Origin of the sequence: Nocardia sp. NPDC050718, assembly GCF_040654235.1 — a bacterium.
Lineage (GTDB): Bacteria > Actinomycetota > Actinomycetes > Mycobacteriales > Mycobacteriaceae > Nocardia.
Genome location: NZ_JBFAHQ010000005.1, coordinates 382,625 through 438,614, shown reverse-complemented (window position 1 = coordinate 438,614; position 55,990 = coordinate 382,625). Strand labels below are relative to the sequence as shown.

Annotated in this window: 57 protein-coding genes and 1 tRNA gene (2 of these 58 cut by a window edge); 33 read left to right on the top strand and 25 right to left on the bottom strand. The window is 70.1% G+C overall.

Annotation, left to right across the window (positions count from 1 at the left end; translation table 11 throughout):
• Positions 1-500, bottom strand: partial view of a PadR family transcriptional regulator gene (locus tag AB0H54_RS24775; RefSeq protein WP_355276889.1) — the 5' portion only. 55 nt of this gene lie to the left of the window's left edge; 500 of the gene's 555 nt are visible here — the first part of the coding sequence; its start codon is at positions 498-500; its stop codon lies beyond the left edge, outside the window.
• A gap of 114 nt (positions 501-614) precedes the next feature.
• On the opposite strand from AB0H54_RS24775, the gene AB0H54_RS24770 reads away from it, so the two are divergent.
• Positions 615-1,949 (top strand): MFS transporter, encoded by a 1,335-nt coding sequence (locus tag AB0H54_RS24770; protein WP_357348214.1) that lies wholly within the window; start codon positions 615-617, stop codon positions 1,947-1,949.
• A gap of 125 nt (positions 1,950-2,074) precedes the next feature.
• On the opposite strand, the gene AB0H54_RS24765 is transcribed toward AB0H54_RS24770, so the two are convergent.
• Entirely contained in the window at positions 2,075-2,695 is a 621-nt protein-coding gene (locus AB0H54_RS24765; protein ID WP_355276893.1) for a TetR family transcriptional regulator, read from the bottom strand.
• A 170-nt stretch (positions 2,696-2,865) separates the two neighbouring features.
• Here AB0H54_RS24765 and AB0H54_RS24760 point away from each other — a divergent pair, with 170 nt between their 5' ends.
• The 3 genes from AB0H54_RS24760 to AB0H54_RS24750 are packed head-to-tail and all read left to right on the top strand — an operon-like array spanning position 2,866 to position 5,456.
• Positions 2,866-3,957, top strand: coding sequence for a ferredoxin reductase (locus tag AB0H54_RS24760; protein WP_357348212.1), 1,092 nt, complete (start codon positions 2,866-2,868; stop codon positions 3,955-3,957).
• A 41-nt stretch (positions 3,958-3,998) separates the two neighbouring features.
• A complete protein-coding gene (locus AB0H54_RS24755) occupies positions 3,999-5,147 on the top strand; it encodes an acyl-CoA desaturase (protein ID WP_357348210.1) in 1,149 nt (382 codons plus the stop codon).
• Positions 5,148-5,456 (top strand): hypothetical protein, encoded by a 309-nt coding sequence (locus AB0H54_RS24750; RefSeq protein ID WP_355276899.1) that lies wholly within the window; start codon positions 5,148-5,150, stop codon positions 5,454-5,456.
• A gap of 3 nt (positions 5,457-5,459) precedes the next feature.
• Here the strand turns inward: AB0H54_RS24750 and AB0H54_RS24745 are convergent, their stop codons facing one another.
• On the bottom strand, positions 5,460-5,990 hold the full coding sequence (locus AB0H54_RS24745; RefSeq protein ID WP_355276901.1) for a DUF4254 domain-containing protein: 531 nt from the start codon (positions 5,988-5,990) through the stop codon (positions 5,460-5,462).
• 368 nt (positions 5,991-6,358) lie between these two features.
• Between AB0H54_RS24745 and AB0H54_RS24740 the strand changes: the two genes are divergently transcribed.
• Entirely contained in the window at positions 6,359-6,667 is a 309-nt protein-coding gene (locus AB0H54_RS24740; RefSeq protein WP_355276904.1) for a hypothetical protein, read from the top strand.
• Between the two features lies 1 nt (position 6,668).
• Here the strand turns inward: AB0H54_RS24740 and AB0H54_RS24735 are convergent, their stop codons facing one another.
• From AB0H54_RS24735 to AB0H54_RS24715, 5 genes are all read right to left on the bottom strand, one after another.
• Positions 6,669-7,664 carry an ATP-binding cassette domain-containing protein gene (locus AB0H54_RS24735; RefSeq protein WP_357348207.1) on the bottom strand — a complete coding sequence of 332 codons (996 nt, stop codon included), beginning with the start codon at positions 7,662-7,664 and terminating at the stop codon, positions 6,669-6,671.
• Positions 7,665-7,666: 2 nt separating this feature from the next.
• The gene (locus AB0H54_RS24730) at positions 7,667-8,500 is read right to left on the bottom strand and encodes an ABC-2 family transporter protein (RefSeq protein WP_218720845.1); all 834 of its coding nucleotides are present in this window, start codon (positions 8,498-8,500) and stop codon (positions 7,667-7,669) included.
• Positions 8,493-9,368 carry an ABC-2 family transporter protein gene (locus AB0H54_RS24725; protein ID WP_357348205.1) on the bottom strand — a complete coding sequence of 292 codons (876 nt, stop codon included), beginning with the start codon at positions 9,366-9,368 and terminating at the stop codon, positions 8,493-8,495. Before AB0H54_RS24725 ends, AB0H54_RS24730 begins: the two co-directional genes overlap by 8 nt.
• 62 nt (positions 9,369-9,430) lie before the next feature.
• Entirely contained in the window at positions 9,431-10,801 is a 1,371-nt protein-coding gene (locus tag AB0H54_RS24720) for an ATP-binding protein (RefSeq protein ID WP_357348203.1), read from the bottom strand.
• Between the two features lie 233 nt (positions 10,802-11,034).
• Entirely contained in the window at positions 11,035-11,985 is a 951-nt protein-coding gene (locus tag AB0H54_RS24715) for a LysR substrate-binding domain-containing protein (RefSeq protein WP_357348201.1), read from the bottom strand.
• Positions 11,986-12,089: 104 nt separating this feature from the next.
• Between AB0H54_RS24715 and AB0H54_RS24710 the strand changes: the two genes are divergently transcribed.
• The 3 genes from AB0H54_RS24710 (at position 12,090) to AB0H54_RS24700 (ending at position 14,775) form a co-directional block, all read left to right on the top strand.
• The gene (locus AB0H54_RS24710; RefSeq protein ID WP_357348199.1) at positions 12,090-13,949 is read left to right on the top strand and encodes a cellulase family glycosylhydrolase; all 1,860 of its coding nucleotides are present in this window, start codon (positions 12,090-12,092) and stop codon (positions 13,947-13,949) included.
• A gap of 217 nt (positions 13,950-14,166) precedes the next feature.
• Entirely contained in the window at positions 14,167-14,505 is a 339-nt protein-coding gene (locus tag AB0H54_RS24705) for a hypothetical protein (protein WP_357348197.1), read from the top strand.
• Between the two features lie 90 nt (positions 14,506-14,595).
• Entirely contained in the window at positions 14,596-14,775 is a 180-nt protein-coding gene (locus AB0H54_RS24700; protein WP_357348195.1) for a hypothetical protein, read from the top strand.
• A gap of 60 nt (positions 14,776-14,835) precedes the next feature.
• Here AB0H54_RS24700 and AB0H54_RS24695 read toward each other — a convergent pair whose 3' ends face one another.
• From AB0H54_RS24695 to AB0H54_RS24685, 3 genes are all read right to left on the bottom strand, one after another.
• The gene (locus AB0H54_RS24695) at positions 14,836-15,048 is read right to left on the bottom strand and encodes a hypothetical protein (RefSeq protein ID WP_218720840.1); all 213 of its coding nucleotides are present in this window, start codon (positions 15,046-15,048) and stop codon (positions 14,836-14,838) included.
• Positions 15,049-15,103: 55 nt separating this feature from the next.
• Positions 15,104-15,607 carry a DinB family protein gene (locus tag AB0H54_RS24690; RefSeq protein WP_357348193.1) on the bottom strand — a complete coding sequence of 168 codons (504 nt, stop codon included), beginning with the start codon at positions 15,605-15,607 and terminating at the stop codon, positions 15,104-15,106.
• 266 nt (positions 15,608-15,873) lie between these two features.
• Positions 15,874-15,947 (bottom strand) — tRNA-Arg (locus tag AB0H54_RS24685).
• Positions 15,948-16,082: 135 nt separating this feature from the next.
• Between AB0H54_RS24685 and AB0H54_RS24680 the strand changes: the two genes are divergently transcribed.
• From AB0H54_RS24680 to AB0H54_RS24650, 7 genes are all read left to right on the top strand, one after another.
• Entirely contained in the window at positions 16,083-18,149 is a 2,067-nt protein-coding gene (locus tag AB0H54_RS24680; RefSeq protein WP_357348191.1) for a cytochrome c oxidase assembly protein, read from the top strand.
• Positions 18,150-18,166: 17 nt separating this feature from the next.
• Positions 18,167-19,120: a serine/threonine dehydratase gene (locus AB0H54_RS24675; RefSeq protein ID WP_357348189.1), complete on the top strand. Its 954-nt coding sequence runs from the start codon at positions 18,167-18,169 to the stop codon at positions 19,118-19,120.
• Between the two features lie 121 nt (positions 19,121-19,241).
• Positions 19,242-19,805 (top strand): single-stranded DNA-binding protein, encoded by a 564-nt coding sequence (locus tag AB0H54_RS24670; RefSeq protein WP_357348187.1) that lies wholly within the window; start codon positions 19,242-19,244, stop codon positions 19,803-19,805.
• A 69-nt stretch (positions 19,806-19,874) separates the two neighbouring features.
• Entirely contained in the window at positions 19,875-21,551 is a 1,677-nt protein-coding gene (ettA, locus tag AB0H54_RS24665; protein WP_357348185.1) for an energy-dependent translational throttle protein EttA, read from the top strand.
• Positions 21,552-21,797: 246 nt separating this feature from the next.
• Positions 21,798-26,678, top strand: coding sequence for an NAD-glutamate dehydrogenase (locus AB0H54_RS24660; RefSeq protein WP_357348183.1), 4,881 nt, complete (start codon positions 21,798-21,800; stop codon positions 26,676-26,678).
• Positions 26,679-26,719: 41 nt separating this feature from the next.
• Entirely contained in the window at positions 26,720-27,145 is a 426-nt protein-coding gene (locus AB0H54_RS24655; RefSeq protein WP_357348486.1) for a thioesterase family protein, read from the top strand.
• A 5-nt stretch (positions 27,146-27,150) separates the two neighbouring features.
• On the top strand, positions 27,151-27,822 hold the full coding sequence (locus tag AB0H54_RS24650; RefSeq protein WP_357348181.1) for a hypothetical protein: 672 nt from the start codon (positions 27,151-27,153) through the stop codon (positions 27,820-27,822).
• 48 nt (positions 27,823-27,870) lie between these two features.
• Here the strand turns inward: AB0H54_RS24650 and AB0H54_RS24645 are convergent, their stop codons facing one another.
• The 3 genes from AB0H54_RS24645 to AB0H54_RS24635 all read right to left on the bottom strand — a co-directional run bounded on the left by AB0H54_RS24645 (position 27,871) and on the right by AB0H54_RS24635 (position 29,950).
• Positions 27,871-28,359: a DinB family protein gene (locus AB0H54_RS24645; protein ID WP_357348484.1), complete on the bottom strand. Its 489-nt coding sequence runs from the start codon at positions 28,357-28,359 to the stop codon at positions 27,871-27,873.
• A 498-nt stretch (positions 28,360-28,857) separates the two neighbouring features.
• On the bottom strand, positions 28,858-29,178 hold the full coding sequence (locus AB0H54_RS24640; protein ID WP_357348179.1) for an AzlD domain-containing protein: 321 nt from the start codon (positions 29,176-29,178) through the stop codon (positions 28,858-28,860).
• A gap of 73 nt (positions 29,179-29,251) precedes the next feature.
• Positions 29,252-29,950, bottom strand: a complete 699-nt coding sequence (locus AB0H54_RS24635) for an AzlC family ABC transporter permease (RefSeq protein WP_357348177.1) — start codon at positions 29,948-29,950, stop codon at positions 29,252-29,254.
• 67 nt (positions 29,951-30,017) lie between these two features.
• Between AB0H54_RS24635 and AB0H54_RS24630 the strand changes: the two genes are divergently transcribed.
• Complete coding sequence (locus AB0H54_RS24630; protein WP_355276977.1) at positions 30,018-30,587, top strand: XRE family transcriptional regulator; 570 nt, start codon at positions 30,018-30,020, stop codon at positions 30,585-30,587.
• Between the two features lies 1 nt (position 30,588).
• Here the strand turns inward: AB0H54_RS24630 and AB0H54_RS24625 are convergent, their stop codons facing one another.
• The gene (locus AB0H54_RS24625; protein ID WP_255588610.1) at positions 30,589-31,302 is read right to left on the bottom strand and encodes an HNH endonuclease; all 714 of its coding nucleotides are present in this window, start codon (positions 31,300-31,302) and stop codon (positions 30,589-30,591) included.
• A 185-nt stretch (positions 31,303-31,487) separates the two neighbouring features.
• On the opposite strand from AB0H54_RS24625, the gene AB0H54_RS24620 reads away from it, so the two are divergent.
• The 4 genes from AB0H54_RS24620 to AB0H54_RS24605 all read left to right on the top strand — a co-directional run bounded on the left by AB0H54_RS24620 (position 31,488) and on the right by AB0H54_RS24605 (position 34,479).
• Complete coding sequence (locus AB0H54_RS24620; protein ID WP_355276981.1) at positions 31,488-31,901, top strand: globin; 414 nt, start codon at positions 31,488-31,490, stop codon at positions 31,899-31,901.
• A gap of 176 nt (positions 31,902-32,077) precedes the next feature.
• Positions 32,078-33,679, top strand: coding sequence for a glycoside hydrolase family 13 protein (locus AB0H54_RS24615; RefSeq protein WP_357348174.1), 1,602 nt, complete (start codon positions 32,078-32,080; stop codon positions 33,677-33,679).
• A gap of 70 nt (positions 33,680-33,749) precedes the next feature.
• Positions 33,750-34,028, top strand: a complete 279-nt coding sequence (locus tag AB0H54_RS24610; protein WP_355276987.1) for a hypothetical protein — start codon at positions 33,750-33,752, stop codon at positions 34,026-34,028.
• Positions 34,015-34,479 (top strand): DUF5130 domain-containing protein, encoded by a 465-nt coding sequence (locus AB0H54_RS24605; RefSeq protein ID WP_357348172.1) that lies wholly within the window; start codon positions 34,015-34,017, stop codon positions 34,477-34,479. Before AB0H54_RS24610 ends, AB0H54_RS24605 begins: the two co-directional genes overlap by 14 nt.
• A 24-nt stretch (positions 34,480-34,503) precedes the next feature.
• Here the strand turns inward: AB0H54_RS24605 and AB0H54_RS24600 are convergent, their stop codons facing one another.
• Positions 34,504-35,538 (bottom strand): helix-turn-helix domain-containing protein, encoded by a 1,035-nt coding sequence (locus tag AB0H54_RS24600; RefSeq protein ID WP_357348170.1) that lies wholly within the window; start codon positions 35,536-35,538, stop codon positions 34,504-34,506.
• 399 nt (positions 35,539-35,937) lie between these two features.
• Between AB0H54_RS24600 and AB0H54_RS24595 the strand changes: the two genes are divergently transcribed.
• The 6 genes from AB0H54_RS24595 to AB0H54_RS24570 all read left to right on the top strand — a co-directional run bounded on the left by AB0H54_RS24595 (position 35,938) and on the right by AB0H54_RS24570 (position 41,037).
• Complete coding sequence (locus tag AB0H54_RS24595; protein ID WP_357348168.1) at positions 35,938-36,564, top strand: pyridoxamine 5'-phosphate oxidase family protein; 627 nt, start codon at positions 35,938-35,940, stop codon at positions 36,562-36,564.
• 4 nt (positions 36,565-36,568) lie between these two features.
• Positions 36,569-37,714, top strand: coding sequence for an MFS transporter (locus AB0H54_RS24590; RefSeq protein ID WP_357348166.1), 1,146 nt, complete (start codon positions 36,569-36,571; stop codon positions 37,712-37,714).
• A gap of 13 nt (positions 37,715-37,727) precedes the next feature.
• Positions 37,728-38,357, top strand: a complete 630-nt coding sequence (locus AB0H54_RS24585) for an HD domain-containing protein (protein WP_357348164.1) — start codon at positions 37,728-37,730, stop codon at positions 38,355-38,357.
• 27 nt (positions 38,358-38,384) lie between these two features.
• Positions 38,385-39,251, top strand: a complete 867-nt coding sequence (locus AB0H54_RS24580; protein WP_357348162.1) for an alpha/beta hydrolase — start codon at positions 38,385-38,387, stop codon at positions 39,249-39,251.
• 114 nt (positions 39,252-39,365) lie between these two features.
• Positions 39,366-40,574 (top strand): lipase family protein, encoded by a 1,209-nt coding sequence (locus AB0H54_RS24575; RefSeq protein WP_357348160.1) that lies wholly within the window; start codon positions 39,366-39,368, stop codon positions 40,572-40,574.
• 58 nt (positions 40,575-40,632) lie between these two features.
• Positions 40,633-41,037 (top strand): helix-turn-helix transcriptional regulator, encoded by a 405-nt coding sequence (locus AB0H54_RS24570; RefSeq protein WP_357348158.1) that lies wholly within the window; start codon positions 40,633-40,635, stop codon positions 41,035-41,037.
• A gap of 9 nt (positions 41,038-41,046) precedes the next feature.
• Here the strand turns inward: AB0H54_RS24570 and AB0H54_RS24565 are convergent, their stop codons facing one another.
• On the bottom strand, positions 41,047-41,649 hold the full coding sequence (locus AB0H54_RS24565; RefSeq protein ID WP_357348156.1) for a TetR/AcrR family transcriptional regulator: 603 nt from the start codon (positions 41,647-41,649) through the stop codon (positions 41,047-41,049).
• Between the two features lie 59 nt (positions 41,650-41,708).
• On the opposite strand from AB0H54_RS24565, the gene AB0H54_RS24560 reads away from it, so the two are divergent.
• Genes AB0H54_RS24560 through AB0H54_RS24550 form a run of 3 tightly spaced genes read left to right on the top strand, consistent with a single transcriptional unit; the run spans position 41,709 to position 44,970 of the window.
• Positions 41,709-42,662, top strand: a complete 954-nt coding sequence (locus tag AB0H54_RS24560; RefSeq protein ID WP_357348154.1) for a patatin-like phospholipase family protein — start codon at positions 41,709-41,711, stop codon at positions 42,660-42,662.
• Positions 42,659-44,137, top strand: a complete 1,479-nt coding sequence (locus tag AB0H54_RS24555; protein ID WP_355277012.1) for an NAD(P)/FAD-dependent oxidoreductase — start codon at positions 42,659-42,661, stop codon at positions 44,135-44,137. The genes AB0H54_RS24560 and AB0H54_RS24555 overlap by 4 nt, the downstream gene beginning before the upstream one ends.
• A complete protein-coding gene (locus AB0H54_RS24550; protein ID WP_357348152.1) occupies positions 44,134-44,970 on the top strand; it encodes an SDR family oxidoreductase in 837 nt (278 codons plus the stop codon). The genes AB0H54_RS24555 and AB0H54_RS24550 overlap by 4 nt, the downstream gene beginning before the upstream one ends.
• 76 nt (positions 44,971-45,046) lie before the next feature.
• On the opposite strand, the gene AB0H54_RS24545 is transcribed toward AB0H54_RS24550, so the two are convergent.
• From AB0H54_RS24545 to AB0H54_RS24525, 5 genes are all read right to left on the bottom strand, one after another.
• On the bottom strand, positions 45,047-45,637 hold the full coding sequence (locus AB0H54_RS24545; RefSeq protein ID WP_355277017.1) for an ATP-dependent Clp protease proteolytic subunit: 591 nt from the start codon (positions 45,635-45,637) through the stop codon (positions 45,047-45,049).
• Positions 45,638-45,665: 28 nt separating this feature from the next.
• Positions 45,666-46,271, bottom strand: a complete 606-nt coding sequence (locus tag AB0H54_RS24540; RefSeq protein WP_355277019.1) for an ATP-dependent Clp protease proteolytic subunit — start codon at positions 46,269-46,271, stop codon at positions 45,666-45,668.
• A gap of 99 nt (positions 46,272-46,370) precedes the next feature.
• Positions 46,371-46,832, bottom strand: a complete 462-nt coding sequence (locus AB0H54_RS24535; RefSeq protein ID WP_355277020.1) for an SRPBCC family protein — start codon at positions 46,830-46,832, stop codon at positions 46,371-46,373.
• Positions 46,833-46,981: 149 nt separating this feature from the next.
• Positions 46,982-49,573 carry an aminopeptidase N gene (gene pepN, locus AB0H54_RS24530; protein ID WP_357348149.1) on the bottom strand — a complete coding sequence of 864 codons (2,592 nt, stop codon included), beginning with the start codon at positions 49,571-49,573 and terminating at the stop codon, positions 46,982-46,984.
• Positions 49,574-49,738: 165 nt separating this feature from the next.
• A complete protein-coding gene (locus tag AB0H54_RS24525; RefSeq protein WP_357348147.1) occupies positions 49,739-50,686 on the bottom strand; it encodes an NADP-dependent oxidoreductase in 948 nt (315 codons plus the stop codon).
• Between the two features lie 70 nt (positions 50,687-50,756).
• Here AB0H54_RS24525 and AB0H54_RS24520 point away from each other — a divergent pair, with 70 nt between their 5' ends.
• A complete protein-coding gene (locus tag AB0H54_RS24520) occupies positions 50,757-51,713 on the top strand; it encodes a helix-turn-helix domain-containing protein (protein WP_357348145.1) in 957 nt (318 codons plus the stop codon).
• Positions 51,714-51,847: 134 nt separating this feature from the next.
• Positions 51,848-52,672 (top strand): phosphoribosylaminoimidazolesuccinocarboxamide synthase, encoded by an 825-nt coding sequence (locus AB0H54_RS24515; RefSeq protein WP_357348143.1) that lies wholly within the window; start codon positions 51,848-51,850, stop codon positions 52,670-52,672.
• An 18-nt stretch (positions 52,673-52,690) separates the two neighbouring features.
• Here the strand turns inward: AB0H54_RS24515 and AB0H54_RS24510 are convergent, their stop codons facing one another.
• On the bottom strand, positions 52,691-53,047 hold the full coding sequence (locus AB0H54_RS24510; RefSeq protein ID WP_357348141.1) for a helix-turn-helix domain-containing protein: 357 nt from the start codon (positions 53,045-53,047) through the stop codon (positions 52,691-52,693).
• A 50-nt stretch (positions 53,048-53,097) separates the two neighbouring features.
• Here AB0H54_RS24510 and AB0H54_RS24505 point away from each other — a divergent pair, with 50 nt between their 5' ends.
• A complete protein-coding gene (locus tag AB0H54_RS24505; RefSeq protein WP_357348139.1) occupies positions 53,098-53,991 on the top strand; it encodes an NAD(P)-binding domain-containing protein in 894 nt (297 codons plus the stop codon).
• Positions 53,992-54,105: 114 nt separating this feature from the next.
• On the opposite strand, the gene AB0H54_RS24500 is transcribed toward AB0H54_RS24505, so the two are convergent.
• Positions 54,106-54,816: an NAD(P)H oxidoreductase gene (locus tag AB0H54_RS24500; RefSeq protein ID WP_357348137.1), complete on the bottom strand. Its 711-nt coding sequence runs from the start codon at positions 54,814-54,816 to the stop codon at positions 54,106-54,108.
• 126 nt (positions 54,817-54,942) lie between these two features.
• On the opposite strand from AB0H54_RS24500, the gene AB0H54_RS24495 reads away from it, so the two are divergent.
• A complete protein-coding gene (locus tag AB0H54_RS24495) occupies positions 54,943-55,890 on the top strand; it encodes an AraC family transcriptional regulator (protein ID WP_357348135.1) in 948 nt (315 codons plus the stop codon).
• Here AB0H54_RS24495 and AB0H54_RS24490 read toward each other — a convergent pair whose 3' ends face one another.
• Positions 55,891-55,990 carry the end of a nitroreductase family deazaflavin-dependent oxidoreductase gene (locus AB0H54_RS24490; protein ID WP_357348133.1) on the bottom strand. It continues 332 nt past the right edge of the window, so the window shows 100 of its 432 coding nt (coding positions 333-432); its start codon lies off the right edge, out of view; it ends in the stop codon at positions 55,891-55,893. It abuts the gene before it with no gap.

Below are 55,990 nucleotides of genomic sequence, written 5' to 3'. Positions count from 1 at the left end.
CATTCGACGTAGCCGGACTCCGCGCGGATGCCCGCGCGCAGCACCAGATACTGGTGCAGAGCGGCGCCGGAGAGCTGGTCCGGCGCCGGGAAGAATTTCTTCTCGCTGAGGCGGTACTCGTCGAGCCGCTGCGCGTGCTGGGCGCGGTGGCGGGCCACCTCGCCCAGCACGGCGTCGATGTCGCCGTGCGCGGCGCCGCGGATCTTCACGCCGAGTTCGTCGTGGGACGGGCTGTACTCGGTGGGTTCGGCGATCCAGCGGGCGAGCTCGGTCCGGCCCGCGGCGGCCACCGAGTACACCTTCTTGTCGGGTTTTCCCTGTTGGGCGACCGATTCCACGGTCACCCAGCCGGAATCCTCCATACGCTTGAGTACCCGGTAGATCTGCTGGTGGGTGGCACTCCAGAAATAGCCGATCGACTTGTCGAATCGGCGAGCGAGTTCATAGCCCGAGCCGGCCCGTTCGCTGAGCGAGACCAGCAGCGCGTGCTCCAGTGCCATGGGACGAGGGTATCCGGAACGCTCGGTACTATGCAACCAGGTTCATATGAATGACGGCGTGCCGAAACGCCGATGTGTCCTGCCGGGAGGCGTGATCCCCATTACGCTTCGGCCATGACCGAGGTGAACGCGGCCGAGACCGTCGGCGAGGCGGCCGGGCGCGGGCAGGTAGTGGCGTGGGGATTGTGGGACTGGGGGTCCTCGGCGTTCCAGGCCGTCACGCTGACCTTCGTGTTCTCGGTGTATCTCACCGACAAGGTCGGCGACGACCTGCCCGGTGACACCCCGGCCAGCGCCTGGCTGGGCTGGGCGCTGGCGGCGGCGGGCCTGGTCGTCGCGCTGACCGCGCCGGTCTGCGGGCAGTACTTCGACGCGGTCGGCTCCCGCAAGCGAGCGCTGGCGACCCTGACCGCGCTCACCGTCGGCGCGATGTCGCTGATGTTCTTCGTCCACGACGACTACCACGATCTGTGGCTCGGGCTGGCGCTGCTGGCCTTCGCCTCGGCCGTGTTCGAGCTGGCCGGTGTGCCCTACAACGCCATGATGCGGCAGGTCTCGACACCGGCCACGGTCGGGCGGGTCTCCGGATTCGGCTGGGCGATGGGCTATTTCGGCGGCATCGTGCTGCTGCTGATCTGCTACGTGGGGTTCCTGGCCGGGGACGGCGACACCCGCGGCGTACTCGGCATGCCCACCGACCAGGGGCTCAACGTGCGCCTGGCCATCGTGCTGGCGGCGGTCTGGTTCACCGTCTTCGCGCTGCCGGTGCTGTTCGCGGTGCCCGAACTCCCGCGCACCACCGCCGACCCCGGCGCGGCGCGGGCCGGGCTGCTCGGTTCCTATCGGGTGCTGTGGCGCGATGTGCGCGAGCTGTGGGCGCGCGACCGGCACACCGTGTGGTTCCTGCTCGCCAGCGCGGTCTTCCGGGACGGGCTGGCCGGGGTGTTCACCTTCGGCGCGGTGCTCGCGGTGCAGGTCTACGGCTTCGCCGACGCCGATGTGCTGCTGTTCGGCATCGCCGCCAATGTCGTGGCGGGCGCGGCGGCGATCGCGGCGGGTCGCTTCGACGACACCCTCGGGCCCAAGCGGGTGATCGTGGCCTCGCTGATCGGGATGCTCGCGTGCGGGCTGGTGCTGCTGGTGGTGTCGGGCTCGCTGATGTTCTGGATCTTCGGGCTCGCGCTCACCGTGTTCGTCGGGCCCGCGCAGGCCTCGGCGCGCTCGTTCCTGGCGCGGCTGGCGCCGCCAGGGCGGGAGGGTCAGCTGTTCGGGCTGTACACCACCACCGGGCGGGCGGTCTCGTTCCTCGCGCCCCTGCTGTTCGGTGTGTTCGTGTCGGTCTTCCACAGCGACCGGGCCGGGATCGCTGGACTGCTCGTCGTCCTGGCGGCGGGTCTGCTCGTCCTGCTGCCGGTGCGCGCGCCCGCGTCCACGGTGACCGCGGCGTAGTGGTGGTTCACCAGAACGGGGCGGCCCGCACTGTGTGTACGCCCGTACTCTGAAATTCCGGCTGTGCGGCATGTGGGGTGTGTTACACCATGGACCGCATGCGGCCACAGCCCCGGAAACATCCCTCAGTCAGCGGTTTTGGGAACCCAGCCGCCGATGCCAAGCGCGATCAGGCGCATCTGCATGACGGTGCGTTCGACCACCGCCGACTCCTCGCGCGGTGTCGCCGCGACGTAGGCGGCGATCCCGTCGGTGACCGTGGTGACCAGTAGGTCGGCCGCGATCTCGAGCTCGGTGGTGCTCCAGGTGTCCAGTGCGCGCAGCCGGGACAGATCGGCCACGATCTCGCGCACGATCAGCTGCATCTCCATCGCGATCGCCTGGCGCAGCGGGGCGGGCCCGCCGTGGCGCTCGCGGATGAGGAAGCCGAACAGCGCGCGCTTGGCCCTGACCTGCTCGAACACGAAGCGCACTGTATCGGCCAGATGTGCGTCCGGTTTGCGTCTGACCTCGCGCAATGCCAGGCGCAGCGCCGTCACGCCCTCGTCGACCAGCGTGGCGCCGAGGTCGTCGAGCGAGGCGAAATGGCGATAGAACGCGGTCGGCACGATGCCGGCCGAGCGGGCGATCTCCCGCAGGCTCAACGCCGCGAATCCGCGGTCGGCGGCCAGCGTCAGGGTGCCTTCGAGGAGGGCCGCACGGGTGTGCGCCTTGCGCTCGTTGCGGGTTCCTGCCTGCTCAGTCACATCGGTGAGCATACATCCGTTCACCATAGTCGCTTCCCTGGATATGTTGCCCGCCTCACATCTTTGCCGGTTGACAGCGGGCTGGGTCCATCCGGCACACTGGTGAGTGTACAGGCGTGCACTGAAATGTGAATCGCATGCCGCACAACTTCCGCAGAGGGGCAAGACGCATGGTGGGACTGATCGACCTGGTGCAGACGTTGACGACGCCGCATCCGCTGGACCGGTACCTGGAGCTGGTCTCGCCCGCGCTCACCGCGCGGGAGCTGCGCGCCGAGGTCACCCATGTCTCGCACGCGGTGCCCGGTTCGGTGACGCTCACCCTGCGCGCCTCCCGGCAGTGGCGCGGCCACAGCGCGGGCCAGTACGTGCAGATCGGCGTCTCCATCAACGGCGTCCGGCACACCCGCTGCTACTCGCCGATCGATCCGGAGAGCCGCGGCGACCGCTTCCTCCAGCTGACGGTTAAGGCGCACCCGGGCGGGCTGGTGTCGAACTACCTGCACGAACACGCTAAGCCGGGCATGGTCGTCGACCTGGCACCCGCCGCGGGCGTGTTCGCCCTGCCCGAGCGTCGCCCGGACCGGGTGCTGCTGGTCAGCGGCGGCAGCGGCATCACCCCGGTGCTGTCGATGCTGCGCACCCTCGACGCCGAGGGCTTCAGCGGCGAGGTCACCTTCCTGCACTACGCGCGTCAGCCCGAGATGGTGCCGCACCGGGCCGAGCTGACCGCGATCGCCAACCGCAGGCCGAACTTCCGGATCGAGTACCGCTACCCGGTCGAGCCGGGCACCGTCGTCGACGGTGAGACCTCCACCGGCAGTGGCTTCTTCGACTACGACGAGCTCGAGCGGGTCGCGCCGTGGTTCGCCGACGCGCAGACCTTCGTCTGCGGTCCGCCGCCGCTGATGCGGGCCGTGCAGACGATCTTCGAGGCCGAGGGTCTCGCCGATCGGGTGCACAGCGAGGAGTTCACCCTCACCACCGTGCCGGCCGACGCGGCCGAGGCCACCGGCACCATCACCTTCTCCGGCAGCGACGTCGCCGCCGACAACACCGGAGCGTCGCTGCTCGAGCAGGCCGAATCGGCGGGCCTGACCCCGGAATACGGCTGCCGGATGGGCATCTGCTTCTCCTGCACCGCGACCAAGGTCTCCGGCTGCACCCGCAACCTGCGCACCGGCGAGCTCGACGCCGATCCCGACAAGCAGATCCAGATCTGCGTGAACACGGCCGTCGGCGACGTCGACATCGCCCTCTAGTCACCGAGTACCGAGAAACCGAACCAAGGGGAGATACAGCCATGACGATCCTCACCGAAGGCAAAGACGGCCCGGTCATCCTGACCCCGGACCAGGTCGAGGAGCTCGGCCAGGCGCTCGACGAACTGCGCGCCCGCGTCGAAGCCGATCTGGGCGAACGCGACCGCGACTACATCTACAAGATCATCAAGACCCAGCGCGGCCTGGAGATCGCCGGCCGCGGCCTGATGTACCTGGGCTTCCTGCCGCCGTTCTGGCTGGCCGGCGTGGCGGCACTGGGTGTGTCGAAGATCCTGGACAACATGGAGATCGGCCACAACGTCATGCACGGTCAGTACGACTGGATGCGTGAGCGCGGCATCAACTCCCGCGAATTCGACTGGGACACGGTCTGCCCGGCCGACCAGTGGAAGCACTCGCACAACTACATGCACCACACCTACACCAACGTCCACGACATGGACCGCGACATCGGCTACGGCATCCTGCGCATGGACGAGGGCCAGAAGTGGCACCCGTACTACCTGGGCAACCCGGTGTACGCCTTCCTGCTGATGACCTTCTTCGAGTGGGGCGTGATGCTCCACGACCTCGAGTTCGACAACATCGTCAAGGGCAAGCGCACCTGGGCTCAGATCAAGCCGCTGCTCCAGGGGCAGGCCAAGAAGGCGAGCAGGCAGGTCGTCAAGGACTACGTGGCCTTCCCGCTGCTCACCGGCCCGCTGTTCTTCCACACCCTGGCCGGCAACGCCGCGGCCAACCTGGTGCGCAACCTGTGGACCTACTCGATCATCTTCTGCGGTCACTTCCCCTCGGGTGTGCAGACGTTCACCAAGGAGGAGACCGAGGTCGAGACCCGCGGCGAGTGGTACGTCCGGCAGATGCTCGGCTCGGCCAACATCAAGGGCTCCAAGCTGTTCCACATCCTGTCCGGCAACCTGTCGCACCAGATCGAGCACCACCTGTTCCCCGACATCCCGGCCAACCGCTACCCGGAGATGGCGCCCGAGGTGAAGGCGCTGGCCGAGAAGTACGGCCTGCCGTACAACACCGGCCGTTTCTCCAAGCAGATCGGCTCGGTGTGGGCCAAGATCTTCCTGCTCTCGGTGCCGGATCGCTTCGTCAAGAGGGCACCCAAGCCCAGTGTTATCGTTATGCGTAATCGGAAGGCAACCGAAGTGGGCGTGTAAATGGTCGGCAAATTCGAAAGCAACAAAGATCTTGTCCAGGAATTGACGTCCTCCGGTGCCAGGCACGTCGGCAATATCGCCACGCTGATCACCGGGGCGGTCGCCGAGGTCGCGCGCGAGATCGGTGAGTTCATCACCGACGCGATCGAGATGAACGAGGCCGCCGCGGCGGCGCGCCGCGACGCCGAGCAGCAGCTCGACGCCGAGCGCGCCTACACCGAGTTCGTCGAGGCCGAGACCGAGGACGAGCCCGTCGAGGCCGAGGTCGACGCCGAGGTCACCGAGCCGGTTCCCGGCGACAAGGCCTGATCCTCACCACACCGGCAGCCGCCTGCGGTGTTCGGTGACATCGGTGATCAGATCCCGGTAGCCGTCGGTCAATTCGGCCAGCCGGCACCAGTGCAGATGGGTGCGTGCCTCCCACTGCCGCGGGGTCGTCTTCTCGACCGGATCGCCGCCCAGCGCCCGCTGGGCGGCGATCCATTTCGCCGCCATCCGGTCGATCACCGCGCCGAGGGTCTCGGTGTGCAGCGAGGCGCCGGCCCGGTGCGCCACATTGGCGGCGACCCACTCGTCGATGCGGTCGATCAGCGTGGCGCGGTCGCCGTCGATCTGGTCGATCAATTTGCCGCACGCCGCGATCCGGCCGCTGGTGGCCTCCGGCGCGCGGGCCGCCTCGATCGCCTGGTGCCTGCGGTCGTGGCAGCGGGCCAGCCGATTCGCGGCCTCGAGGACCCGGTGCCGCGCCGGGTCGGGGTCGGTGGATTCCAGGAAGGCCCGCAACAGCGCCGAGGGCGGCGGGAATTGCGTGGCATCCACACGATGGCCGGGATCGAACGGCATGATGCACGCCCCTGAATACGCTGAATTTCGTGCTTGGATACGCCAGAGCCGGGGAGGATTCGGGGGAGGTGCACTCCCCGGCACCGGCGTAGCCCCGCCCGGGCGTCGACGAATATCCGCGACGCTGCGGCGAGGAAGACGACCCGGGGAAAAATCGGGACCCTCTCAGGAAAGCGCGATTCGGCGCGACCGCGCAATAGTATGGTGTACAAATCGCCCGGTCTGCGGAAATTGTTATGCACCGTTACGGCGGGGTCACCACGAGACGTCTCCCGTGTTACCCATCCGCACATTCCCGGCAATCGGCGGGACCGTACCCGCCGCGAATGCCGCCGCATGCACTAACCTCGATAAATGTGCCGGCCTATGTGTCCTCACCCGAACTGACCTTCGGGTTCCTGTTCGCGCTGGAAGACCCGCAGCGAATCGCCGACGTCGTGCGCGACCTGATGGAGCGCCGCGCGGTCTCGGTGTTCCGGCTCGCGCGCCTGTCCGACGACGACGGCCCGCCCGAACGCTACGTGGTGAACTGGGCTGCGATACCGCAGATCTCGATCACCACCAGCGCGCCGGAGCCCGGCGACCTCCAGGCGCAGCGGATCATGCTGGTCAACGCGTTCCTCGGCGAGAACGGCGAGGTCAGCCTGTATTCCGGCACGCCGAACGCGCCGAGCTGACTCAGCGGGCCGATTCGTAGATCCGGCGCACCACGTCCTCGATGCCCGGTTCCTCGATCGACAGGTCGCGCACCTGCGCCCGGTCCGACACCGCGGCCAGTAACGCCGCGGCCGTGGTGTGTTCGGCGTCGAAGGCCAGGCGCTGGCGCATGCCGCCCGCCTCTCTGGACAGCAGCTGCGCCCCGCAGGGCAGATCGTCGAGATCCGGTGTGGGCGCGGCCAGGTCGACCACCAGCACCCGGCGCGCGCCGACGGTGGCGCCGAGCCCGGCCAGTGAACCGTCGTACACCAGCCTGCCGTGATCGACGACCAGGACCCGATCGCAGAGCCGTTCGATATCGCCCATGTCGTGGGTGGTGAGCAGCAGCGTGGTGCCGCGCTCGATCCGTTCCGCGCGCAGGAACTCGCGTAATCGTTGTTTGGACAGCACGTCCAGGCCGATCGTCGGCTCGTCCAGGATCACCAGCTCCGGCGAATGCAGCAGCGCGGCGGCCACTTCCGCGCGCATGCGCTGGCCGAGCGAGAGCTGGCGGACGGGGGTGTCGAGGGTGTCGGCCATCTCGAGCTGTTCGACCAGTTCGTGGGTGCGCTTGTCGGCGATGTCGGGATCGAGGCGGTGGATCGCCGCCAGGATCGAGAACGACTCGTGCAGCGGCAGATCCCACCACAGCTGCGAGCGCTGCCCGAACACGACGCCGATCCGCGCGGCCAGTTCCCTGCGCTGGCGCACCGGTTCCAGCCCGCAGGTGCGGACGCTGCCGGTGGTCGGCACCAGGATGCCGGTGAGCATCTTGATCGTCGTCGACTTGCCCGCGCCGTTGGCGCCGATATAGCCGACCGCGGAGCCGCGTTCGATCCGGAAGCTCATCCGGTCGACCGCGGTGATGGTGTCCCGGTGTCTGCGCCAGCGGCTGCCGTTCTTGCGGTAGACCGTGAACTGCCGGGTGAGGTCGTCGATGTCGATGATCGGCTCCGCGGAACCGTACTCGTCCTCCATCGCTATCCCCCTCCTCCCTGATAGTGCCTCGTTCCTATCCGCCACGCTGCGAAGGCCAGTAACCACACCCATGCCGCCGCCACCGGTGTCAACCAGGCCGACCACGCGGGCAACAGCGGCGGTCCGGGGAGACCGAGCAGCGCTATCGTCGGCACGTAGGCGGTGAACGCGACGGGAATCGCGAACCCGAACAACAGCTTCAGCGGCGCGGGGAACACCGAAGCGGGCTGCATCGCGGCGAAGGACCCGCCGTAGGTGAAGCTGTTGGTGAGCTCGGCACCGTCGATCAGAAAGAACTGTAGTCCCGCCGCGCATACGAAAAGGCCACAGAACAGGGCAATTCCACTGATCAGGGTGATCACGATCAAGGTAACCGGGGCGATGCCCCAGTCGATTTCGTTGCGCCACAGCCCCACCCCGAGCACGATCACCGCGACGGCGGCGCGCGCGAGCCTGCGCAGCGAGATATCGCTGGTGATCAGTTGCAGCAACAGGGGTTGCGGGCGCAGGTGATAGGCGTCGAGGGTGCCCATCCGGATCATCGCCGGCAGCGAGTCCAGGTGCCCGACCAGCACCTGGGCCAGCGCGAAGGAGGTGTTGGACAGCCCGAACAGCAGCAGCGCCGCGTTGGTGTCGAGCCCGCCGAGCGTGCCGACATTGTGGAAGATGACCCACACCTCGGCGAACTCGACCAGGCCGATCAGGAAGGCGCTGAACACCTCGGTGGCGAACGAGAGCCGGTACACCTGCTGTGCTTTCACACGCGAACGCAATACTGCGAGATAGGGGGTGAACCAGGTCCCGGCCACGATGCGCGCGGAATCGGGTTCAGCCACCCTGTACCTCCAACCTGCGTTGTCCCGCCCGCAGCAACACCCTGCCGAGCAGTCCGATCACCAGCACCCAGAAGCCTTGCGCCGCAACAGTGAGCAAGGCGTCCATGCCGGCGACCCGCCCGGACAGCGTATCGATCGGTGCCTGGAGGATGGAGGGAAACGGGGTAGCCATCGCTATCGTCCGCAACCAGTCGGGAAACATGTGGACCGGGACGAAGAGCCCGGCCAGGAAGGTGCCGACGATCTGGTACAGCACCCGGATCCCGCGGATCTCCACCACCCAGAACCCGATCAGCGCGACCGCGAACAGGCACAGGAACGACAGCGCCACCGCGAGCAACACGCTGATCAGGCCGAGCAGATAGGCCACCGGCGTCGTCGGCATCGACAGCCCGAAGGTCGCGGCGCCGATGATGATGCTGGGCACGCCGCGGGGCAGGAAGGTGCAGGCCGCCCGGCCCATATCGGTGGCCAGATAGCTGAGCTGGACGTCGACCGGGCGCAGGAAATCGATCGCGACGTCACCGGATTTGATCCGTTCCACCAGGTCGATCGGCGGTCCCATGAACTGGGTCGCGCCGAGCAAGGCCTGCGACAGCCACACGTACGCGCCGATGGTGCCCTCGTCATAGCCGCCGAAATCACCGGCCGCGCGGACCGCGGCCACCATCACCGCCGCCCGGACGAAACCGAACACGCAGTTGGTGAACAGCCCGGCGAACATCGCCAGCTTGTACTGGGCCTGCCGTTTGAATCCGGCCCGCGCCAGCTTCCAGTAGACGCCGAAGGCGCTCGGCCTGCGCCGACGGAATGCGCACCGGCGCACCGCGAGGGCAACTCGGCCGTCCCCCTCCGCATCGCCCCGCACAATCAGTCAACTCTAGGCGGCCCCACTGTGATCCGGACGAAAACGCCGACGATCGTGACTGCTCAGCGCAGGGGAACCCCGACGTCGCTGCCGCCCTCGGGGGTGATCCGCGCGCTCACTTTGGCCAGCGCGGGCGCCGGGACGAAACCGCCGGCGAACAGCGCCTCGCCCTGGCGGAACCAGGGGGAGCGGCCGAGCAGGGCCGAGGGCGCGTACCCGAAGTAGGTGCCGAGTTCGGCGAGGTCGACCGGGGAGGTCATCTTCATCAGCGCGAGATTGTCGCACTGGGAGATGATGCCGGAGTGCACCTTCGACGGACGTTGCGTCGACAGCAGCAGCCACAGCCCGAATTTGCGGCCTTCGGCGGCGATCTGGATCAACCGCTCGCGCACCGCGATCGCGATCGGGGAATCCAGCCGGGGCGAGGCCAGATTGTGCGCCTCGTCGATGACGAGCAGGATCGGGCGGCGCTCCTCGCGGCGGGCCCACAGGTCGTCGAGCAGGGCCAGCGCGACCACGAGCTGCTGTGCGGCGGTGGAGAATCCGCCCAGGTCGAGCACGGTCGCGTCGGGGCGTTCCTCGACGACCTCGGTGACCGCGCGGTCCTGGCGGGCCCACACCTCCCACTCGTGCAGCCCGAGGTTCTCGATGCGCATCGCCAGGCGCCGCTGCGCCGCGGACTCCGAGCGCAGCAGCGACGGCAGGGTTTCCTCGAGTTCGGCGGCGGCGAGCTGGTCGGCGAGGTGGATCAGCTCGTTGAACTCCTCGCGATCGGCGATCGGATCGATCCGCAGGATCGCGGCCTTGGAGGTCAGCGGCAGCGCGGTGAACCTGGCCCGCAGCGGGTGCGCGGAATGCGGGCGCAGCACCCGGATGTCGCGCTCGCGCAACGCGTCGGCCGTGGGGCCGGTCGCACCGGGGGCGATCTCGCCGAGCCGGACGAAATCGGAATTGGGGTCGAAGATCACCACGGGCAGCGCGGTGTGCGCGATCACCTGCTCGAGCACGACGCCGAGCGCGTAGGTCTTGCCGGACCCGCTCTGCCCGCACCAGAAGGTGTGCCGGTTGAACCGCTTGGGCAGCAGCCGGGCCGGGCCGCCGGGCGGGGTGAGGTTCACCCCGACCTCGAGCAGCGCGCCGGTCGTCTCGTGCAGCGTCTGGACCGTGGCGGCGTCGACCATCTCGACCGTGCCCTCGGTGAAGGCGTAGCCGGCGCGGACGTCGATGCCGTCGTCGTTCAATTCGCCGATCAACCGGCCGCGCAGGCGAACCGGGGTCGTCTCCGACCGCTCCTCGACGAGCACGAGCTGACGGCGCTCGGCCGCGACGACCACGGCCAGCGAACCGGCGACCAGCGCGCTGTCGGTGGCGTCGGCGACTACGAACGAGCGGCCGTCGTCGGACCGCGCACTGGGCTGGCTACTGTTCGGCACCCAGCCATCTTCTCACCACATCCCGCGAACGGGGCCGGACAGCTATAGGACGGCTACCGCGACGGTCAGTGCTCCGGGAAGCCGGTGGCGAACAGGATCGCAATGATCACGGAGCTGACCACGGAAATGGCGAGAATGATCCACATGAGGGGGAAGGTTACCCGTACCCGGGCGTGTCGCTGTCATCGCACCGTCGTGCTGGGGCGTCGCCGCAGGTCACGGCGGTTCGATGCTCAGAGCTGGGGTGGCACCGAACAGTCCGCGAAGTCGGGTTCCTGGAGATCACGGACGAGGTCGGGGTTGGCGTCGCGCACCGACCGGGCGATCTCGACGAACGAGCGGATCAGCGGAGTCTCGTGGTCGGCGCGCCAGCCGACCGCGACCTCGTTCGGCGTGGTTCCGGCGACCGGGACCAACCGGACCCGCGGAAACGGGACCCACCTGGCGCACGCCGCGGTGAGCACGATGCCGACACCGGTCGCGACCTTGTTCAGCTCCTCGAGCAAGGAGCTCGACCGGCCGACCACGAGCGCGGCCAGCCCGTTCCGATGCTCGGCGAGCTCCCAGTAGGCATTCCAGATCGGATCCGCGGTGGCGGCGCCGAGCAACGGTTCGTCGAGCAGCTCGTGCGCCGCGACCTCGGCGCGGTCGGCCAGCCGATGGTTCGACGGCAGCATCACCATCAGCGGTTCGGTGAACAGCGGCTCGAATCGCACGCCGTCGTCGCGGAACGGGCGCCGGGCGAAGGCGACGTCGACCGAGCCGTCGGTCAGCCCGACGGCCGGGTCCGCGTAGCTGAAATGCCGCAGCTCCACCGATACCTCGGGATGACGCTCCCGGAACGCCGACAGAATCGGCTCGGTGAGAGTGAGGGCGCCGCCCTCCATCAGCCCGAGGACCAGGCGATCCCGTTCCCCGCGGTGCGTCGACCTGGCCCGCTCGATCGCCGCGTGCAGGCCGGTCAGCGCCGCCCTGGCGTCGCGGAGGAACACGGCGCCGGCGGCGGTGAGTTCGACGGTGCGGGTGGTGCGGGCGAACAGGGCCACATCCAGCTCTCGCTCCAGCTGTTTGATCTGGGTGCTCAGGCCCTGCTGGGAGACGTGCAGGCGCTGGGCGGCACGGGTGAAGTTCAGCTCCTCGGCCACCGCGACGAAGTATCGCAACTGCCGGGTGTGCACCTCCATGGCGCGCAGCCTAGTGCGGGTGCGGCGATTGACAACCGAATCCGATGAATCGGTGAAATTCAGCTGTTTCACAGAGGATTTCCGGTCCGTTAGCGTTCGTCGGCATGCAGCTCAGGATCTTCGCCGTCGTCGCCTGCCTGTTCGGGGCGCTCCTCACTCCGCTTCTGCGCGACAGCGCGCCCGCGGTCGCCGATCCGGGCGGAATCCACGGCCCGCTCAGCACCAGCGGGCGCTACATCGTGGACGCGAACGGGAATCGGGTGAAGCTCAAATCCGGGAACTGGCACGGGTCAAGCGGCACCTGGAACGGCAGCGGCGACGACGAAACCGACGCCGCCAACTTCGCACAAGAGAACGGGCACCGGGCGCCGCTCGGCTTGGACCGGGTCCGGATGGATGTCCTGATCGCCGACTTCAAGGTATTGGGGCTCAACAGCATTCGGCTGCCGTTCTCCAACGAGATGATCACCGACGCCCGCCCGGTGCAGGGGCTGACCGCCAATCCGCAGCTCAACGGGCTGCGTCCGCTCGAGGTGTTCGATCGCGCGGTCACCGCGCTCACCGACGCCGGGCTCGCCGTCATCCTCAACAATCACACCACCTCCACCCGCTGGTGCTGCGCCGTCGACGGCAACGAGCGCTGGAATTCCGGACAGTCGTGGGACGAGTGGATCGACGACTGGACGTTCATGGCCGCGCGCTACCGGGGCAACACCGGCGTCGTCGGCGCCGACCTGCGCAACGAGGTGCGCCGCGACACCTGGGACGACCCGAACTGGGGCCTCGGCGACAACCACGACTGGTACGACGCCGCCCAGGAGGCCGGCGACGCCATCGTCGGCGGCGCGAATCCGGATCTGCTGGTGATGATCGAGGGCCTGAACTGGATCGGCATCCCCACCGATCTGACCCCGCACGAACGTCCCATGCTCGAGCCGCTGAACCGGCTGTCGGTGACGCTGAAGCAGTCGCACAAGGTCGTCTACGCGGCGCACTTCTACGGCTACATCGGCCGTCATCACACCGGAGCGACCGGCTGGGGCGAGACCACCGACCCCCGCTTCCGCGATCTGTCGCGCGCCGAGCTGTTCCAGGCGATGAACGAACTCGCCGGGTACGTCGCGACCACACCGGACCGGCATTTCACCGCGCCGGTGTGGATCAGCGAATTCGGGATCGGCAAGGACGCCGAGCCGCTGGACCGCGCCTGGTTCGGTGCCATGGTCGATTTCCTCGTCGAGAAGGATCTGGACTTCGCCTACTGGCCGATCGTCGGATTCCACCAGAACGACGCGGGCAATCAGTGGGGCCTGCTGCGCTACGACACCGCGGGCGGCCTGCGCAGCGTCACCGACGCCGACGACTGGCGCGCCGCGCACGTGCGCCGGCTGCTCGCCGCGGACGGCAAGACCGGGCCGGTCGCGCCGGTCCGGACCTGGTCGATGCTCAACGGCATCCACGAGGACGACAACCGCTCGGTGCGGGCCGCGGCCGACTGGGACAGCGGTGCGCACAAACTCGTCTGCCCCGATGATCAGCGGTTGATCGGCATCAGCTCGCGCGGGCAGGGCGGGCTGTGCACCGACGCCACCGAGGGCGCGCTCTGGCAGCCGGGCACCACGGCCGTGAAGGTCGACTCGGAGCGGGTCAGCACCGACTGGGCCGGTGGCTTCACCAAGTACCAGTGCCGGGACGGGCAGTTCATGATCGGCTACAGCCTGCGCGGCGACAAGGTGTCGGCCATCCTGTGCGCACCCGCCCGCCTGCCGCTGGCCGGTGCGGGCCGCACGCTCTGGGACGACCGCGGCGACAGCCGTCCCGCCTCCGGGGAAGGCGGCGACTACGCGCACGGGTACTACAAGGCCCAGTGCGCGGCGACCGAGTACGCGGCGGGCATCGCCTTCTCGTGGGCCAACGCCCGCGGCGCCCATCCCGACGCGCTGTACTGCCGCGCCCTGCGCTGAGCACTCTTTCGTTCGCGCCAACACCTAGATCGCTGCATGGTTGCTGCCGTCTAACTCGGCAACTGTTCGGTTTCATTTTCGTCCGGCGGTCGAGCAGCGGTATACCGTGCAGTGTCCGGTTCGAATGCAGGTGTTGGCAGAGGAGCGGAAGGGGCTGGCTGTGGCGTTGGTCGGGAGATCATGGGGTTCGCTGGGAGGAAGCCATCGCGCAGTCCGGGTGCGGACGCGGCGGCCGTTGCGGGTGGTCGAGTTGCTCACCGGCGCGATGCTGCTGACGATCGCCGCGGGGGGAATGGCCGGGCCGGTGGCCGCCGCGGTGCTCATCTACCGCAGCGGCGCGGGGCGGGAGGGTACGGCGGTGACGGTGTCGCTCTGGCTGGCGATCGGCGCGGTGGTGGTGGCGCTCGCCGTCGCCGCGGCGCTGTTCGCGACGGCGTGGCGGCGCATCCACCGGCGCCGTCCGGCGCCCGCGTCGGCCGAGGTGTGGTTCCCGGCCCCGGTGGGCAACCGGATGCGGCTGCCCGCGCCCGGCGTCGCCGTCGGTGGGGCGCGGTGAGCGTGGCCGTCGGGCACGGTGGTGTGGCGCTCCGGCGTCGGCCCGGTCGCGGGCATTGGCACCGCCGCGTCGTCGGCGGACACTGGAGGAATGGTTGACAGGGAGCAGCGCACGCCCGCTTACGGCGTGGTGATGATTCTCGCGGCGCTCGGCGCGTCGATGGCAGTCAGTTACTACGGTCCGACGTGGTTCCGCGTCACGGTCTACATCCTCACGGCGATCATCGTCGTGGTGGGCGGTGTCATGACCTTCCGGGACTACTCGCACTGAGGCTGCGCGCGGTCAGGTCGCTCCGGCGGGCCGGGGGCGGCGCGCCCCGGCGTGTGGATCTCAGTGCTCGCAGTCGTTGTGCGCGGGCGGGCTGTAGGTGACGGCACCGCAGGCCAGACAGGTGTGGACCCGGTGGTGACCGCCGATCCGGCGGCACGGCATCGCGACGACCAACGCGCGCCCGGCCCCGAGCCGGTGCCCGTTCGGGCAGAAGCGCGGCGACGGTTCGGTCCATACGCCGGCACGCAGATAGGGCCGGATGGATTCGCACATGTGTTCGATTATGCACATCGGCGGCGTCCGCGCGAGCGCGGCGCGTTCCGAGCTGTCACGCGATCGGCGCGCGCGCTCCCGTCGCGTCGATCTGCTCGCGGAGAATGTCGCCGTGCCCCGCGTGCCGGGCGAACTCCTGGATCATCGCGAGCAGCGTCCAGCGCATGCTGACCTCGCCCTCGCGAGGGTTGATCTTGGTGTCGTCGAGGGCGAAGCGTGCCGCGATCTCCCGTGACCGCGCGCTCGCCCGCTCGAATTCGGCGATGACCTCGGCCAGCGACTCGTCGTCCGCGACGTCGAAGGTGCCCTCGTCGCGGCGCGAATAGCCGTCACAGTCGGCTTCGTCCAGACCGGCCCAGAACCGCTGGAACCAGATCCGCTCCGCGGCCGCCGCGTGCTTGAGCAGCGAGATCGGTGTCGTCAGCGAGGCGACGAGCTGTCGTCGGGCATCGGCCTCGGACAGGCCGCGCGCGGTCGCGACGAGTGCCGCGCGATTGCGGTCGAGCAGATCCTCGATGATCGCCCGCTCGCTGCCGGTGGTAATTCCGTTGGTGCTCATGGGTTTTCGCTCCTTTCGGTGAAGGGTTCGGGATTCGGATCGATGCCACGCGACGGCGCGCGATCGATTCGGGAGGGCTGAACAGCCGATGGCCGGGCACGGCGGGGGCCGCAGGATTTCGGAATTCGAGAGAGTCGCCGAGCATCACGGCCGCCGAAAGGGGTGATCTGCCCGGTCCAACCACGGGCAATCCCTACCTGGTGCGCCCGGCGCTCCGGGCCATATGCGGCCCTGACCTGGAATACACGCAGGTCAGGGCCGTTCTGCGCCCCCGGCAGGAATCGAACCTGCGACCTAGGGATTAGAAGGCCCTTGCTCTATCCAACTGAGCTACGGAGGCAGTGGCATCCACCTTGGCCGAACTCGGCGCCGGTGTCCAGCGCGAAAAGTATAGCGACCGACCAGAACGAGTGCTGGGATCGGCAGCGCCGCCCCATCGGGTCGGCTCCGGGCAGGTCGAACTACCCTCGTTGTCATGTCGTTATCGCAGGACCGTTCCGCTGGACCCGCCGTGGACGGCGCGCCACCGGTGGAAGCGGGTCGGGCTGCGCCGACAGGGAACGCCGCGACGTTCGGGGTACTGAGCGTCGTCGCCGGGGCGATGGCCGCGGTCGTCGCGGCGATCGTGGTCGGGTTGTCGGCGGCGCAGGCCCTCAGTCTGCTGGGTATACCCGATCCGGGGCCGTTGACAACATATGGCTTGCCCGCGCTGCGGGCGGTGGCCGATCTGGCCGCCGCGGTGACCGTCGGCTCGCTGCTGTTCGCCGCGTTCCTGCTGCCGCCCCGCGACAGCGGACTGCTCGAAGCCGGTGGCTACCGCGCGGTGCGCCGGGCCGCCGACGCCGCGCTGGTCTGGGCGGGCTGCGCGGCGCTCCTGGTGCCGCTGACGGTCTCGGACACGACCGGCCAGCCGGTCGGTGACATCTGGCGGCCCGAGGTGCTGTGGCCGGTGATCGCCCAGGTCGAGGTCGCCGGCGCGTGGCGGACCACCACGCTGTTGGCGCTGATCGTCGCCATCGGCTGCCGCCTGGCCCTGCGCTGGGGCTGGACGCCGCTGCTGCTGGCGGGCTCACTGATCACCATGATGCCGCTCGCGCTGACCGGGCATTCGTCCTCCGGCGGCGCCCACGATGTGGCCACCAACTCGCTGATCCTGCACATGGTCGCGGCCGCGGTCTGGGTCGGCGGCCTGATCGCCGTGCTCGCGCACGCCCTGCGCGGCGGTGCGGGCACCGATGTCGCCGCGCGGCGGTTCTCGGTCGCCGCGACCATCGCGTTCGTGGTGATCGGTCTCAGCGGCGTGGTCAACGCCTGGGTCCGGCTGCCCGCCGCCGACCTGTTCAGCACGACCTACGGCAAGCTGGTGCTGGCCAAGGTGGCGGCGCTGCTCGTCCTCGGCGTGCTCGGCTATCTGCAGCGTCGGGCCGCGCTGCCCGCGCTCGCCGCCGATCCGCGCGACCGCAGGGCACTCATCCGCTTCGCCGGGGTGGAGATGCTGATCTTCGCGGCCACCATCGGCCTGGCCGTCGGCCTCGGGCGCACCCCGCCCCCGCCGCCCACTTCTATCCCGACGCCGGTGGAAGTGGAACTCGGCTACACCCTGGCCGGGCCGCCGACGGTCGGCCGACTGCTGTTCGACTGGCGCTTCGACCTGATCTTCGGCACCCTCGCGATCGTGCTCGCGGCGCTCTACCTGCTCGGGGTGTACCGCCTGCGCAAGCGCGGCGACGCCTGGCCGATCGGGCGGACCATCGCCTGGTGCAGCGGCTGCCTGGTGCTGCTGCTGGCCACGTCCTCGGGTGTCGGCCGGTACTCGCCCGCCATGTTCAGCGTGCACATGGGCGCGCACATGGCGCTGTCGATGCTGGCGCCGATCCTGCTCGCCCTCGGCGGCGCGGTGACGCTGGCGTTGCGCGCGCTGCCGCCCGCCGGACGCGAGGGTGTGCCGGGTCCGCGCGAGTGGATCCTGGCCGCGGTGCACAACCCGGTCTCCCGGTTCCTGACCCAGCCGGTCGTGGCGTCGATCATCTTCGTTGCCGGGTTCTACGCGCTGTACCTGGGCGGGATCTTCGACACCTACGTCGATTCGCACGCCGCGCACCTGATGATGAACGCGCACTTCCTGATCAGCGGCTACCTGTTCTACTGGGTGGTGATCGGCATCGATCCGAAGCCGCGTGAGGTGGCGCCGCTGACCAAGCTCGCCATGGTGTTCGGCACGCTGCCGTTCCACGCCTTCTTCGGCATCGCGCTGATGAGCATGAACACCGTGCTCGGCGGCTGGTTCTACCGCACCCTCGGCCTCGGCTGGAACATCGATCTGCTCGCCGACCAGCGCAACGGCGGCAGTTTCGCCTGGGCCAGCGGCGAGGTGCCGCTGGTCGTGGTGATGCTGGCCCTGCTGATCCAGTGGTCGCGCAGCGATCAGCGCCTGGCCAAGCGCACCGACCGGGCCGCCGACCGCGACAACGACGCCGAACTCACCGCCTACAACGCGATGTACGCCGAGCTGGCGCGTCGCGACGGCGAGGTGCGTCAGTGAGTGGTTGCGGTGTGCCGGTGAATGCGACACAGCGCGCCGAACCGCATCGCGTGCTGCGCACGGATGTGCGGGCGGCGCGGCGCAGGCTGTCGGGCCGGGTGCGCAAGACCCCGGTGTTCCACACGACCGTCGACGGGCCCGACGGCGCCGTCCCGGTGTCGCTGAAGCTGGAGTTCCTGCAGCACGGCGGCACATTCAAGGTGCGTGGCGCGCTCAACGCACTGCTGGCCGCGGACAAGGGCGCCGATCACGTCGTCGTCGCGTCCGGTGGCAATGCCGGGATCGCGGTCGCGCTGGCCGCCGCGCAGCTGGGCAAGGCCTGCACGGTGGTGGTGCCGGAGTCGGCCCCGCACACCAAGGTCGCCGCGATGTGGGCGCACGGCGCCGAGGTGCTCTGGCACGGGACGAGCTACGACGAGGCGCAGCGCAGGGCGGTGACGCTGGCCGCCGAACGCGGCGCCCAGCACCTGCACGCCTACGACATGCCCGCCGTCGTGGCGGGCGCCGGCGTGATCGGCCTCGAACTGGAGGAACAGGTGCGCGGGCGGCCGCCGGTACTGGCGGCGATCGGTGGCGGCGGGCTGATCGCCGGTCTCGGCGCCGCGCTGGGCAGGCGCAGGCAGATCGTCGGCGTGGAGTCCGAACACACCCCCGCGCTCTCGGCCGCGCTGGCCGCGGGCAGGCCGGTCGACATCGACGCGAAGGCCAGGGCCACCGAGCTGCTGTGCGCGACCCGGGTCGGCGAGATCGCCTTCGACATCGCGCGCAGGCATCGGATGCCCGCCCTGTCGGTGGCCGACGACGCGATCACCGCGGCCAGGGAGTACCTGTGGCGCGAATTCCGCGTCGTCGTCGAGCTGGAAGGCGCCGCCGCGCTGGCCGCGGTGCAGAGCGGTGTCTACCGCCCGGACCCGGGCGTGCGCCCGATCGTCGTCCTGTGCGGGGCGAACACCGAACTCCCCGTGCTCTGACACAGGAGATCTCCACAACCGTCGAGGTTGTCCCCAGTCGCGTCCGCGCCCGCCCGTTCGGCTGTTCGCGAGTCCATCCTTGGATGGTCAGCGCAACAGCGACCGAGTGGGGGCGGATTCGATGTACGAGGCACACGCGACGGTGATCGGCACGGTGGTGACCCATCCGGCCCGGCGTGATCTGGCCAACGGTGAGCAGGTGGTGACCTTCCGGATGGCGAGCAATTCGCGCCGGTTCGACGCCGCGGCCGGGGAATGGGTGGACAACGGCACGTTGTATCTCACGGTGAGCTGCTGGCGCAGGCTGGTGGCCGGGGTGGACCGGTCGCTGCATCGGGGCGATCCGGTGATCGCCTACGGCCAGCTGCGCTCGCACGAGTATCGCGGCAAGGACGGCACCGAGCGCCGGGATCTGGAGATGCGCGCGGTCGCCGTCGGCCCTGATCTGGGGCGGTGCAGCGCGTCGGTCGTCCGGCGATCCGACGCGGCCCGCTCCGTTCCGCACGCCGTGCGGAATATTTCGGACCGCCGGGGCGCTGTACCCCCGGTCCCCGTGGCGGACGCGACCGAGTATGCGCCGACGGTACCCACTGCCGTAGCCTCTACGACCGCGGCGGATTCCCTCCCGGCGCGATCGCCGGTTGCGGTGCCGATCTCCGGTACGCCCGCGCAGGTCGACGCCTGAGGGTCGCATCCGCGGCACCGGCCCGCTCCGCATCTCACCCCCGTTACCCGCACCGATAGGCTTCCGTATATGGCTGAGTTCATTTATCAGATGATCAAGGTTCGCAAGGCGCACGGCGACAAGGTCATCCTCGACGACGTGACGCTGAACTTCCTGCCCGGCGCCAAGATCGGTGTGGTCGGCCCGAACGGCGCGGGTAAGTCGTCGGTGCTGAAGATCATGGCGGGGCTGGACCGGCCGAACAACGGCGAGGCGTTCCTCGCGCCCGGCGCCACGGTGGGCATCCTCATGCAGGAGCCGCACCTCAACGAGGAGAAGACCGTCCGCGGCAACGTGGAGGAGGGCCTCGGCGAGGTCAAGGTGAAGCTGGATCGCTTCAACGAGATCGCCGAACAGATGGCCACCGACTACTCCGACGAGCTCATGGACGAGATGGGCAAGCTGCAGGAGTTCCTCGACCACGCCGACGCGTGGGATGTCGACTCCCAGCTCGAGCAGGCCATGGACGCGCTGCGCTGCCCGCCGCCGGACGAGCCGGTCACCAACCTCTCCGGTGGTGAGCGCCGTCGCGTCGCGCTGTGCAAGCTGCTGCTGAGCAAGCCCGACCTGCTGCTGCTCGACGAGCCGACCAACCACCTCGACGCCGAGAGCGTGCTGTGGCTCGAGCAGCACCTGGCCGCCTACCCGGGCGCCGTGCTGGCCGTCACCCACGACCGGTACTTCCTCGACAACGTCGCCCAGTGGATCCTCGAACTCGACCGCGGCCGCGCGTACCCGTACGAGGGCAACTACTCCACCTACCTGGAGAAGAAGGCCCAGCGCCTCGAGGTCCAGGGCAAGAAGGACCAGAAGCTGCAGAAGCGCCTCAAGGAGGAGCTGGCCTGGGTGCGCTCCGGCGCCAAGGCCCGGCAGGCCAAGAACAAGGCCCGCCTCGGTCGCTACGAGGAGATGGCCGCGGAGGCCGAGAAGCACCGCAAGTTGGACTTCGAGGAGATCCAGATCCCCGCGGGTCCGCGCCTGGGCGACATCGTGGTCAACGTGTCGAACCTCGACAAGGGCTTCGGCGATCGTCAGCTGATCAAGGATCTGTCCTTCACGCTGCCGCGCAACGGCATCGTCGGCGTGATCGGCCCCAACGGTGTCGGTAAGACCACGCTGTTCAAGACCATCGTCGGGCTGGAGGCGCCGGACAGCGGCGATGTCAAGGTCGGCGAGACGGTCAAGCTCAGCTACGTCGACCAGAACCGCGCGGGCATCGACCCGAACAAGAACGTCTGGCAGGTCGTCTCCGACGGGCTCGACTTCATCGAGGTCGGCAACCAGGAGATGCCCTCGCGCGCCTACGTCAGCGCGTTCGGCTTCAAGGGCCCGGACCAGCAGAAGCCGGCCGGCGTGCTCTCCGGTGGTGAGCGCAACCGCCTGAACCTGGCGCTGACCCTGAAGCAGGGCGGCAACCTGATCCTGCTCGACGAGCCGACCAACGACCTCGACGTCGAAACCCTCAGCTCGCTGGAGAACGCGCTCGAGCAGTTCCCCGGCTGCGCCGTCGTGATCTCCCACGACCGCTGGTTCCTGGACCGCACCTGCACCCACATCCTGGCGTGGGAGGGCGACAGCGACAACGAAGCCAAGTGGTTCTGGTTCGAGGGCAACTTCGAGGCCTACGAGGCGAACAAGATCGACCGCCTCGGTGCCGAAGCGGCGCGCCCGCACCGCGTGACCCACCGCAAGCTGACCCGCGACTGATCCAGAGTTTGCTGTGGCGGCCCGGCGGAACGATCCTCGATGATCCTTCCGCCGGGCCGTCGGCGTCAGCGCGTGAAAACGACTGGTAGCGACGCCTTCCCCGGCGTTCACCGAACGTTGGCCAAGTTACCGGCGCGGCAAGCTGAAATTCCCTCCGCGTGTCCGTGGAGCCCCGGCTAGTCTCGAATTTGCGTCACCTGAGTTGCGGAATCGAAGCGAACCGAATCCATGGGAGTGGGCGAAACGATGACGGTCTCGTCGGAAATGTCGAGCGCGGCGTGGGCCGCGGGAATCCCGCAGAGTCTGCGCGGTGATCTCGCGACACTCGAGGGGGCGTATTTCCGACACGTCGACGCCGGTGACGCGGACTTCCCGGTCACCGGCATCAACCAGATCTTCCGGCGGCACATGGAATTGGCCGCCGAGCGCCCCGCCGGCACGGCGCTGGTGCGGGTCTACCATCCCGACGACGGGTCGGGCATGGGCGCGGCGGTGCAGCTGGTCACCGACGACATGCCGCTGCTGGTCGAGTCGATCACCGCGGCGCTGGGCCGGATGCAGGTGAGTGTCACCGAGGTCATCCACCCGATCTTCGAGGTCACCCGCGACGAGCACGGCGCGCTGGTCACCGCCGCGCCGCACGAGGTGGACGGCAACGGCGCGACCGGCAAGCCGGAGTCGTGGATGCACCTGCAGCTGCACCCGTCGACCAGCCGGGCCCAGCTCGACCACATCGAACGCACGCTGCCCGAGGTGGTCGCCGACGTCCGCCAGGTCATCGACGACACCGAGGCGATGACCAGGGTGCAGAGCTCGCTGGCCGACCAGCTCGACCGCACCGCGGGCTCGGGTTCGGCCCCGTTCCCCGCCACCGATCTGGCCGAATGCGCGGAGCTGCTGCGCTGGCTGTCCCGCGGCAATTTCACGCTGCTCGGCTACGCGCGCTACCGGCGCGACACCGAGCACGGCCACACCGTGTCCACACAGGTGGCCGGCGCGAGCCTCGGCGTGCTGCGCGCCGACATCGGCACCGACTTCCAGGTCCCGATCAACGGCGGCGACCGTCCGCTGCTGATGCTCACCCAGGGCCTGGTCCGCGCGACCGTGCACCGCTCGGTGTACCCCTACTTCGTCGGTGTCGCCGATGTCGACGACGCGGGTGCCGTGGTCGGCGTGCACCTGTTCATCGGCGTGTTCACCGTCAGCGCGGTGCACGAGAACGTGCTCGACATCCCGGTCATCAACACCAGGGTGCGGACCGCGATCGAGGCCGCCGGGTTCGACAAGGACTCGTTCTCCGGCCAGGCCATGCTCGAGGTGATCGAGTCCTTCCCACGGACCGAACTCTTCTCCGCCGACACCGAGGCGATGCGCCGCACCGCGGTGGCTGTGCTCGGCGTCGCCCTGCGCAGGCAGGTGCGGCTGTTCCTGCGCAGTGACAGCTACGGCCGTTTCGTGGCCTGCATGGTGTACCTGCCGCGGGATCGCTACACCACGGCCGTGCGGCTGCAGATGCAGGAGATCCTGGTCCGCGAGCTCGGTGGCGCCGACATCGACTACTCGGCGCGGGTGAGCGAAAGCGAGCTCGCCAGTGTGTATTTCACGGTCACGCTGCCCGCCGACGCCACCGCCGCGCCCGACACCTCCGAGGACAACCGGCTGCGCCTGCAGGCCCTGCTGAACGCCGCCAGCCACACCTGGGACGACCGGATCGACGACGCGGTCTCCACCTCCACGGTGCTGGATCCCGCTGTGGTGAAACGGTATTCGGAGGCGTTCCCGGAAAGCTACAAGGAGGACTTCGGTCCGGCCAGGGCGCTGGCCGATATCGGCAGGCTGGAGCGGCTCACCGAGGGCGGCATCGGTCAGCACCTGTACCGCAAGCCGGAAGCCGCGCCCGGATCGTGGCGCTTCAGCCTCTACATCGCCGGGTCGGGTGTCTCGCTGAGCCAGGTGCTGCCGGTGCTGCAGAGTCTCGGCGTCGAGGTGGTCGACGAGCGGCCCTACCAGCTGGAATTGGAGACCGGCGCCGAGCGCTGGATCTACGACTTCGGCCTGCAGGCCCGCCCCGAACTGCTGCGTAACGCGCTCGGCGGCGATCTCGACGCCGAACTGCTCGAGCAGGCCACCCACGAGGACGAGCTGCACTCCCGGTTCACCGATGCCTTCGAGGCGGTCTGGTACGGCCGGGCCGAGGCCGACGGCCTCAACGAGCTGGTGCTGCGCGCCGGACTCCCGTGGCGGTCGGTGGCGATCCTGCGCGCGTACGCGAAGTACCTGCAGCAGGCCGGTTTCCCGTACAGCCAGGTGAACATCGCCCGGGTGCTGCTGGCGCATCCGGAGGTCGCGCGCGCGTTCGTCGACCTGTTCGCCGCGCGGTTCGATCCGGACACCGTCTCGGCCGAGGTCGCGATGGAGCTCGAGACGAAGGTCCGCGCCGGTATCGACCAGGTGGTCAGCATGGATGCCGACCGCATCCTGCGCGCCATCCTCGGCCTGATCAAGGCGACGCTGCGCACCAACTACTACGTCGTCGACGCCGAGGACCGCCCGCGCGAGTACCTGTCGTTCAAGGTGGAGCCGCGCGAGATCGCCGAATTGCCCAAGCCGCGACCGCAATTCGAGATTTTCGTCTACTCGCCCCGGGTCGAGGGCGTGCACCTGCGGTTCGGGTCGGTGGCGCGTGGTGGGCTGCGCTGGTCGGACCGGCTCGAGGACTTCCGCACCGAGATCCTGGGTCTGGTGAAGGCACAGGCGGTGAAGAACGCGGTGATCGTGCCGGTCGGCGCGAAGGGCGGCTTCGTGGTGAAGAACCCGCCCGCCGCCACCGGTGATCCCGCCGTCGACCGGCAGGCGAGCATCGCCGAGGGCGTCGCCTGCTACCGCACCTTCATCTCCGGCCTGCTCGATGTGACCGACAATGTCGACCTGGCCACCGGCGCCGTATTGCCGCCCGCCCGCGTGGTCCGCCGCGACGGCGACGACACCTACCTGGTCGTCGCCGCCGACAAGGGCACCGCGAGCTTCTCCGACATCGCCAACGACGTGGCCACCCGCTACGGCTTCTGGCTCGGTGACGCGTTCGCCTCCGGCGGCTCGGCCGGCTACGACCACAAGGCCATGGGCATCACCGCCAGGGGCGCGTGGGAAGCGGTCAAGCGGCACTTCCGCGAGATGGGCATCGACACCCAGAGCCAGGACTTCACCGTCGTCGGCGTCGGCGACATGAGCGGTGACGTGTTCGGCAACGGCATGCTGCTCTCGCGCCACATCCGCCTGGTCGCCGCGTTCGACCACCGGCACATCTTCCTCGACCCGAACCCCGACGCCGCCACCTCCTACGCCGAACGCGAGCGGCTGTTCGCGCTGCCGCGGTCCTCCTGGGCCGACTACGACCGGTCGCTGATCAGCGCGGGCGGCGGTGTGTTCGAGCGGACCGTGAAGTCGGTGCCGATCTCGCCGCAGGCCCGGCTCGCCCTTGGTCTGCCCGACTCGGTGCAGGCGCTCACGCCGCCGGAACTGGTGCGGGCCATCCTGCTCGCCCCCGTCCAGCTGCTGTGGAACGGTGGCATCGGCACCTACGTCAAGGCCGCGAGCGAATCCAATGCCGAGGTGGGCGACAAGTCCAACGACGCGGTCCGGGTCGACGGTAATCAGTTGCGGGTCAAGGTGATCGGCGAGGGCGGCAACCTGGGTGCCACCGCGCTCGGCCGGATCGAGTTCTGCCGGGGCGGCGGCAAGATGAACACCGACGCGCTGGACAACTCCGCGGGCGTGGACTGCTCCGACCACGAGGTCAACATCAAGGTGCTGCTCGACGGCGTGGTGAGCGCGGGCGCGCTGGTGCCCGCCGACCGCAATCCGCTGCTGGCCTCGATGACCGACGAGGTCGCGCGGATGGTGTTGCAGGACAACGTCGATCAGAACGTGCTGATCGGTATCGCGCGCACCGACGCGCCGCAGATGGTCAGCGTGCACGCCCGTGTCATCGACGATCTCGAGCAGCGGCGCGGCCTGGACCGTGAGCTGGAGGCGCTGCCGACCGACGTCGAGCTGAAGCGGCGCGACGAGGAGGGCCGCGGGCTCACCTCGCCGGAGCTGGCCAACCTGCTCGCGCACGTCAAGCTGGGGCTCAAGGCCGATCTGCTCGACACCGATCTGCCCGACAGCGTCTACTTCGCGCGCAGGCTGCCGCTGTACTTCCCGACGCCGCTGCGCGAGCGCTTCGGCGCCGCGATCAAGAAGCACCGGCTGCGCCGCGAGATCGTCACCACGATGATCGTCAACGAGGTCGTCGACTACGCAGGCATCACCTACGCGCACCGGCTCAACGAGGAGGTCGGCGCCAGCACCTCCGACACCGTGCGCGCGTTCGCGGCGGCCGCCGAGATCTTCGAACTGCACGACGTGTGGGCGCGCATCCGCAGCGCCGACGCGCCCGCCGGGGTGTGTGATCTGCTGGAGCTGGAGTCCAAGCGGACGCTGGACCGGGCCTCGCGCTGGCTGCTCAGCAACCGGCCGCAGCCGATCGCGGTCGGCGCGGAGATCAACCGCTACCACCGCCGGGTGCAGGAGCTGGCGCCGCAGGTGCCGGGCTGGCTGCGCGGGCACCACGTCACCTCGCTCACCCAGGGCGCGGCCGAGCTGATCGCCCGTGGCGCGCCGACCGAGCTGGCGACCGAGGTGTTCGGGCTGCTGAGCCTGTACCCGCTGCTCGACATCGTCGACATCGCCGATATCGCCGACCGGGACGGCACCGAGGTGGGCGCGCTGTACTACGCGCTCAACGAGCACCTCAAGATCGACTGGCTGCTCGAGGCGGTCAGCCACCTCGAACGCGGCGACCGCTGGCACGCGCTGGCCCGGCTCGCGCTGCGCGACGACATGTACGGTTCGCTGCGCTCGCTCACCCTCGATGTGCTGTCCGCGGGTGACCCGGAGGAGACGGCCGACGAGAAAATTGCATACTGGGAGTCGAAGAACCAGTCCCGGCTGGGTCGTGCGCGCGCGGCCCTGTCGGAATTGTTCGAGTCCGGGACCCACGACCTCGCCACACTGTCGGTCGCCGCGCGACAGGTGCGGAGCATGGTGAGCGGGGTGGGCGCCCAATCGGAGGTACCACGGTGACGAGCTCGCCGAACACAGCCACGGCCGCGCCGGGGGCGAACCTGGTGTTGCCCCAGCGCTTTCACGCCAATGTCGAGATCCGCTGGTCGGACATGGACGTGTTCCAGCACGTCAACCACGCGCGGATGGTGACCCTGCTGGAAGAGGCCAGGATTCCGTGGCTGTTCGACGAGGACAAGCCGACGGCGTCGATGGGGCGGCAGGGCTGTGTGCTGGTCGACCTGCATGTGAAGTACCGGGGCCAGTTGCGGCACGAGGACACCCCGCTCGACATTGCCATGTGGGTCAAGCAGTTGCGGGCGGTCGATTTCACGATCGGCTACGAGGTGCGCGCCAGCGGCGCCGCCCCGGATTCGACACCCGCCGTCACCGCCACCACCCAGCTCGCCGCGTTCGACATCGAGACCCAGCGGTTGCGCAGGCTCAGCGACACCGAACGCGACTACCTGGCCCTGTGGCGGGCCTGACGTCCGTGAGCTCCGAACAGCGGGTGCTGCACGCGCCCGATCCGGCCGAACGCGAGAACCTGGCCACCTTCCTCACCCGGGCGACCCGGCTCGACGCGGCCGCCGTGGTCCGGTTGCGGCGGCGTGGTTCCAGTCTCGTCTCCGCTTGGGTCGCAACGGGTTTCGAGACGCTCGCGGTGCGCACCGTGACTGCCGAGCTCGGCGTCGACGATGTCACCGTCGGCGCCGACACGGTGCTGGCGGGGCTGCGCACCGGTCATCCGATCGACCTCGGCTACTCGATGGACTCGGCCTGGCGGGGCGCGCTGCCACCCGCCGAAGGCTTCACCCACGTCGACGATGTCCCGGCCCGGGCCCTCGTCGAGCTGGCCGAGCGCGGTGCCGATCTGGCCCGCGAGCACGGCGGTGCCCACGGCCCGCCCGCCTCGCTGCTCGACCAGTCGGTGCTCACCGTCACCGGCGCGGACGATCTGGCCGTCGAGGTCCCGATGCGCGTGGTCTTCGCCCTCACCGCCATGGATTTCATCCCGCACGCGGGGGAGAAGGCCGAATCGCGCCGCATCCAGCCCACGGAACTGGTCCGCGTCCGCGCCACCCGCACCTGGCTGCGCCTCGACGCCCGCTACGGTTCGGTCGCGCGTCGCCTCGGCGGCGGAATCCCGTTGTCGCCCAGCTGACGTCCGCGCTGTCCGGCGCGGTCGGGGGAATTGCGAGCCCGCGACGGATCAGACGCCGGTGGTGCCGTCGATGCGTTCGCGGAGGAGATCCGCGTGGCCGCAGTGGCGCGCGTACTCGGCGATCATGTGCGTGTAGATCCAGCGCAGACTGACCCGGCCGTCCAGGAACGGACTGGTGTCGTCCAGCTCGCGTGCGGCGCAGTTGCGGCGGGCCTGGGCGATCTCGTCGTGCCAGATCGCGACCGCCTTGTCGTAGGACGAGTCGTCGGTGAGGTCGAACCCGCCGTCGTGTCCCGCGGTGTCGGCGGCCGGGTCGTAGATCGGCGGCGCTTGCTCCCCGGCGAGGACCCGGCGGAACCAGTTCCGTTCCACCTCGGCCATGTGCTGGAGCAGACCGAGCAGCGTCAGCGTCGACGGCTCGGCCGCGATCCGCAACTGGGCATCGTCGAGTCCCTGACATTTGAGCGCCAGCGTCGCGCGATAGAAGTCGAGCCACGCCTCCGCAGTCGCGCGTTCATCGGCATCCAGGGGCGGCATCGGCCGTTCGATGGTGGTCACGGCCGACATGGTGCCAGTCCGGTCGGACATCATTTCCGTGTCGACAATGCGCCGCCGAGTGAAGCGGCGGTCGCCGCCGCCGGATCCGGCGCACGGCATCCGCGAGCACCCCTCCATCGCGGCGCCCGGTGGGGTGTTCGCCTGGACGGCGTGGCCCGGTGCGACGAGGACGTCGGTGGGCACCCGCGCGCACCTCGCCGTCGCGGCGCCCGGTGCGGTCACCCGGGCGGCGTGGGCCGGTGCGACGAGAACGTCGGTGGGCACCTGAGTGCACCCCGCCGTCGCGGCGCTCGGTGGGGTGTTCGCCTGGACGGCGTGACCCGGTGCGACGAGGACGTCGGTGGGCACCCGCGCGCACCCCGCCATCGCGGCGCCCGGTGGGGGTCACCCGGGCGGTGTTGCCCGGTGCGACGACACAGTCGGTGGACGCCCGCGAGGCGACGCGTCGTGAGCGGTGGCACCGGATGGTGGGCCGGGTCAGCGCACGCCGGCCAGGCGCAGGAGTGCTGTGGTCGCCGCGGCGGCGATCACGGTGACCAGCAGGGGAGCGCGACGCCAAGCGAGGACGCCGCCGACGCCGACTCCTGCGGGCAGCGCGATGCCCAGGTCACCGGAGCCGGTCGGGAGGGTGGCGGTTGCGACCAGCGCCGCGAGCAGGATCAGGGCACCGGTGTCGAGCAGGTGGATCGTCCTGGGCGACAAGCGGAGTCGATGCCGCAGGGCGGGGCCGGTCCAGCGCAGCGCGTAGGTGCCGACGGCGAGGGCGAGCATCGCGGGGAGCAGGTACGGGGTGTTCACGCGGCACACCGCCGCGGGGAGGTGGACATCGCTCGGGCCGGGGTTGGCGGTGGGCCCGGTGGAGTGGGCGAGGTCAGCATGGTTGTGCCGTCGGGGTGATGGTGTTCTCCGGTGGACGTAGCGCGAACACCAGGCCGAGCAGGGCGATCAGTACCGGCAGACCGGCGGGGACGAACGGGGCGGCGACCACGGCGAGAGCCGCGCCGACCAGGACCGGGCGCAGGGTGGCGCGGTCGCGCAGGGCGGGCAGGATGAGCGCGAGCAGGATGACCGGGAAGACCGCGTCGAGGCCGAGGGCCGAGGTGTCGGGGACGAGCGAACCGAGGGCGGCGCCGATGCTCGCGCCGAGCGGCCAGCTCAGGGCGACGCCGATGCCGCAGGCCCAGTAGGCGGCGCGCTTGCGCTCCTGGTCACCGGGCGCGGTCGCGAACGCGACCGACTCGTCGTTGAGCACGTGGATGCCGAGCACCCGCTGCCAGCCGCGGCCGAACACCTCCGGCGCGGACAGGCCGTACGGCAGGTGCCTGGCGTTGAGCAGCAGTCCGGCGACCACGGCGGCGAGCGGGCTGCCACCCGCCGCGACGATGCCGAAGAACAGCAGCTCGGACCCGCCGGCCAGCACGGTCACCGCCATCACGATCGGCATCCAGACCGGGAATCCGGCCGCGATCGTCGACGCGCCATAGGACACGCCGAAGAGGCCGACGGCCAGGCAGGCCGCGGCCACGGCGGTGAGGGTTCGCCGATCGAGTGTTCGCCATATCGAACGCATGTTTCTCATAATGAACGGGCCGGGTGGGTAAAGTCAACGCGACATCGCCAGCTCCCAGGAGGCGTAGATGGACCGGCAGGACCCGGTGACCGGACCACCCCAAGCGGTGATCGCGGCGTCGCTGCGTCGCGAACGCGCACGCGCGGGTTTGTCGCTGACCGAGGTCGCGAGCCGGGCCGGCGTCGCGAAATCGACACTGTCCCAACTGGAATCGGGCACCGGCAATCCCAGCCTGGAAACCCTGTGGGCACTGTGCGTCGCGCTGGAGATGCCGTTCTCGCGGCTGCTGGACCCGCCCCGGCCCAACGTCCAGGTGATCCGCGCCGACGAGGGCGCGCCGGTACCGTCGGCCGACGCGGACTACCGAGTGACGTTGCTCGCAGCCGGTCAGTCACACACCCGCTGTGACGTCTACCGGGTCGCGGCCGAGCCCGGCCACACCCGCCGCTCCGACCCGCACAACCCGGGCGTGGTCGAGCACGTGGTGCTGGCCGCCGGGCGCGCGCTGGTCGGCCCGGCGGACGAGCCCATCGAGATCGGCCCCGGCGACTACGTCCGCTACCTGGGCGATCTTCCGCACATCTTCGAGGCGCTCGAGCCGGGGACCTGGGCCTCGATGGTCATCGAGAGCCCCTGAGTCAGGCGGCTCCTTCGCCGAGGTACTGCAACCAGATCGGATCCAGGTCGGCGGTGGTGGACAGCAGCCGCCAGTGCGGGCCCTTGGGGGAGACCAGGGGATGGCGCAGCGTCCAGCCGAGCTCGGTGAGCATCTTGTCGGCCTTGCGGTGGTTGCAGGGGGCGCAGCTGGCGACGCAGTTCTCCCACGAGTGCTCGCCGCCGCGGCTGCGCGGGATCACGTGGTCGATGGTCTCGGCCTTGCCGCCGCAGTATCCGCAGCGATAGCGGTCGCGGTGCATGAGCGCGGCACGGGTCATCGGCACCCGGGCGCGATAGGGCACGCGCACATAGGTGCGCAGCCGGATGACGGAGGGAATCGCCACTTCGGCACCCGCCGAATGCAGGACCGGGGCTTCGGGGTTGTCGTGAACGGCGTCGGCTTTGGCGCAGATCAGCAGGACGACAGCACGGCGCGCGGACAGCGCGGTGAGCGGCTCGTAGGTGGCGTTGAGGAGGAGGACCCGGCGTTTGCGCCATGCGGCGGCGTCGTGGTCTCCGGCAAGGTGCAATGGCGCGGGGTGATGCGGCAGGTCGTGATGACCGTGTGCGCCCGGATGGTGATCGGACAAGATGTGCAGCGGAATGGCCCCCGAGCCACGATTGTGGACGTCGGCGGGCTGGAGTTGTCGGTGCGCGCGCGCCTCGTGTGACCGGGCGCCTGGTCGCTGCTTCATCTTGACCTCAATTTCATGATTGGCAGGATCATGTGGTATCTGGGGCCGATACTGCCCCCCAGTTGACCATGGTTCCGCCGGTATTGCACGGCTATTTTTCAAACTTTCGGGTGAACTGTGGTTGAAGGGCCGCGCGTTCGTGACCGCGGCTGCCGCCCGGCCGCCCGCCGGGCCATCGGGGCACAATGGAGGCCGTGACTTCAGGTGAGCAGACAACGACCTCGTTCTACGAAGCGGTGGGTGGCGCCGAGACGTTCCGCCGCATCGTGTCCGTGTTCTATCGCGAGGTCGCTGCCGACGAGATCCTGCGCCCGCTGTACCCGGAGGAGGACCTCGGCCCGGCCGAGCGCAGGCTGCGGATGTTCCTCGAGCAGTACTGGGGTGGTCCGCGCACCTACTCCGACGAGCGCGGGCACCCGCGGCTGCGGATGCGGCACCACCCGTTCGTCGTCGGCCCGCTCGAGCGCGACGCCTGGATGCGGTGCATGACCATCGCGGTCGGCGAGATCGAGCCGTCGATCCTGGACGACGCGCACCGCAAGCAGCTGATGGACTACTTCCAGATGGCGGCCGCCTCGCTGCAGAACGCGCCCGGCTGAGGGTGAGGGTGCCCCGCGTTCGCTGATGACCGGCAGGTGGCGCCGCGGTTTCGGCTCGATGCCGAGGTTTACCCCGGTGTTTCACCCCGGCGTGGCGAACGCTGGCGATTTGCCAGATTCGCAGAAAGTCTCGCGCCGTAGGAATATCCCGGGCAATCTTTGGCAATATTGCGGTTGTGACACAGACACCTGCCTCGCCGGTGCCGGGGGAAAACAGCACCGCTCCGTGGTGGACAACCGCCGTGTTCTATCAGGTCTACCCACGCTCGTTCGCCGACTCCGACGGTGACGGCGTCGGCGACCTGGGCGGCGTTCGCGAGAAGCTGGGCTACCTGGAGTTACTGGGCGTCGACGCGCTGTGGATCTGTCCGGTGATGCGTTCGCCGCAGGCCGACGGCGGCTACGACGTGGCCGACCCGCGCGACATCGACCCCCTGTTCGGCGGGCTGGCCGCCTTCGACGAGCTGATCGCCGAGGCGCACGACCGCGAGATCAAGGTGACGATGGACCTGGTGCCCAACCACACCAGCGTCGAGCACCCGTGGTTCGCCGCGGCGCTGGAGGCGGCGCCGGGCAGCCCCGAGCGGGCCCGCTATCTGTTCCGGGACGGCCGCGGCCCCGACGGCGCCGAGCCGCCCAACAACTGGCCGAGCATCTTCGGCGGCCCGGCCTGGACCAGGGTCACCGAGCCGGACGGCACGCCGGGTCAGTGGTACCTGCACATCTTCGCGCCCGAACAACCGGACCTGAACTGGGAGAATCCCGAGGTCGCCGCCGATTTCGAGAAGACGCTGCGGTTCTGGCTCGACCGCGGGGTCGACGGCTTCCGCATCGATGTCGCGCACGGGATGGCCAAGCCCGACGGGCTGCCCGACATGGCGAAGGTCGAGACCAAGATGCTGGTCCACGACGACGACGATCCCCGCTTCAACAATCCGGGCGTGCACGCCATCCACCGCCGCATCCGCACGGTGCTCGACGACTACCCGCACGCGGTGTCGATCGGCGAGGTGTGGGTCGACGACAACACCCGGTTCGGCGAGTACGTGCGCCCGGACGAACTGCACCTGGCGTTCAACTTCCGGCTGGCCGAGACCCCGTTCACCGCCGAGGGCGTGCGCGCGGCCATCACGCACTCGCTCGACGCGGTGAGCGGTGTCGGCGCCCCGCCGACCTGGACGCTGTCGAACCACGACATCGAACGCGAGGTCACCCGCTACGGCGACGGCCGGACCGGGGTGGCGCGGGCGCGGGCGATGATGATGGTCGAGCTGGCCCTGCCCGGCGCGGTCTTCGTCTACAACGGCGCCGAACTCGGCCTGCCCAATGTCGACGACCTGCCCGAGGACGCGCTGCGGGACCCGGTGTGGGAGCGCTCCGGCCACACCGAACGCGGGCGCGACGGCTGCCGGGTACCGATCCCGTGGGAGGGCGCGGCCACCCCGTTCGGCTTCACCACGGGCACCCCGTGGCTGCCGATCCCCGGCGACTGGGCCGACCGCACGGTGGAAGCCCAGCTGGAGACCCTGCATTCGACCCTGTCGCTGTACCGGCTGGCGATCGACGTGCGCGGCACGCGACCGGAGTTCGCGGGCGACCGGATCGAGTGGTACGGCAGCCCGGACGGGTGCCTGGCCTTCCGCAGGCCCGGGGGACTGATCTGCGTCCTCAACGCCTCCGACGGGCCGATCCAGCTGCCGCCGGGGGAGGTACTGCTGGCCAGCGCCCCGGTCGCCGACGACCGGCTGCCCGCGAACGCGGCGGCCTGGCTGGTCTGAGGAGGGCGGACACGCGGTTTCGGGAGTGCCGGAGGATGAACTACTACACAGCATCGTCTACCGTTGGTCCGTGAGCATTCTCGAGACAGTGCTGATCTTCGTCGGCATCCCGGCCGCGATCTACTTCGCGATCGCGGGTTTGTCCTATCTCGGTAAGCCATTCCCCGGCGAGAAGCCGGCCCACTTCGCGCTCGGGCAGAAGTGGACCCACCAGCCGGTGCTGTGGAGTGCTACCGATGAGGTGACCGCCGCGGCGGGTCACCACACCGCCGAGTCGCATGGCAGCCATGCGGCTCTCGACGCCGCGAACGCGGAGCTGATCGGAGGCCGGGCAAGTGGCAAGTTCTAATTGGCCTGCGGTGGTCGAAGCCGACCTGCCGCACGGATTCGCGCTGACCAGCAGCGGCCGCGTCTCGGGCGTGCACGAGCCGGGCACCGTCTTCGACGAGGTGCCGTTCACCGACCGTGAGCGCATCATGCTCGACAACGCGCTCACCGAGGCGACCCGCGCGACCAAGGTCCGCTTCAACATCTACCTCGGCGATCTCGGCAGCGACCCGGCGGCCGGCGCCGACGCGGTCCTGCCGAACACCCCCGAGGCGGCCGACTCGGTGCTCATCGCGGTCTCGCCGAACCAGCACGCCATCGAGGTGCGCTCCGGCGCCAACGTCGCCGAGCGTGCCAACGATCGCATCTGCCAGCTGGGCGTCACCGCCGCGCTGGCGTCGTTCCGTCAGGGCAACCTGATCGACGGCCTGATCTCCGCCGTCCGCGTGATGGCCGCGGCCATCGGCCGCTAGTTCGTTCTCCGCCGAACGGCGCGTTCACCTTCGGGTGAACGCGCCGTTCGTGTTTCCCGGCCCGGCGGCCCGCCGGAAGGTGTCCGGGCTCTGGCCGGTCCAGCGCCGGAAGGAGCGGCGCAGGGTCCGCGCGTCGCTGTAGCCGAGGCGGGCGGCGATGGACTGGACGGGGAGGTCGGACTCGCGCAGGAGCGCTTCGGCGCGCTCGCGGCGGGCGGCGTCGACTTCGTCGCGCCAGGTGGTGCCCGCCTCGGCGAGCCTGCGCTGGAAGGTGCGGGGGCTGGCGGCGAAGCGGGCCGCGACGGCGGGGAGTTCGAGCTCGCCCGCGGCGAGTTCGTCGAGGATCGCGGCGCGCAGCGCTTCCCGGTAGGTAGGGACGGGGCCGGAGGTGGCGAGGGCGAGCTCGGCGTGCTGCCGCACCAGGGCGCCCAGTTGCGGGTCGGTGCCGGTGGGCAGCGCGGCGACGTCGAGGAAGGTCAGCTGGGCGCGGGGGGCGCCGAAGTCGATCCGCCGGGTGCCGAAGACGTCGACGAGGTGCTGCCGGGTGGCGGGCGCGCGCCGGCTGAGCGCGACGTGCACGGGCGTGATCGCCGTGCGCGTGGCCTCGCGCATCCGCCGCAGCACCGTCGTCAGGACGAAGTCCTCGACCGGAGCCAGCAGCGGATCCGGCTCGATCGCGTCGAACCGCAGGACCAGCAGTCCGCCGTCCTCGCGCACGGTCCAGCCGACACCCGGATCGGTGACCAGTGCCCGCAGATCGAACGCGGCGCGGACGCTCTCGGCCAGGGTGGGCGCGCTGGTGAACAGGTAGTCCCATTCGAGCAGTTGTCCGCGCTCGGCGGCCGCGCCCGCGCGCAGCCCGGCGCCGGGACCGGCGGCCGCGTCGACGAGTTCCCAGATGCGCCAGGTCGATTCGGTGGGGATGCGGGACAGCCCGTCGGCGATGCCCGCGGGATCGGGGCCGGGCAGATGCCGCAGCTCGGCCTCGGTGACCCCGACATCCCGCGCGGTCGCCCGGATCAGCCGGGCGGTGCGTACCGGGATGGTGCTGTCGATCACCAGCGGATGCTAGTCCACGGCGGTCGTGGTGCCCCAACCGAATTTCCGGCCGGACGGGCTGGCGCGGAAAGTCCGCTGCGCGGCGTCGGCGGTCCGCCGTCGCCGCCCCGCCCGCGCCGTAGGTTCTGAGTACGCCGCGAAGGCGTTCCGTCGCCCATCCGAAAGTTTTCCCCCGAACCGGGAATCAAACACTCCGCTCTAACCTTCTATCTATTGTTAGATGGTTAGAGCGATGGCAGCCATCCTCACGAACCGAAAGGGCGAGCCCATGACCTTCCGCACCGTCCCGCCGTCCGGCCGTGCCGCGCACGCCCGATTCGGTTCGATCCGAGCGCGACTGGCGCCGCGGCGGGTCCGCGTCGTCACCGGGAGCGATGCCGAACGGGCGAAGGGGCAGTCGTGACCGGGCACTACGCGCAGGTCGCGTTCACTCCGCTGGTGCGTGCGCATCAGCGCACGCACGGCAGCCTGGGCAGCTACGAGCGGATGGCGCAGGTGCCCGAGGTCGCCGACCGGATCGGCCCCGACGAGGCCTGGTTCATCGGCGAGCGGGACAGTTTCTACCTGGCGACGGTCGGCGAGACCGGCTGGCCCTACATCCAGCACCGCGGTGGCGCACCGGGATTCCTGAAGGTCCTCGGTGAGCGCACGCTGGGCTTCGCCGATTTCCGGGGCAACAAGCAGTACATCAGTCGCGGCAATCTCGACCACGACGACCGGGTCTCGCTGTTCCTGATGGACTACGCCACGCAGACGCGGATGAAGATCTTCGGCCGGGCGCGGGTGGTCGAGGCCGCCGACGATCCGGACCTGATCGCCGCGCTCACGATCGAGGGATACCCGGCGCGGGTCGAGCGCGCGGTGCTGATCGAGGTCGAGGCATTCGACTGGAACTGCCGCCAGCACATTCCGCCGCTGTTCCCGCGCGCGGCGGTCGCCGAGGCGATGCAGGTCCTGCGGGATCGGATCGGCGAGCTGGAAGCCGAGATCGCCCGCCTGCGAAGCGATTCCGAAGATAGGAGGTGACGGCATGCGACGTGAACACCTCGCCTGGGCCGGACTCTCAGCGATGACGGTGTCGTTCGGGCTGAACTTCACGATGGGCGTGTTCTTCGCGCCGACCGCCGCCGTGTACGGCGTCTCGGCGACAGCGCTGGCCGTCGCCGCCGCGCTGGGCACCGCGGTCACCGGGCTGGCGCAGCAGGGCATCGGCAGGCTGCTCGACCTGTTCGGGCCCAAACTCGTGCTGATCGGCGGGCTCACCCTGATCTCGAGCAGCTACCTGGTGCTGGCCACGGTCACCGAGACCTGGCAGTTCGTCGCGGCCTACATGGTGCTCGGCGGCCTCGGCTTCGCGTCCTCCTCGACGCTGACCGTGACCACCCTGCTCGGCCGGGCGCACGGCGCGCAGGCCGGACCCGCCATGGCGCGCGCGGCGATCGGCATCAATCTGGGTCAGCTGATCACGCCGTGGGCGGCCACGGCGCTGTTCGAGCCGATCGGCGTGCGCGGCACCTTCGCGCTGCTCGGCGCGATCGGCCTGGCCGCGACCGCCGTGCTGTGGCGGTTGCTGCCGACGGATCAGCGGGCGGCGACGATCGCCGGTGCCGGGGAGTCGCTGGCCGATCGGTGGAAAGTGCTGGTGTCCTTCGGGTTACACGCGGCGACCCTGTACGTGGTGGTGCTGATGCTGCCCAAGCACGCGGTGGAGCAGGGCTGGTCGGTGGCGGGCGCGGGCAGGCTCGTCGCCCTGGCCGCTCTCGCGGCCGGACTCACCTCGGCCGCGATGGTGCGCCTGTTGCGGCGTTACCCGCCGGAACCCCTGCTGCGGGTGCTGTATTCGGTGCGCCTGGCCGCCCTGCTGCCCGCCGTGTTCGTCCCCGGCCCGCAGGTGCTGGTCGTGGTGGCCGTGCTGTTCGGCATCGCCTCGTTCCCGGTCATCCCGCTGACCATGGCGATCCTCTCGCGCGGCCTCGACCCGGCCCGGATGGGCCGCACGCTCGCCCCGGCCTGGGTGATCCACCAGCTCGCCGCCGCCACCGGCCTCGCCGTGGCCACCGCGGTGCACGCCCTCACCGACAGCTACCGCGGCTATTTCGCGCTCGGCCTGGTCTTCACCGTCGCCGCCGCGGCCCTGATCACCCCGGTTCGCCGCCGCGAACCGGTCACCGCCTGAAAGGAACACCCCGATGACCGAGCTTCCGGCGATTCCGGATTCCGCGCTGGTGGCCGAGGCCACCGAGCTGGTCCGCACCGCGGCGAGCCCGCTGATCTACCACCACTCCCGCCGCGTCTACTACTTCGGCGCCCTGCGCGGGGCGGCGTCGGGCCTGCGCTACGACCCCGAGATCCTCTACGTCTCCGCCATGTTCCACGACCTGGGCCTGACCCGGCGCTACCGCTCCGGCAACCAGCGCTTCGAGATCGACGGCGCCGACGAGGCCCGGCGCTTCCTGCGCGCGCACGGCATCGCCGACTGCCTGGCCGAACTCGCCTGGACCGGCATCGCCCTGCACACGACCCCGGAGATCCCCCTGCACATGGCGCCCGAGATCGCGCTGGTCACGCGCGGCGTCGAGCTGGACGTGCTGGGAATCGGCTACGACGCGATCTCCGACGGACAGCGCGACGCCGTGGTCGCCGAGCATCCCCGCCCCGACTTCAAACGCCAGATCCTCGCCGCCTTCACCGACGGCATCCGCGACCGCCCCGACACCACCTTCGGCACCGTGAAAGCCGATGTGCTGGCCCATTTCGTCCCCGGCTTCCGGCGCGGCGACTTCGTCGAGGTCATCCAGAACTCCGCCTGGTCCGAGTAAACACCCACCGAGAAAGAGAGATCCATCATGAGCCAGATCCGGCACAACACCGTCCAGATCCAGGGCCACACCGTCTTCTACCGCGAAGCGGGCAACCCGGACCGTCCCACTGTGCTTCTGCTGCACGGCTTCCCGACGAGCTCGGCCATGTTCCGCAACCTGATCCCGGTCCTCGCCGAGGACTACCACGTCATCGCGCCCGACCACCTGGGCTTCGGCCAGTCGGCCGCGCCGGGTGTCGACGAGTTCGACTACACCTTCGACGGGCTCACCGACATCACCCTCGACCTGCTCGACACCCTCGGCATCGATCGCTTCGCGATCTACATCCAGGACTACGGCGCCCCCATCGGCCTGCGCATCGCCTCGCGCAACCCGGAGCGGGTCACCGCGATCATCACCCAGAGCGGCAACGCCTACCTGGAGGGCTTCACGCCGTTCTGGGAGGTGCTGTTCGCGCACGCGACCGACCGTGTCACCCATGAACCCGAGGTGCGCAAGCTGCTCGAGCTCGACGCCACGAAATGGCAGTACACGCACGGTGTTCCGGCCGACCGGCTGTCGCTGGTCAGCCCGGACACGTGGACTCTCGACCAGGCCTACCTGGATCGTCCCGGCAACAAGGAGATCCAGCTGCAGCTGTTCTTCGACTACAAGAACAACCTCGACGGCTACCCCGCGTTCCAGAAGTACTTCGCCGAGCATCGCCCGCCGACCCTGATCACCTGGGGTGAGCACGACGAGATCTTCGGTGCCGACGGTGCCCGCGCCTACCTGAACGACCTGCCCGACGCGGAACTGCACCTGCTCGACGCGGGCCATTTCGCCCTGGAGACGCACGGACCGGAGATCGCCGCGCTGATCCGCGACTTCCTCGGCCGGACCCTGCGCTGAGCCCGACGGACGGCCGGGCGACGTGCGGCGCCCGGCCGTCCACGCGGCATCGAGTAACCTGATCGGCGGTTTACCGGTCGCGCGGGGCGGCCGTTCGGTGGCAGTGGGGGGAACATGCAGACGGGAATCGCCCGGGTGATCACGGCCGCCGCGGTGGCCTGTCTGGCCTGGCCCGCCGCGGCCTGCGCGCCCGACACGGCGAGCGCGGCCGAGGTCGTGGGAGCGCCACGGTCGGACTTCTATTCGCCACCCGCGGAATCGATTCCGGGCCCGCACGGGTCGGTGATCCGGACACAGCCGGTCACCGGGTCGCAGGCGGTACCGGGCGCCCGCAACTTCCTGGTGCTCTACCGATCGGTCGACGCGCAGGGCCGACCCGTCGCTGTGTCGGGCACGCTCGCCGTGCCGGAGGGGACGCCACCGGCGGGCGGCTGGCCGCTGCTGTCGTGGGCACCGGGCACCAACGGCGTCGCCGACGCGTGCGCGCCCTCGCGCACCGAGGGGTCGTCACCGGGCCGGGACGACCAGGCCCGCTGGGTCGCCAAGGGCTACGCCGTGGCCAGAACCGACTATCTCGGCCTCGGCACGCCGGGCAACCACGGCTATCTGATCGGCGAGACCGAACAGCGGGCGATGAGCGATATCGCCACGGCCGCACGCGAAGTCGACCGGACCGTCGGCACGCGCTGGGTGGCGATGGGGCATTCGCAGGGCGGGCACGCCGCCCTGTTCGCCGCGAGCGCGGCGGGCGGATGGGCGCCCGGCGCGGAACTGCTGGGCGCGGTCGCGCTGGCACCCGCCTCGCACCTGGGTGAACAGATCAGGATGGCGAAGTGGGCGGTGTCGAATCCGCTCGGCAAGCTCGGCACCGGGGACGTCTCGCTGTACGTGCCGCTGCTGGTGCGCGGCGCGCAGACCGTCACCGATGTCGATCCCGGCCGGTTCCTCACCGGGCGCGCGGTCTCGATGCTGCCGCTCGCCGACTCCGAATGCACCGCGGGACTACGGGATCGGAGCAAGTGGGGCGGGCTCTCGGCGAAGGACGTGTTCACGAAGGACGGTGATCTGTCCGGCCTGCTGCGGGTCCTCGACGACAACGATCCCAGCGCTTTGCGTTTCGCGGCGCCGGTGCTGGTCCTGCAGGGCCGCTCCGACATGACCGTGCCGCTGAAGTCGACCGACGCGATGGTGGCCGAGCAGCAGCTCAACGGCCAATCCGTCGACTACCGCAAGTACGACGACGTCGACCACAGCGGCATCGTGGCGGCGTCCTTCGCCGACGCGCTCGGCTGGGTGGACACCCGCTTCGGCATCACCCGCTGAGTTACGCCCACAGCAGAAGAACCGGGTGTGTCGGGACCGGTGTCCCTACCCTCGACGTATGGGCGAACACAGCGGGTTGCGGGTGATTCCGGGCGGACGCGGCGAACGGCGGCCGCGCCCCGAACCGTTGTGGCGGGAAGCACTCGGTGAGCGGCTGCGGACCCTGCGGCTCGAGCAACGCTCCACGCTCGTCGACACCGCCGGTCGCGCCGGCATCTCCCCGCAGTACCTGTCCGAGGTCGAGCGCGGCCGCAAGGAGCCGTCCAGCGAGATGATCGCGGCGCTGGCCGGCGCGCTCGACACCTCGCTGAGCGATCTGGTCGCCCAGGTGGCCGAGTCGCTGCGCGGCCGGGTCCCGGCCAGGGCTGTCGTCGTCGGCGGTGACCGCGGGATCGGCACGCACACGCAGCCCGCGCCCGTGCAGAACTCGTTCGCGCCGAACGCCGTGCTCATGGTGGCCTGAGCCGGGCGGTTACGCCGTCCGGACCGATTCGAGCAGGCTGCGCAGCAGGTCGACCAGCGCGCTGACCGGCATCTCGGGGTCGATCGCGCGCTGCACGCCGAGACCGATACCGAGCGAGAGCAGCTGCACGGCGGCGTCGTCGGCCGAGATCGGCAGCTCGAAGCCCATCTCGTCGGCCTGGACCTGGATCAGCGAGCCGAGTACCGCGGTCATCGACCGCCTGCGCGCCGCCAGCTCGGTGCGCACCTCCGGCATGTGCCGGGTGCTGGTGGCGAATTCGACCTCGAGCGCCGTCCAGCCGACATCACCGATGTTCTCGTCGGCCCAGCGCGCGAACCCCTCGATCCGCTCGGTCATCGTGTCGTGGCTCAGGACCGCCTCGCTGAGCGAGTGCGCGCGCTCCACGTGCACGACATCGATCACGGCCAGGCCCAGTTCGTGCTTGGTGGCGAAGTTCGAGTAGACGGCGCCCTTGGAGAAGCCCGCCTCGGCGGCCACCTTCTCGAGGGAGGTCACGTTGTAGCCGTCCGCGAGGAAAAGTCGCTTGGCGGTCTCGACCAGTCGTTCGCGGGTCTGAGCGTGCGATTCCTTACGTGTCATCCGGGCGGCCACGGCAAAAGTGTAGCAAGTCGGGGTACCGCTGGAATTCGAATACCGTTAGTATCCGAGTTATGACTACACGACGTGGCCTCGCCATCGGGTGCGGCGGCATCCTCGGCTTCGCCTGGACCGCGGTCGCCCTCGACGCCGTCGAACAGGCGCTCGGCTGGGATGTCCGCACCGCCGACGTACTGATCGGCACCTCAGCGGGCGCCGAGATCGTCGCCGCGCTCGGCGCGGGCCGAACCCCGGCCGACCTGCTCGCCGCGCTCGACGGCGCGCCCGGTGCCGATCCGGTCCTGGCCCGGCATGTGGCCGTCGACCCAGGGATGACGCCGCCGATACCCGGCCTCGGACTGCCCGGTCTCGGGCTGATCGGCGCCGGCGTGCGCGGCGGATCGGTCTACACCGCGCTGGCCGGACTGCTGCCCAAGGGCCGCGGTGACGCCGACTGGCTGCGCGCCTTCGGCCGGGCGCTGACCCCGCGCGGCGGGTGGGTCGACCATCCGGCGACCTGGCTGGTCGCCGCCGACCCGCGCACCGGCGAGCGGGTCGCCTTCGGGTCACCGAGCGCGCCGACGGTCGACCTCGGGACCGCCATCGCCGCCTCCTGGGCCATCCCCGGCTGGTTCCCGCCGGTGCCGGTGCGCGGCCGCCCGTTCGTCGACGGTGGCGCGGTGTCCTCGGTGTCGGCCGACCTGCTGGCCCCGCTCGACCTCGACGAGGTGGTGGTCGTCGCGCCGATGACCACCGAGGGCGGCGTGCCCGCCACCGGCCTGAGCCGGGTCGAACGACTGCTGCGCGGCCAGATGACGCGCGGCCTCGATCGCGAGGTGGCGCTGCTGCGCGCGCGGGGCACCCGGGTGATCCGGGTCGAGCCCGGCCCCGCCGAGCTCGCGGCCATGGGCGCCAACTTCATGGACTCCGCCCGGCGCCCGGCCACCCTGGCCGCCGCCCGCCGGGCCGTCCCCGCCCGGGTCGCCGACGCGATCCGGACATCCGCTGTCGAAGGAGAAATCGTATGAGTCACCACGACGTGGTCGTGATCGGTGCGGGCATCTCGGGTATCTGCGCCGCCATCAAGCTCGCCGAGGCGGGCGTCGAGGACGTCGTGATCCTCGAGAAGGCCGAGACCTTCGGCGGCACCTGGCGCGCCAACACCTATCCGGGCTGCGCCTGCGACGTCCCCTCGGGCCTGTACTCGTTCTCCTTCGCGCCCAACAGCGAATGGTCGCGGTTGTTCGCGACCCAGCCCGAGATCCTCGCCTACGTCGACCGGGTCGCCCGCGACAACGGTCTGGCCGCGCGCACCCGCTTCGGTGTAGAAGTGCTCGGCGCGAGCTGGGACGACACCGACCGCCGGTGGCGCCTCGACACCAGCACCGGGGAGCTGACCGCCCGGTTCGTCGTCTCGGCCGCGGGCCCGTGGAACGAACCGCGCTTCCCCGACATCCCCGGCCTGGCCGAATTCCCCGGCGAGGTCTTCCACTCCGCGCGCTGGAACCACGACTACGACCTGCGCGGCAAGCGCGTCGCCGTGGTGGGGACCGGCGCCTCGGCGGTGCAGTTCGTGCCCGCCATCCAGCCCGAGGTCGCCGAGCTGCACCTGTTCCAGCGCACCGCGCAGTGGGTGCTGCCCAAGCTCGACCATCCGGTGCCCGCCGTCGAGAAGCGGGTGATGCGCAGGCTGCCGTTCGCGCACAAGGCGTTGCGCTCGGTCGAGTACGGGCTGATGGAAGCGCTCGGTGTGGCGTTCCGCAATCCGCGGCCGCTGATGCAGACCGTGCAGAAGGTCGGCTCGGCGTATCTGCGCGCGGTGGTGCGTGATCCGCAGCTGCGCGCCAAGCTCACCCCCGACTACCTGCTCGGCTGCAAGCGAATCCTGTTCTCCAACAGCTACCTCCAGTCGCTCACCCAGGACAACGTCGACGTGCACGCCACCGCCGTCGCCGAGTTCCGCGGCAGCACCGTGCTCGGCGCCGACGGCAGCACCGCCGAGGTCGACGCCGTCATCCTGGGCACCGGCTTCCACATCCTCGACACCCCGCTGGCCGACATCGTGCGCGGCGCCGACGGCCGCACCATGGCCGAGCACTGGCAGGGCTCGCCCGAGGCCTACCTCGGCACCGTCACCACCGGTTTCCCGAACGCGTTCACCGTGCTCGGCCCCAGCCTCGGCACCGGCCACTCCTCGGCCTTCGCCATCCTGGAGGCGCAGGTCGACTTCCTGGTTTCGGCGATCGCGAGTGCCCGGCGCCGCGGCTGGGCGATCCTGGACGTGCGCCCCGAGGTCCAGGCCCGCTACGTCGACCAGGTGCAGGCCGCGCTCACCGGCACCGTCTACAACGCGGGCGGCTGCCAGAGCTACTACCTGGACGCCAACGGCCGCAACAGTTTCAGCTGGCCCTGGTCCACCGGCGAACTGACCCGCCGGGTCAGCGCCTTCGACCCCGACGACTTCAGCATCACCCACGACGACGAGATGGCGGTACCGGCATGAGCTACCCACGGATTGATCTGGACGGCGCGCTGGTCGCGATCACGGGCGCCGCGCGCGGCATCGGCCTGGCCACCGCCGCGGCCTTCGCCGCCAGGGGCGCCTATGTCGCGCTCGGCGATCTCGACGAGGCGCTGGCGGTGCAGGCCGCCGACGGACTCGGCGACCGGGCGATGGGCCATGTCCTCGACGTCACCGACAAGGGCTCCTACGCGGCGTTCCTCGCGGCCGCCGAGACCTGGCGCGGCGCACCGCTGGACGTGCTGGTGAACAACGCGGGCGTGATGCCCAACGGCGCCTTCCTCGAGCAGGCCGACCGGATCGACCAGCTCACCATGGACGTCAACGTCTACGGCGTCATCCACGGGATGCGGCTGGCCCTGCCCGGCATGGTCGAGCGCGGCTACGGCCACGTGGTGAACGTCGCCTCGCTCGCGGGCAAGTTCCCGATCAAGGGCCTGGCGGTCTACAACGCCAGCAAGTTCGCGGTGGTCGGGCTGACCGCGGCGACCCGGCTGGAGATGGACGCCACCGGTGTGAGCGTGAGCGCGGTGCTGCCCTCGGCGGTGCGCACCGAACTCAGTTCCGGCATCGACTACGGCATCCTGCCCGCCGTCGATCCCGAGGACATCGCCGCCGCCGTGGTCCGCAGCGTGAAGTCCAGGGCCGCCGAGATCGCGGTGCCGTCCTATGTCGGGCTGATGGCCGATGCCGCCGGGCTGGTGCCCGAGCCGGTGATGCGGGTCTTCCGCAAGGCCGCCCACGACGACGCCGCGATCACCCGGGTCGACGACAACGTGCGTCGTGCCTACCTGGACCGTATCGAAAAGCAGTGAGCCACCGCTGAATCGGGGCCGTCGGCTGTGACGGCGCTGGACCGGGCTGTGCGCGGGCATGCGCACAGCCCGGCGCTCACTCCCGCTCGTGCAGTACGCGGTCGACCAAGCCGTATTCCAGCGCCGTCTCGGCGGTGAACACCCGGTCCCGGTCGGTGTCGCGGCGCAGGGTCTCCGGCGTCTGCCCGGTGTGCTTGGACAGGATCGCCTCGATCGCCGCCCGCATCCGGACGATCTCGTCGGCCTGCAGGATCAGATCCGGGATGGTGCCCTGGCCGCGAGTCGCGGGCTGGTGCAACACGATCCGGGTGTGCGGCAGCATCGCGCGATGCCCGGCCGCGCCACCGGCCAGCAGCACAGCGCCGACCGCGATGGCCTGGCCGACGCAGGTGGTGTGCACGGGCGCCTTGATGAAACTCATGGTGTCGTAGACGGCGAGCATGGCGGACAGGTCGCCGCCCTCGCAGTTGATGTAGAGGCTGATCGGCTGGCCGGGGCTGTCGGATTCCAGGTGCAGCAGCTGGGCGATGAGCGCGTTGGCGACACCGGAATCGATGGGTGTGCCCAGGTAGACGATGCGCTCGCTGAGCAGGTGCGAGTAGATGTCGGTGATCCGCTCACCGCCGCGATGCTGGGAGACGACATTGGGGATCGTGTAGCTGGTCATGAGAAATCTCCTCTGCGGGAACCGTGGCTCAGGCCGTGATGCCGATGCGGTGGCGGTTGGGGACGACCTGGTCGAACGATTCGACGATGTGGTCGATGAAGCCGTAGTCCTTGGCCTGGGTGGCGGTGAACCAGCGGTCGTGCAGGGAGTCCTCGTAGATCCGGTCGAACGGCTGACCGGTGTCGGCGGCGATCAGGCCGAGCACGGTGTCGACGGTGTAGCGCAGATCGTCGGCCTGCACCTCGACTTCCACGGCGCTGCCGCCGATGCCGGCCGAGCCCTGGTGCATGAGGATGCGGGCGTGCGGCAGCGCGAACCGGCGGCCCGGCGTGCCGGAGGAGAGCAGGAATTGCCCAGCGCTGCAAGCCAACCCGAGGGCGAGGGTGGAGACCTCGCACGGGACCAGCCGCATCACGTCGCGGATGGCGAGCATCGAGGGCACCGAGCCGCCGGGGGAGTGGATCCACAGCGAGATCGGGGCCTCGGGGCTCTGCGCGGCCAGCGTGAGCAGCTGGGTGATCAGCAGGGTGCCGTTGTCGTCGTCGAGCGCGCCGTCGAGCACGAGGATGCGGCGGCCGAACAGTTGTTCGCGGGCTCGCCAGCTGAACATCGGGGTCTTGTCGTCGTGTGCCATGCGTCCACGGTGCCTCGCGCGCACCGGGTTTCGCCGCCGTTGCTGCTGCCGGCAGATCCGCTCACAGCAGCAGAGGCGGCCCGCCGGGGTGGCGCTCGATCAGCCCGCGGTCGGCTCGGCCACGGTCAGCTCCTTCGCGCAGATGTCGAGGATCTGCCCGAAGATCCTGGCGACCACCGGCGCCGCCAGCCTGCGCGTGACCGGTCCGGCGAGCAGCGGCACCTTCGCCTCCATGGTGGTCGTCCAGACGACCCGTGTGCCGCCCGGCACGGTCGTGAAGGTCATGGTGCCGCCCTCGTGCCGTGACGGCGGAACGCTGCGGGTGACCAGGTAGTCGAACGAGAACGGCGGGTCGTAGCGTGTGATCCGCTCCTCGAGGTGGCCGATCAGCCAGGTGTGCCGCCGGATCGCGCCGACCCCGTACGGCGCGCCCTGACCGGGGTGGGCCAGCCGGTTGCGCAGCACCCAGAACGAGCGCTCGTAATTCGTCGTGGTCGCGCACCAGTCGAAGACCTGATCGATCGGCGCCGCGATCACCCGCTCGACAGCGATGGTTTCCATCCCGCTTCTCCTTCGAAGACCGACATGGAGGTGATCCCCCGGGTCGGAGCCTACCCGCCGGATCCGCCGACGTGGCGAAATGCGTTGAGCCACAGCGAGAACACGACAGGCCCCGATCCGCGGGAGATCGGGGCCTGTCCTGGTGTCACCTACTTGGCGTCGAACTCGCGTGCGCGCAGCGACCGTTCGATCCCGGCACGGCCCTCGGAGACCAGGCGGTACAGGGCGGGCGGATGGTCGCCCGCCAGGAACTCGTCGGCCTTGGCGACCGCGTCCTCGCTGATGGCCCAGTGCGGGTACAGGCCGATGACGACGGTCTGGGCGACCTCGCTGGACCTGCGCTCCCACACCGCCGGGATGTCGGCGAAGTACTTGTCCACGTACGGCGCGAGCAACGCGCCCTGCCCGGCGGGCGCGAAGCCGCCGACGATGGCGCGCGCGGTGATGTTGGGCACCGAATCGTCGCCCATCACCGTGTTCCAGGCCTGCGCCTTCACCTCGGCGATCGGCCGCGCGGTGGCCGCCGCGGCGGCCTGGCGCTTGCCCGCCGCGGTCGGGTCGCCTGCCAACTCGGCGTCGATGGTCGGCGCGTCGACCCCGTCGGCGTCGATCTGCCCCGAGGCCGCCAGCGCGGTGACGACGCGCCAGCGCAGGTCGGTGTCGACGGTGAGCCCGGCCAGCCCGGCCGCCGCGGCATCGCCGTCGAGCAGCTGCGTCAGCACGCCGGTGTGGCGCGGCTCCAGCTTCGCGCCGGTGAGGGCGTTGACGAAGGCGAGCTGGTGATCCGACCCCGCCTCGGCCGCGCGGGCCAGCTCGAGCAGCCGGTCGGCGAAGCCGGGCCAGCCCTCCTGCTCGGCCCACCCCGGCTCGGCGTAGCTGGAGATGGCGGTGGCGGCCTGCATGAGCAGCCGCTGCACCACGCCGATCTCGGACTCCGCGCCGATCCCGCGCTGCACCAGCGCGACGAAATCACGCGCCTTCATCTCGGCCTGGCGGGTCATCTCCCAGGCCGCCGACCAGGCCAGCGTGCGCGGCAGCGAATCGGCGATGTCACCGACGCGCTGCACCACGACGTCGAGCGAGTCCGGGTCCAGGCGCAGCGAGCAGTAGGTGAGGTCGTCGTCGTTGACGAGCACCAGCTGACCGCGCGGCACCCCGGCCAGCTCCGGCACCTCGGTGCGCCCGGTCGCGTCGAGATCGAGCTCGACGCGGTGGGTGCGTACCAGCTTGCCGTCGACGTCGTCGTAGACGCCGATCGCGATGCGGTGCACGCGGTGCTCACCGGCACCGGGCTCGGCGCCCTCCTGCACCACGGCGAAACTCGCGAACGTGCCGTCGGCGGCGACGAGGAAGTCCGGGCGCAGGATGTTGAGGCCGGTGGTCTTGAGCCACTGCGCACCCCAATCCGACAGGTCACGCCCCGACGCCTGCTCCAGCGCGGCGAGCAGATCGTCGAACGTGGCGTTGCCGTAGGCGTGTTCGGCGAAGTAGGCACGCAGCCCGGCCAGGAACGGCTGCAACCCGACGTAGGCGACGAGCTGCTTGAGCACGCTGGCGCCCTTGGCGTAGGTGATGCCGTCGAAGTTGACCTCGACCGCGTGCAGGTCGGGGATGTCGGCGGCGATCGGGTGCGTCGAGGGCAGCTGGTCCTGGCGGTAGGCCCAGGACTTCTCGACATTCGCGAATGTGGTCCAGGCGCTGGTGTATTCGGTGGCCTCGGCCTGGCACAGCACCGAGGCGAAGGTCGCGAACGACTCGTTGAGCCACAGGTCGTCCCACCACTTCATGGTGACCAGGTCGCCGAACCACATGTGCGCCATCTCGTGCAGCACGGTCTCGGCCCGGCGCTCGTAGGACGCGCGGGTCACCTTGGAGCGGAACACGTAGTCCTCGAGGAAGGTGACCGCGCCCGCGTTCTCCATCGCGCCCGCGTTGAACTCCGGCACGAACAGCTGGTCGTACTTGCCGAAGGCGTACGGCACACCGAAGTTGTCGTGGTAGAAGGCGAAACCCTGCTTGGTCTCGGTGAACAGCCGCTCGGCGTCCATGTGCTCGGCCAGCGACGCGCGGCAGAACAGGCCGAGCGGGATCTCGCCGTGGCCGTCGGTGTAGGTGTCGGTCCAGGTGGCGTACGGGCCGGCGATCATGGCGACCAGATAGGTGCTCATCTTCGGAGTGGTCGCGAAGGTGTGCCGCACGACCGCGCCGACCTTGTGCTCCTCGGCGGTGGCGCCGTTGGAGACGACCCGCCAGTCACCGGGCGCGGTGGCGACGATGTCGAAGGTGGCCTTGAGATCGGGCTGGTCGAAGCAGGCGAACATCCGCTTGGCGTCGGCGGTCTCGAACTGCGAGTACAGGTAGACGTTGTCGTCGGCCGGGTCGACGAAGCGGTGCAGACCCTCACCGGTGTGCGAGTACTCGCAGTCCGCCTCGACGACGAGCTCGTTGGACGCGGCCAGCTCGGGCAGCGTGATGCCGGTCGACTCGTCGTAGTCGCTGATGTCCAGCGGGGTCCCGTTCAGCACGGCCGAGCGCACCCGCGGCGCCACCAGGTCGATGAACGTGCTCGCGCCGGGGGTGGCGGTGAAGGTGACCGTGGTCTTCGAACCGAAGGTGTCCGACACTTCCGAGCCCGCGCTTCGCGGCTGGTCGGTGAGGTCGAGTTCGATCCGGTAGTTCTGCACGGCCACCGTCGCGGCGCGTTCGACCGCCTGGTCGCGGGTGAGATTCGGGGCGGACATAGATCTCCTTCGTCGTCGACGAACACGGCACGGCTCGGCGTTCCGGTCGGCACCGGAGCGCACATCAGCGTCCACAATGCCACTTGCCGTCGAGCACCGCTCACGAGTTTCCCGCCACCCGCGCGCCGACGGCGCCGCCACCCGCTGGTGGCGGCGCCGATCGCGTCAGCGCACCGTGACGACGAGTTTTCCGAGCGTCCGATCCGTCTCTCCGAGCGCGTGCGCCTTCGCCGCCTCGGCCAGGGGGAACACCCCGGCGATGGTCGGGCGCAGCGTGCCCGCGGCGAGCAACTCGGCGATCGCGCTCATCCCGGCGTGGTCGGCCTCCACCAGCAGTTCGGCGTAGCGCACCCCACGGCGGTCCGCGTCGGCGCGCAGGTCGGCGTCGCCGGTCGGCAGGATGGTGACCAGCACGCCACCGGGCCGCAGCGTCGGCAGGGAGCGGCGGGCGTTCGCCGCGCCGAGGGTGTCCAGCACGACGTCCACGTCGGTGACGGCCGTGGCGAAATCCACGGTCCGGTAGTCGATCAGTTCGTCGGCGCCGAGTTCGCGCAGGTGCTCGTGTTTGGCGGCGCTCGCCGTCCCGATCACGTACGCGCCGCGGGCCTTCGCGATCTGCACCGCCAGATGCCCCACGCCGCCGCCCGCCGCGTGGATCAACACCCGCTGTCCCGCCGCGACCCGCGCGGTATCGACCAGGGCCTGCCACGCGGTGAGCGCGGCCAGTGGTGTCGCCCCGGCCACGGTGTGGTCGACCTGGCTCGGCTTGCGCGCGAAGGCCCTGGCCGGACCGGTGACGTACTCCGCGAGCGAGCCGTGGCCGTGCGGGTAGGGCAGCATGCCGAATACCTCGTCACCCGGCGCGAACAGGGTGACGCCCACCCCGACGGCCGCCACGGTGCCCGAGACATCCCACCCGAGGACGAACGGCGGCGGGGGCAGGAACAACCCGGACCGCGCCCGGTGTTTCCAGTCGGTGGGGTTGAGGCCCGCCGCGTGCACCCGGACCAGGACTTCGCTCGGACCTGGTGTGGGACGGGGCAATTCGATCTCGCGCAGCACCTCGGGTCCGCCGAGGGAGTCCTGACTGATGGCGCGCATGGTGTCGGTCATGGGGTCAACGGTGCCGGGTGGCGGCCGCCGGGGAAATGGCATGAAAGTCATCATCCGATAGAATCGTGCCATGCATCGTGTGGTGGTCCTGGCGCTCGACGGCGTCTACCCGTTCGAACTCGGCACCCCGCAGCGCGTCTTCGGCACCATCGACGACCGCTACGAGGTGCTCACCTGTTCCGTCGACGGGCGGCCGGTGCGGACCTGCGCCGACTTCCGGATCGCCGTCGAGCACGGGCCCGAACTGCTGGCGACCGCCGACACGGTGGTGATCCCCGCGTCCGACATCACCGAGGCGCTCGCCGGGCTCGGCGCGGTGACCAGGGGCGCGCTCGCGCGGATCCGGCCCGGCACGCGCATCGTGTCGATCTGCACCGGCGCGTTCGTCCTGGCCGCGGCGGGTCTGCTCGACGGCAGGCCCGCGACCACGCACTGGCGGATGGCCGCGTTGTTCCGCAGGCACTTTCCCCTGGTGCGGCTCGACCCGGACGTCCTGTTCGTCGACGAGGGCGATGTCCTGACCTCGGCGGGCGCGGCCTCCGGGGTCGACCTGTGCCTGCACATCGTGCGCGCCGATCACGGCAGCGCGGTGGCCAACGAGGTGGCGCGCCGCTGCGTGGTGCCGCCGTGGCGCGAGGGCGGGCAGGCGCAGTACATCGACCTGCCGGTCCCCGATCCGGCGATGGCGAGCACCGCCGCGACCAGGCACTGGGCCATGGAGAACCTGGCGCTACCGCTGACCATGGCCGACCTCGCCCGGCACGCGGGCATGAGCAGCCGCACCTTCGCCCGCCGCTTCGGTGACGAAGTGGGCCTGAGCCCCGGCCGCTGGCTCACCCAGCAGCGCGTGGTGCGCGCCCGCGACCTGCTCGAGGCCAGTGAGCTGTCGGTCGAGCAGATCGCGGGCCGGGTCGGCTTCGCCACCGGAACCTCGCTGCGCCAGCACTTCCAGACCGCGATCGGCGTCGCTCCGCTGGCCTACCGCCGGACCTTCCGCCGCAACGACGGCGACCGCGCGAGCGCGTGACCGGACCACCGGTGACGAGAGCGCGCCGCCACGGAATGTGACCGGCCTCGCGTCGCGGTGACCAGGCCCGATCGGGGTGCGGGGCTGCCGGTAGAGTTCCGGGCAAACCGCACCCAGGATTCGGAGGCTCGACGTTGAAGCATGTGCACGCCGGGAAAGTTCGCGACCTCTACGAGGACGGCGACACCCTGCTGCTCGTCGCCTCGGACCGCGTCTCGGTCTACGACGTCGTGCTGCCGACCCCGATCCCGGACAAGGGCGCGCTGCTGACACAGCTGTCGAACTGGTGGTTCGAGTACTTCACCGGCATCCCCAACCACGTGGTCTCGGCGACCGACGTGCCCGCCGAGTTCGCCGGGCGCGGCATCCGGGTCAAGCCGCTGAAGATGGTGCAGGTCGAGTGCATCGCGCGTGGCTACCTGACCGGCTCGGGGCTCAAGGAGTACCAGCAGTCGGGCACCGTGTCGGGCATCGCCCTGCCGCCGGGGCTGCGCGACGGCGACAAGCTGCCCGAGCCGATCTTCACCCCCTCCACCAAGGCCGCCGAAGGGCACGACGAGGCGATCAGCTTCGCCGACGTGGTGAACCAGGAGGGCCGCGAGGTCGCCGAGCGGCTGCGCGACCTGACCCTCGAGATCTACTCGCGCGGTGCCGAGCACGCGGCGAAGGCCGGCGTGATCGTCGCCGACACCAAGGTCGAATTCGGCTGGGACGGTGACGTGCTCACCCTCGGTGACGAGGTGCTGACCTCCGATTCCTCGCGCTTCTGGCCCGCCGACGAATGGGAGCCGGGCCGTGCCCAGCGCTCCTTCGACAAGCAGTTCGTGCGCGACTGGTCGACCTCCACCGGCTGGAACAAGGAGTACCCGGGCCCGGAGATCCCCGCCGACGTGGTCGAGGCGACCCGGCGCAAGTACGAAGAGGCCTACGAGCGCATCACCGGCCGGACCTGGAGCTGAGCGGCTCGCCGCGCTGGGTCAATGCACCGGCGCGGCAACGCCTTTGACCTCGCAGATGTGGTCCATGTTCGCGGTGCCCCACGCGCCGAGCGTGACGAGCGCCGCGTTCAGGGAGACTCCCAGGTCGGTGAGTGAGTACTCGACCTTCGGGGGCACCTGCGCGTAGATCTCCCGGTGGACGATCCCGTCGTGCTCGAGCTCGCGGAGCTGCTGGATCAGCATCTTCTCGGTGACGCCGGGCACCAGTCGTTTGAGGTCGCCGAAGCGCTGGGTGCCGGTGGACAGCGCCCACAGGATCAGCGCCTTCCACTTGCCGCCGACGACGTCGAGCGCGGCATCGATCCCGCACGAGTACGGACGCTCTCGCTGCTTCATGTTCGCCTTACTTACTTTTTGGTGAGTATTGGACTTGATAGTCGGTACTTGTGCAGTGTACCGCTACCGGCGAATCTGGGAGGGCGTTGCCGACCGGCAACGGGAGCTGCGAACCAAGGGGAACAATGACCAACTCGGCGACGGCACAGCGGGTTTCGGTGATCGGGCTGGGCGCGATGGGCACCGCGCTGGCGCGGGCGCTGCTGGCGGGCGGTCACCAGGTGACGGTGTGGAACCGCACCGCGGCGCGGGCGCAGCCGCTCGTGGCCGAGGGCGCGGTGCTCGCCGCGACCTCCGCCGACGCGCTGGCGGCGGCCGATCTGGTGATCCTGTGCGTGCTCGACGACACGGCGGCGCGCGAACACCTCGAGCCCGCGGCGGCGTCGCTGCGCGGGCGCACGGTGGTGAACCTGACCACCACCACGCCGGAACAGGCGCGAGCGCTGGGCCGCTGGGCCGCGGCCGACGGGATCGAGCTGATCGACGGCGGCATCATGGCGGTGCCGTCGATGATCGGCGGACCGGGCGCGTTCGTGCTGTACAGCGGCGCGAGCGCGGCGTTCGAGCGGTACCGCCCGGTGCTCGAGCTGTTCGGCTCGGCCGAATTCGTCGGCGCCGACCTGGGCGCGGCGGCCATGTACGACGTCTCGATCCTGGGCGGCATGTACGCGATGTTCGCCGCGTTCCAGCAGGGCGGCGCGATGGTCCGCAGCACCGGCGGCACCGCCGAGCGGCTGGCCGGGCTGATGGCCCCGTTCCTCCAGGCCATGGCGACCCTGCTCACCCAGCACGCGGTGGGCATCGACACCCCGGCAGACTTCGTGCAGGAACAGAGCGACGAATTCACCGCCGCCGCCATCGATCTGATCGACAAGGCGGCCGTCGAATCCGGCAATCCCACCGAGCTCTTCGGCGTGCTGCGGCGGACGCTCACCGGGCTGTGACGACGAGGCGGCTCGCTCGATCGCGAGCCGGGTCGGCATCGGACGGCCCGGCGACGCGGCCGGGACCGGCCGACCGTGTGGTGACCTCGCCGTCACCACACGGTCGCTGGGGGCTCAGGCGTCGACCAGCTGGGCGGCCAGGAACTCGTCGACGAAGCCCGCGGCCATCGCGTCGAACGCGGCGTAGTGCGCGGTGCGCGCGTCGCCGCTGATCGCCTCGCCGATCAGCAGATTGCCCTCGGCGTCGAGCGACTGCGGCTGCTCCTCGGCATCGGGCAGCAGCCGCACCCGCGAGTCGGCGAAGCCGCTGTAGTAGGCCAGACCCTCGCTGAGCAGGCCCTCGAGCACCGCCTGCATGCCGGGGACGATCGCGTCGTCGGCGGTGGCGCCGGCCAGACCGACCCACAGCACGCGCTTGCCGGCGAGCCGGGGCTTGCTGCGGCCGTAGGCGAAGCCGTAGTTCCAGACGCGATCGATCCAGCCCTTGAGGATCGCGGGCGGACTCTGCCAGTAGACCGGGAACACCACCACGACCACGTCGGCGGCGAGCAGGCGCCGCATGTGGGCCTCGGTCTCGGCGGAGTACTCCTTGTCCCGATGGCCCCAATCGGGCTGATCGGCGACGGTCATCCGCGGGTCGAAACCCTCGGCGTGCAGGTCGAGCAGGTCGACCTCGTAGCCGCCTGCGACGAGCCGGGCGGCGGACAGATCGGCGATGTGCGCGGTCAGCGAGTCGCGGCGATGGTGGGAGAGCACGACAAGCGCACGGCGAGTGTCGGATTCGGTCGGCTGCGGGGCGGTGGCGGTGGCGGGGGACTGCGACACGGTGGACTCCCTGTTTCGGTCGTGGCGGTGGGGCGTGCGCCCCGTGCCTTCGAGTACACCGTGAATCGCATGGACGATCTATGGGTGATCATCTCGGGTTGATAGGAGTTCGTCTACGCTGGTGGCATGGATCCGTTGAGTTCACTGCTGAGTGGCATCCGCGCCGACGGCTCGGTCCTCGCCCACGCCGTCCTGCGCGCGCCGTGGACGATCCACTTCGCCGACCGGGCCCCGCTGATCATGGTTTGCGTCCTGCGCGGCGGCGGCACCCTGGTGCTCGCCGACGGCTCGCGCACCCGGCTCGCCGCGGGCGACACCGCGGTGATCCAGGCCGGAGAACCGTTCCGGCTCACCGATATCGACACCGCCGCCGATCGCCCGCCGGTCGAGTACGAACTGTCGTGCTTCGTGCCGAACGGCTTCGGCCCGGCCGATCTGAGCTGTGCCACACCGGAGTTGATCGAGGCGGTCACCGAAACCGGTGCGCCGGAGGAGACCTCGATGATCGTCGGGGCCTATCGCGCCTCGGGCAGGCGGCACGAACGGCTGCTGCGCGCGCTACCGCCGGTGATGGTGGTCGCCGCCGACAGCGATGTGTGCACCTGGCTGGAGGAGTCGGCCGCCGAGGCGGTCCGGCACAGCGCGGGGTCGCAGGCCATGATGGACCGCCTGCTGGACTGGGCGCTGGTCTGCAACCTGCGCACCTGGCTCGCCGAGCAGCAGCACTGCGCGCCCGCCTGGTATCGCGGCATGGCCGACCCGGTGGTCGGCCCGGCCCTGGAGGCAATCCACGCCAGGCCGTTCCACCGCTGGACGGTCGCGAGTCTGGCCGCCGAGGCCGCCGTGTCCCGTGCGCTGTTCGCGAAGCGGTTCACCGAGGTGATCGGCGAACCGCCGCTGACCTACCTGACCGAATGGCGGATGGCCGAGGCCGAGGAACTGCTCGCCGATCCCGCGCGCAGCGTCGCCCAGGTCGCGACCAGCGTCGGCTACTCCGACGCCTTCGGTTTCAGCGCCGCGTTCAAGCGCTCGCGCGGCAGCAGCCCGACGGAATTCCGGGCCGCGCTCGTCTGATCAGGCGCGCGGGGTCAACAGGACCAGCGGGATCTCCCGGTCGGTCTTGGTCTGGTAGTCGCCGTAGCCCTTGTAACCCGCCACGACCCGGGGCCACAGC

Bases quoted from the DNA above. Each gene is read 5' to 3' on its own strand.
- AB0H54_RS24770 (WP_357348214.1), top strand. From the start codon at position 615: ATGACCGAGGTGAACGCGGCCGAGACCGTCGGCGAGGCGGCCGGGCGC.
- AB0H54_RS24760 (WP_357348212.1), top strand. From the start codon at position 2,866: ATGGTGGGACTGATCGACCTGGTGCAGACGTTGACGACGCCGCATCCG.
- AB0H54_RS24755 (WP_357348210.1), top strand. From the start codon at position 3,999: ATGACGATCCTCACCGAAGGCAAAGACGGCCCGGTCATCCTGACCCCG.
- AB0H54_RS24750 (WP_355276899.1), top strand. From the start codon at position 5,148: ATGGTCGGCAAATTCGAAAGCAACAAAGATCTTGTCCAGGAATTGACG.
- AB0H54_RS24745 (WP_355276901.1), bottom strand. From the start codon at position 5,990: ATGCCGTTCGATCCCGGCCATCGTGTGGATGCCACGCAATTCCCGCCG.
- AB0H54_RS24735 (WP_357348207.1), bottom strand. From the start codon at position 7,664: ATGGAGGACGAGTACGGTTCCGCGGAGCCGATCATCGACATCGACGAC.
- AB0H54_RS24715 (WP_357348201.1), bottom strand. From the start codon at position 11,985: ATGGAGGTGCACACCCGGCAGTTGCGATACTTCGTCGCGGTGGCCGAG.
- AB0H54_RS24710 (WP_357348199.1), top strand. From the start codon at position 12,090: ATGCAGCTCAGGATCTTCGCCGTCGTCGCCTGCCTGTTCGGGGCGCTC.
- AB0H54_RS24700 (WP_357348195.1), top strand. From the start codon at position 14,596: ATGGTTGACAGGGAGCAGCGCACGCCCGCTTACGGCGTGGTGATGATT.
- AB0H54_RS24695 (WP_218720840.1), bottom strand. From the start codon at position 15,048: ATGTGCGAATCCATCCGGCCCTATCTGCGTGCCGGCGTATGGACCGAA.
- AB0H54_RS24690 (WP_357348193.1), bottom strand. From the start codon at position 15,607: ATGAGCACCAACGGAATTACCACCGGCAGCGAGCGGGCGATCATCGAG.
- AB0H54_RS24680 (WP_357348191.1), top strand. From the start codon at position 16,083: ATGTCGTTATCGCAGGACCGTTCCGCTGGACCCGCCGTGGACGGCGCG.
- AB0H54_RS24670 (WP_357348187.1), top strand. From the start codon at position 19,242: ATGTACGAGGCACACGCGACGGTGATCGGCACGGTGGTGACCCATCCG.
- ettA (WP_357348185.1), top strand. From the start codon at position 19,875: ATGGCTGAGTTCATTTATCAGATGATCAAGGTTCGCAAGGCGCACGGC.
- AB0H54_RS24660 (WP_357348183.1), top strand. From the start codon at position 21,798: ATGACGGTCTCGTCGGAAATGTCGAGCGCGGCGTGGGCCGCGGGAATC.
- AB0H54_RS24645 (WP_357348484.1), bottom strand. From the start codon at position 28,359: ATGCCGCCCCTGGATGCCGATGAACGCGCGACTGCGGAGGCGTGGCTC.
- AB0H54_RS24635 (WP_357348177.1), bottom strand. From the start codon at position 29,950: ATGCGTTCGATATGGCGAACACTCGATCGGCGAACCCTCACCGCCGTG.
- AB0H54_RS24630 (WP_355276977.1), top strand. From the start codon at position 30,018: ATGGACCGGCAGGACCCGGTGACCGGACCACCCCAAGCGGTGATCGCG.
- AB0H54_RS24625 (WP_255588610.1), bottom strand. From the start codon at position 31,302: ATGAAGCAGCGACCAGGCGCCCGGTCACACGAGGCGCGCGCGCACCGA.
- AB0H54_RS24620 (WP_355276981.1), top strand. From the start codon at position 31,488: ATGGAGGCCGTGACTTCAGGTGAGCAGACAACGACCTCGTTCTACGAA.
- AB0H54_RS24590 (WP_357348166.1), top strand. From the start codon at position 36,569: ATGCGACGTGAACACCTCGCCTGGGCCGGACTCTCAGCGATGACGGTG.
- AB0H54_RS24585 (WP_357348164.1), top strand. From the start codon at position 37,728: ATGACCGAGCTTCCGGCGATTCCGGATTCCGCGCTGGTGGCCGAGGCC.
- AB0H54_RS24580 (WP_357348162.1), top strand. From the start codon at position 38,385: ATGAGCCAGATCCGGCACAACACCGTCCAGATCCAGGGCCACACCGTC.
- AB0H54_RS24575 (WP_357348160.1), top strand. From the start codon at position 39,366: ATGCAGACGGGAATCGCCCGGGTGATCACGGCCGCCGCGGTGGCCTGT.
- AB0H54_RS24570 (WP_357348158.1), top strand. From the start codon at position 40,633: ATGGGCGAACACAGCGGGTTGCGGGTGATTCCGGGCGGACGCGGCGAA.
- AB0H54_RS24560 (WP_357348154.1), top strand. From the start codon at position 41,709: ATGACTACACGACGTGGCCTCGCCATCGGGTGCGGCGGCATCCTCGGC.
- AB0H54_RS24555 (WP_355277012.1), top strand. From the start codon at position 42,659: ATGAGTCACCACGACGTGGTCGTGATCGGTGCGGGCATCTCGGGTATC.
- AB0H54_RS24550 (WP_357348152.1), top strand. From the start codon at position 44,134: ATGAGCTACCCACGGATTGATCTGGACGGCGCGCTGGTCGCGATCACG.
- AB0H54_RS24545 (WP_355277017.1), bottom strand. From the start codon at position 45,637: ATGACCAGCTACACGATCCCCAATGTCGTCTCCCAGCATCGCGGCGGT.
- AB0H54_RS24540 (WP_355277019.1), bottom strand. From the start codon at position 46,271: ATGGCACACGACGACAAGACCCCGATGTTCAGCTGGCGAGCCCGCGAA.
- AB0H54_RS24535 (WP_355277020.1), bottom strand. From the start codon at position 46,832: ATGGAAACCATCGCTGTCGAGCGGGTGATCGCGGCGCCGATCGATCAG.
- pepN (WP_357348149.1), bottom strand. From the start codon at position 49,573: ATGTCCGCCCCGAATCTCACCCGCGACCAGGCGGTCGAACGCGCCGCG.
- AB0H54_RS24525 (WP_357348147.1), bottom strand. From the start codon at position 50,686: ATGACCGACACCATGCGCGCCATCAGTCAGGACTCCCTCGGCGGACCC.
- AB0H54_RS24520 (WP_357348145.1), top strand. From the start codon at position 50,757: ATGCATCGTGTGGTGGTCCTGGCGCTCGACGGCGTCTACCCGTTCGAA.
- AB0H54_RS24510 (WP_357348141.1), bottom strand. From the start codon at position 53,047: ATGAAGCAGCGAGAGCGTCCGTACTCGTGCGGGATCGATGCCGCGCTC.
- AB0H54_RS24495 (WP_357348135.1), top strand. From the start codon at position 54,943: ATGGATCCGTTGAGTTCACTGCTGAGTGGCATCCGCGCCGACGGCTCG.